Origin of the sequence: Kitasatospora sp. NPDC127121 (genome assembly GCF_042677305.1) — a bacterium.
Taxonomy (GTDB): domain Bacteria; phylum Actinomycetota; class Actinomycetes; order Streptomycetales; family Streptomycetaceae; genus Kitasatospora.
Genome location: NZ_JBHXTQ010000058.1, coordinates 1 through 55,805, shown reverse-complemented (window position 1 = coordinate 55,805; position 55,805 = coordinate 1). Strand labels below are relative to the sequence as shown.

Sequence of the window (55,805 nt, the reverse complement as noted above, 5' to 3'; positions counted from 1 at the left end):
GGGCGGCCCGGTTGGACATCCGGGGGGCTATCACGAGCGATTTGGCGCCCCCCCGCACCCGCGCCGGTGCCCCGGCCGGTCCTCGACCGTCCGGGGCTCCGGCGTATCCCGGTCCCACCGGGGCACGGCTGTCGGTGGTGCGTGCAAGGATGCTCGCGCGCACAGGGGCGAGGCGAAGGGGGCCAAGGCATGGAGACCAGCCGGTTCACGGGCGAGGACCCGCACGGGCACCAGCACGCGGTGAAGGTCGTCTCGGGGCGGAACAACACCCGGCGCGTGGTCTGCGAGAGCTGCGGCTACCGCAGGTCGGCGGCGTTCGGCGCGCAGGCGAAGGCCTCCCAGCACCTGTCGCAGACGCACGAAGCCGGGTACGTCCGGCAGGAGTTCGCGCCGGGCCCGTGGATCGCCGCGGCCGTCGGGCTGGTCGCCCTCATCGTCTTCCTCTGCCTGTACGGGATATAGCGCCGCACACGACACCGCCCCGCCCGGCGGGGTGCCGGACGGGGCGGGGCGGTTCGCCGAACGGAGGGGTCAGGCGGCCGGCTTGGCGGCGACGGGCTTCGCCTTGCCGCTGAACAGGCCGAAGAACACGGCGAGGGTCGGCACCAGGTAGAGCAGCCAGACCACGAGCTGCAGCACCGTCGGGTCCGGCTGGAAGTTGAACACGCCCTTGAGCAGGGTGCCGTACCAGCTGTCCTTGGGGATGGTGCTGCTGATGTCGAAGGCCACGCTGTGCAGGCCGGGCAGCCAGCCGGCCTCCTGGAGGTCGTGCACGCCGTAGGCGAGCACGCCGGCCGCGACGACCACCAGCATCGCGCCGGTCCAGGTGAAGAACTTGGCCAGGTTGATCTTCAGCGCGCCGCGGTAGAACAGCCAGCCGAGCACCACCGAGGTGAGCAGGCCGAGCGCGGCGCCGATCAGCGGGTTGTAGCCGTCGTTGGTGGCCTGCACCGCCGACCAGATGAACAGCGCGGTCTCCAGGCCCTCGCGGCCGACCGCCAGGAAGCAGGTGACCACCAGGGCCGTGGTGCCCATGGCGATGGCCGCGTCCAGCTTGCCGTGCAGTTCGGTCTTCAGGTGCCGGGCGGTGCGGCGCATCCAGAACACCATCCAGGTGACCAGCCCGACCGAGATGATCGACAGCGAGCCGCCCAGCGCCTCCTGGGCCTCGAAGGTGAGCTGCGACGAGCCGAACTGCAGCACGGCGCCGAAGACCATGCTGAGCACCACGGCGGAGGCGACGCCGATCCACACCGGCGGCAGCTTGTCCCTGCGGCCGGTCTTGACCAGGTAGGCGATCAGGATGCAGACGACCAGGCTGGCTTCGAGGCCTTCGCGCAGGCCGATCAGGTAGTTGCCGAACACGGCACTCTCCTCGGGGGGTTGAACGGGGCGGGGGATCAGCCGAAGAGCGCTTGGCCCCACCACTCCCCGGGCTTGCGGACGCCCGCCGGGCAGGCGAAGTGGGCGGAACCGACGTGCTGGATGTACTCGTTGAGCTTGTCGCCGGCCGCGAGCCGCTGCTGGAGCGGCACGAAGGCCTTGCGGGTGTCGCGCTGGTAGGCGAGGAAGAACAGGCCGGCGTCCAGGCGGCCGAGGCCGTCGGTGCCGTCGGTGAAGGAGAAGCCGCGGCGCAGGATCATCAGGCCGTTGTTGGCGTCCGGGTGGGCCAGCGCGACGTGCGAGCCGGCGGGCATCGCCTTGAGGTCCGGCGCGTCGTGCTCCTTGACCTTGCCGTAGGGGGCGCCCTCGCCCTTGGTGCGGCCGAAGGTGTCCTCCTGGTCCTTGAGCGAGGCGCGGTCCCAGGTCTCGATGTGCATCCGGATCCGCCGGGCGACCAGGTAGGAGCCGCCGGTCATCCACTCGGGGCCGTCGCCGGGGGCGGCCCAGACGTGCTCGGCCAGCCCGGCGCCGTCGGTGCCCGCGATGTTGTGGGTGCCGTCCTTGAAGCCGAGCAGGTTGCGCGGGGTCTGGGCGTCCGGGGTGGTGGAGGAGGTCTTGCCGAAGCCGAGCTGGGACCAGCGGATGTTGACGGTGCCCATGCCGATCCGGGCCAGGTTGCGGATCGCGTGCACGGCGACCTGCGGGTCGTCGGCGCAGGCCTGGACGCAGAGGTCGCCGCCGCTGCGCAGCGGGTCGAGCTTGTCGCCCTTGAAGTTCGGCAGGTCGATCAGGGCCTCGGGGCGCTTGGCGCGGAGGCCGAAGCGGTCGACGCCGTCCTGGTCGAACAGGGTGGGGCCGAAGCCGATGGTGAGGGTGAGCCGGGAGGCGGGCAGGCCGAGGGCCTCGCCGGTGTCGTCCGGCGGAGCCTCGGGCAGGCCGCCGGCGGCGCCGGTGCCGACCTCGCGGCCGCCGGTCATCGCGGCGGCGGCCTTGGTCCACTCCTTGAGCATCTTGACCAGCGACTCGCGGGTCGCCTTCTCGGAGACGTCGAAGGCGGCGAAGTGCAGGCGGTCCTGGACCGGGGTGGCGATGCCGGACTGGTTCTCGCCGTAGAAGGGCACCTCGGCGCCGGTCTGGGCGGCCGCCGCCGGGGCCTGGTCGTCCTGCCGGGTGGCGGCGGCGACCGAGCCGACGGCGGCGGCGCCGAGCGCGACGCCCGCGCCGGCCCAGCCGATCACGGCCCGTCGGCTGACGGCGCCACCGGCGGCAGCGGCCGGGGCGTTCGCGGTGCCCTCGGGGTTCTCGGGGTTCTTGGTGCCCTTGGCGTTCTCGGCGTCCATCGGCGGGCGGATCCTTCTCTGTGCTGACTCGCCGATGCCGTGGCGGCCGCTTCGGGCCGCCACGGCGTCGGTGGGGTGGGGACGGTGCTCGGGTGGGACCGCGGTCGTTACTTGACGACCACGGCGGCGGCCAGCTTCGACAGCGGCTCGCCCAGCGAGTTGACCGCGTCGGAGAAGGTCTTGCGCTCGGCCTCGGTGACCTTGTCGTAGGAGGTGAAGGTGCCGTCGGCCTGCTTGTACTTGGCGAGCAGGGCCTGGATCGCGGTGAACTCGGAGTCCAGGGTCTTGGACAGCTCCGGGTCCTTCTCGGCGGCGACCGGCTTCAGCAGCTCGTAGGCCTTCTGCGCGCCCTCGACGTTGGCCTGGAAGTCGGCCAGGTCGGTGTGGCTGTAGCGGTCCTCCTCGCCGGTGATCTTGTTGGTGGCGACCTCGTCCAGCAGCTCCTTGGCGCCGTTGGCCATGCTGGTCGCGGTGATCTCGGCCTCGGGGATCTTCTTCTGCCAGTCCTTGAGGTCGTTGACCAGCTGGTCGGCGAGCTTCTTCTCGTCGTCGCCGATCTTGGCGTCGGCCCAGAGCGACTTCTCCAGCTTGTGCCAGCCGGTCCACTCCTGGCCGGCCTCCAGCTTGTCCTCGCGGGTGTCGGTCTTGGGGTCGACGTCGCCGAAGCTCTCGGCGACCGGCTCGGTGCGCTCCCAACCGGTGCGCGACGGCGCGTACAGCGACTTGGCCTTCTCCACGTCGCCGGCCTTGATCGCGGCGGCGAAGGCCTCGACGGCCGGGATGGTGGCGTCGGCCTGCTGCTGGGCGTACGTGCGGTACGCGTCGACGGCGGCGGTCAGGCGCGGGTCGACGGCGGCGGCGGTGGCGCCCTCGCCGGTCACGGTGATCTTCTGGCGGATGCCGTCGCCGACCATGCCGGGCTTGCAGGCGATCTCGTAGGAGCCGGCCTTGATCTCGGCGTTGATGGTGGCCTTGGTGCCGGGGCCGATGTTCTCGCGCTCGGTGACGATCTTGTCGCCGGCGCCGTAGACGTAGACCTCGGTGGTCTTGGCGCCCTTGTTGCTGATGTCCAGGACGACGTGGCCGGCCGGGAAGCTGGTCTTGGAGACCTCGCAGGCGGTGTCGGTCGCGTTGATCTTGACCGCGTCCGCGCCGCCCGCCTTGTCGTCCTTCTTCGTCGCACAGCCCGCCAGGGTGGCGGTCGCCACGGCGAGGGTGAGCAGCGCGGCTGCGGTGGAACGGCGACGGGCGGACATGCGGGCTCCAACGGAAAAGGGCATGGGTGTGCCAGGGCGGGGCAGGGTTGAGCACCGGTGGGGCGCCGGACCAGCGACAACCCCGCCTTAGCTAAGGCATACCTTACGTAAAAACTTTTTTACGTCCATACCCGCCCCCCGTCGGAAGCGGGCCGACCGCCCAGCCCGCCCCGACCGGACCCCGCCCGCCCCGGACCCGTCAGCGCCCCGGCGTACGGCGCGCGGCCGCCCGGGCCGTCCACCGGCCCTCGTGCCGGCTGATCCGGATCGGGTGGCCGAAGGTCACGCTGATCAGCTCGGTGGTCATCACCTCGTCCACCGGCCCGGCCGCCACGCACTCCCCGTCCCGCAGCAGCAGGGCGTGGGTGGTGCTCTCCGGCAGCTCCTCCAGGTGGTGGGTGACCAGCACGCTGGCCAGCTCCGGGTGCTGGTGGCGCAGCAGGTCCAGGCTGTCCAGCAGCAGCTCGCGGGCGGTCAGGTCCAGCCCGGTGGCGGGCTCGTCGAGCAGCAGCAGGCGGGGGCTCGGCATCAGCGCGCGGGCGATCAGGGCCCGGCCGCGCTCGCCCTGGGACAGGGTGGTCCACGCCGACTCGGCGATCGCGCCCATGCCGAGCGTCTCGATCAGCTGCTCGGCCCGCTCCAGCACCTCGGGGCCGGGCTTGCGGTGCCACTCCGGCTCGATGGTGTTGGTGTGCCCGGTGAGCACCACCTCGCGCACGCTCAGCGGCGAGCGCAGCGGGTGCCGGGGGTTGACGTGCCCGAGGTGGGCGCGCAGCTCGCGGATGTCCACCCGGCCGAGCCGGCGGCCGAGCACGTCCACCTCGCCCCGGGTGGGGTGGGAGACCGCGCCGAGCAGGGCGAGCAGGGTCGACTTCCCGGCGCCGTTGGGGCCGAGCAGCGCCCAGTGCTCGCCCGGCTCGATGGCGAGGGTGATCCCGCGCAGCAGGTGGCGGCCGTCGCGTACGACGTCCACGTCCTGGGTGCGCAGCAGCGGGCCGTCGAAGGACGGGACGGACGAGCTCATGGGGGCGGACCTCCGAGGTACGGCGCCGGACAGGGTGCGGGCGGGGCGCCGTACCGGACGGGCCGGCGCCGACCGTCTGCGTGCAGAGTACAACCGTCGCCGCGTGCGGAGCCGGGCCGTCCGAGGAGTGGACGCTCCAGAACCCTGTCGCGCAGCGGGAGTTGGGAGGATGATCGGGGGATTCGGAGGGGATGAGGGGAGCGCCGATGCCGACCGACGGGGAAGCGGCCGAGGACCGGGCGGCCGACACGCTGCACGGACTGGTCGAACTGCGGGCCGGGCAGGCACCGCAGGCGGTGGCCGTCCGCTGCGGCGATGCCGAGCTGACGTACGGGGAACTGGACAAGCGGGCCGACGCCCTCGCCCGCCACCTGGCGGCGCGCGGCCTGGCCCCGGGCGGCCGGGCGGCGGTGGCGCTGGGCCGCGGCACGCAGGTGTACGTCGCGCTGCTCGCGGTACTGAAGGCGGGCGCCGCGTACGTGCCGCTGGAGCCGAGCGCGCCGGACGCGCTGCTGCGGCACGTCCTGGCCGACGCCGCCCCGGACCTGGTGGTGACCGAGGAGAGCCACCGGGTGCGGCTCGCCGACGCGGGCCCGGCGCAGATCGTCTGCCTGGACACGGCCGACCTCACCGAAGCGCCGTCCGACCCGCCGGGGGCGCCCACCGGCCCGACGGACCTCGCCTGCGTCCTCTACACCTCGGGCTCCACCGGCCTGCCCACCGGGGCCCTGGTCGAGCACCGCAACCTGCTGTCCGCGTACCGGGGTTGGCGCGAGGTGTACGGGCTGTCCCCGGCGGACCGGATCCTGCAGACGTCGAGCCTGGAGTTCGACGTCTTCACCGCCGACTGGGTCCGGGCGCTGGGCTCCGGAGCCACCCTGGTGGTCGCCCCGCGCAACCTCACCCTGGACCGCACCGCCGACCTCGCCGGCCTGCCCGCTCTGGTGGCCGCCGAAGGGATCACCGTCCTGGAGCTGAACGCCCGCCTCGCGCGCCGGCTGGCCGCCCATCTCGCCCGGAGTGGCGAGCCACGAACAGGCGAACCCCTGACCGGTACGCCGCTGCCCGGTGTGCGGCTGCTCACCGTCGGCGCCGAGAAGTGGTACCTGGACGAGCAGTTGGGCCTCCAGCGGCTGCTCGGCGACGGGACCAGAGTGCTCAACGTGTACGGCCTCGCCGAGGCCGGCGTGGACAGCACCTACTTCGACGCGCAGGGCACGGCGGCCACCGGGGACGGCGAGCGGGTCTCCCTGATCGGTCGGCCGTTCCCCGGCACCCGGGTGTACGTGGTCGGCCTGAACGGCACCCCGGTGCCGCCGGGGCAGGCCGGCGAGATCGCGATCGCCGGCGGCGGCCTCGGCCGGGGCTACCTCAACCGGGCCGACGACACCCGCCACCGGTTCGTCCGGGCGGACTTCGACCCCGACGGCCGGGTACTGCTGACCGGGGACATCGGCCGGCTCCGGGACGACGGCGTCCTGGAGTTCCTCGGCCGGGCCGCGCACGTGGTCGGGCCGGTCCCCTTCGCCCGCAAGGCCGCGGTGGTCTCCCGGGTCGCGGCGGCGGCCCGGGCCGAGGGCCGGCTGCGCGCCCACCCGGCGGTCCGGGAGGCGGTCGTGGTGGAGCTGGAGCTGCGGCCGGGCCGGCGCAGCCTGGTCGGGTACGCGGTGACCGCGCCGGACGCGGACGGGGCGGACGGCTGGTCGCTCTCCCAGTACCTGGCGGCCCAACTGCCCGGCGGCGACGTGCCCGAGGCCGTCGTCCCGGTGCCGGAGCTGCCGCGCACCCGGGCCGGAAAGCTGGACCGCGCCGCGCTACCGCTGCCGGCCCCGCCGAAACACACCGCCGCCACCGGATCGGCGAAGGCGGGGTCGCGCGCGGGGAAGGGCGGCGGCGGCAAGGCCGGGGGCGGGCGCAGCGGCACGTCGGACCTGCCGGGCTGCGTGGTGCTCGGCTGCGTGGTGTTCTTCTCGCTCATGGCCTGGGTCAGCACCAACGTCTTCTTCCCCGGCGCGACGCAGCTCGGGGCGGTGCCCGACGCGTACCACTTCTGGTTCGAGCTGCTCTACCTGTGCGAGAACCTCGCCTTCGGCGCAGGGGTGGCCTTCCTCTTCTTCGGCTTCCCGGCGGTGCTGCGGCAGGGGCGGTCGTACAGGCTGTCCCTGCTCACCTACCTCTCGGTGGTGTGGCTGCTGGCCTCCTGGTGGCCACAGGACAACCTGTACCGGCTCACCGACGCCACCGACTGGCCGCGCGAGACGGCGATGGTGTTCACCTTCAACGTGCCGCTGATGGCGGCCGCGCTGGTGGTGCTGATCTTCCTGATCCGGCGGCCGGCCGCCCGGCGGTGACGGCTGCCCAGTCATGACGGCCTGCGCTGACGGCCTGCGCTGATGATCGGTCAGCGCAGCGCCTCGAACATCCCGGCCAGCCCGTGGTGCGCGGCCGCGAGCAGCGCCTGCGCGGCGTCCAGCGCCTCGGCGCTCGGCCCGGCGAGGGCGAGGCCGACGGCGGGCTCCGGGTCGTGGCCCGCCGTCGGGATCAACGGCAGGAGGGTGACGTCGAGCCGGGCGCAGCGCGGCCGCAGCCGGTCGAGGTGGTCGTACAGCGCGCCCGGGGCGAGCCGGGCGCCGAGCGGCATCGCGTCCAGGGTGCGGACGAGGTGGCCCGGGCCCCGCACCTGGTCGAGGCGGGCCCGCAGCATGAAGGCCACGGCCGGGCCGGTGAGCCGCAGGTTGATCTCGGTGGGGGCGAGCCGGCGCTGCCGGTCGGTGACGAAGTCCACGTCGTACCAGCCGCGGTAGCCCTCGGCGGCCAGCCGCTCCCCCACCGCGAGGGCGAACCGGCGGGCCGTCCCGGCGGCGCCCCGGGGCACCGCGTCGGGGCCGACGGTGACGCCCTGGTAGCGGGTGCCGGCGACGTGCATGTCACCGGCGCCCACCGGGTGGACGGCTCCGTCGGGGCCGACCAGCGCGTCGTAGGTGAGGTCGCGCAGCCGGGCGGCCGGGCCCGGGTCGACGTGCTCCTCCAGCAGCAGGCCGCCCTGGGCGGGCAGGAGTTCGGAGCGGACCAGGCGCCGCAGCAGGGGCCGGCCGCCGCCGGCGGCGAAGAGGTCGGCCGGATCCACCACGATGGTGCCGTAGCCGCCGACGCCGTGCGGGCTCTTCAGCACGGTGGTCAGCCCCCGGGCGGCGCGGGCGGTCAGCCGGCGGGCCGCGCGGCCCCGGCCGGCCGGGCGTTCCTGCCGGGGGACGACGATGCCCGGGTGGTCGGGGGCGAGTTCGGCGAACAGGTCGTGGGCCGCCGCCTTGGACTCGTAGCGGTGCACCGCGGCCAGTTCGGGGCCCTCGCCTTGGGCGGCGGTGCGGCCCCAGGCGACCGCGGGCGGGCGGTGGGGGGCTTTCCGTGGGCCGGGGGCGGGTGTGGGGGGGCGGCCGGGGCCCCCCGCCCGCCGGCGCCCGACGCCGCCGTGCACCTCGACCGGGCCCCACTCCAGCTCCCGGGCCAGCCAGTCGGTCCACTCCGGGCCGACCTCGGCGGGCAGCACCAGCAGCGCGGGTTCGGGGCTGTAGCAGGTGGTCAGGCAGGCGTAGTGGTGCGCCTGCCGCAGCCGTCGGGCCCGCTGGGCGGCATCCATGTCCGGGGCGAAGAACTGCTCGTTGAAGTCCGCGACGTTGCCCACGTGAACCGCCGCCCGCCCGCCGGTCCAGGCCCCCACCCATCCGTCCATGGGGGCGAGCCTAGGGCCTCGTCAGGTCATGCGTCATGCGTCGGAACACGATCGGCCATATGCGGCACGGGTGTTGATTTCTGCTCACTTTTGATTTGAACAGGACACAACTTGGCAAAGATATGACCATTCCTCTAGCTCTACCTGACTGATCGCCGTCAATGTCGGTCGCAGCTCTTTTCCCTGCAGCTACCCCGACTGGAGTCAGAGTGAGCCCCACCTCCTCCTCCCGCCGCCCCCTCGCGGCCGGAGCCATCGCGGTCGTCGCCGCCCTCGTCGCCGTCGCCGTCCCCACCGGCACGGCCTCCGCCGCCACCGGCACGAGGGACGCCGCGATATCCCAGGCCCGCGCCAACGTCACCCACAACGCGGGGGTGTTCGGCTTCGGCGCCGGCCAGGACCTCGTCGTCAAGGACGTCGTCCTCGACGCCGACGGCACCCAGCACGTCCGCTTCGACCGCACCTACCAGGGCCTGCCGGTGGTCGGCGGTGACCTGGTCGTCCACCAGGACGCCCGCGGCCGGCTCAAGGACTCCTCCCGCGCGGCCGCCCACGACGCCGCCGTCAGGTCCACCGTCCCGAAGGTGCCCGCGCAGGCCGGCGCCGCCAACGCGCTCGCGGCCGCACCCGGCGTCCAGGACGCCACCAGCACGCCCGAACTGGTCGTCTGGGCCGCCGACGGCACGCCCCGGCTCGCCTGGCGCACCACCGTCGAGGGCACCGGCGAGCACGGCCAGCCGGCCGGCAAGGTGGTCGTCACCGACGCCACCACCGGCGAGCAGATCGAGACCTACGACGCCGAGCACCAGGCCTCCGGCACCGGCCACTCCGAGTACACCGGCGACATCACGATCGACACCACCGCCCAGAGCGGCGGCGGCTACACCCTCAAGGACGCGGTCCGCGGCCACGTCACCAAGGACGCCAACAACGTCGCGGCGAGCGCGCTCAAGGCCAGCTCCGGCACCGCGTTCACCAGCACCACCAACGTCTGGGGCGACGGGAAGAAGTTCTCCACCGACCGCTCCACCGCCGCCGTCGACGCCCACGCCAACACCGCCTGGACGTACGACTACTACAAGAACACCTTCGGCCGGAACGGCATCAAGAACGACGGCAAGGGCGCCACCGTCTTCGTCCACGTCGGCACCAACTGGGACAACGCCCAGTGGTCCGACAGCTGCTTCTGCATGATGACCGGCGACGGCGACGGCAGCACCGACCCCGAGCAGGTCGACCTCGACACCATGGGCCACGAGATGACCCACGGCGTCACCAGCGCCACCGCCAACCTGCGCTACAGCGGCGAGTCCGGCGGCCTCAACGAGTCCACCAGCGACATCTTCGGCACCATGGTGGAGTGGTACGCCAACAACAAGGTCGACACCCCCGACTACCTGTTCAGCGACCAGTCCACCCCGCCGTGGCTGCGCCGCTTCGACAAGCCCTCGCTCGACGGCCGGTCGGCGGACTGCTGGAGCAGCTCGGTCGGCAAGCTCGACGTGCACAACTCCTCGGGCGTCGGCAACCACTGGTTCTACCTGGCCAGCGAGGGCAGCGGCAGCAAGACCATCAACGGCTACACCTACAACAGCCCCACCTGCAACAACTCCACGGTGGCCGGCATCGGCAACCAGAAGATCGCCAAGATCTGGTACCGCGCGCTGACCGTCTACATGACCTCCACCACCACCTACAAGGGTGCCCGCACCGCCTCCCTGAGCGCGGCCAAGGACCTGTACGGCCTCAACAGCACCGAGTACAAGGCCGTCGCGGCGGCCTGGAGCGGCGTCAACGTCAACTGACGTACCGTCCCCGGGCGGTGGAGGTCAGGCCGTCAGGCGGTCAGGCGGTCAGGCGGTCAGGCGGTCAGGCGGAGAACCCCACGTGGACGTGGTCGTGGTGGGTGTCGTCGGTGAAGAACTGGTTGCCCACGCCCGGGATCGCCACCGGACCGCCCACGTTGTACGAGCCGGCGGCGGCCGCGTCCCGCATGAAGGACTCGATCAGCTGCCGGGGCGTCGACGGGTCCACCACCGCCTGACCGTCGATCCGCCAGACGTCGAAGGCCCGGCCCAGCGGATGGTCGCTGGGCCGGGTCGTACCGAAGACGTCCAACGGGTGGCCGGTCCGCACCACGCTCACCGACAGCGTGTACGGTCCGGCCAGCCGGAGCATCGCCGCCAGCACGCTGTCGTGCACGGTGCCGCTGCGCAGGTCGGCGGCCGCCTCGGGCGGCAGCTCGATCCTCGGCTGGGCCAGCACCTGCGCCACCGCCGGGGCGGGTGAGGCGGCGGCCGGGCCCGGCTCCCCCGGGTTCAGGGCGGTGACGGTCCAGCGCGGCGCGGCCCGGCTCAGCCGGACGTCCACCGTGGTGCCGCCCTCGGCGACCGAGCCGTCGGCCCGGCGGGTCCACTGCCGGCAGACCACCAGCACGCTCGCCGAGTCCGCGAGGATCCCGCCGTACTGGGCGTCGATCACCTCCAGGCTCGCCTCGGCGGCCGTCGGGGCCAGCGGCCCGGCCCGGTCCGCCAGTTCGGGCGGCAGGCCGAGCGCCGCCACCCGGGCCCGGGCCGCCTCCACGCCCTGCCCGCCCGGCGGCCAGGCGCCGAGCGCGGCGACCAGCTCGACGGCGCGGCGCTTGACGTCGGGCTGCACCTCGGACGGGCCGGGCTGCCAGAGCGCGGGGTTCGGCAGGGCGGAGACCGTCGGTGTCCCCGTCGGCGTCGGGGCCACCGTCCACGTCGACGTCTCCGTCGGTGTGCCGGCCGGACCCGTCGTCACCGCGGGCCGCCCGGCCCCGCTCCCGCACCCCGCCGCGCCCAGCAGCAGCGCGGCCGCACCCGCCCTCAGCACACCGCGCCGGCCCGCACCCCGGGCACCGTCTCCGCTCGTCACGCGGCCAGTATGCGGCCGGGCGGCGCCCGGCGGGCGGACGCCGCCACGAGGGCCGGCCCGGGCCCGGCCCGTGGGTCAGCCCAGGCGGCGGATCGGCTCGCCGGCCAGGTAGGCCGCGATGTCCTCGACCGCCTCGCCGTAGTAGCGGCGGTAGTTGTCGCGCGACACGTACCCCAGATGCGGGGTGGCCAGCAGCCGGGGCGCGGTGCGCAGCGGGTGGTCGGCGGGCAGCGGCTCGACGTCGAAGACGTCCACGGCGGCGCCCGCGATCCGGCCCCCGGTGAGCGCGGCCAGCAGCGCGTCCTGGTCGACGATCACCGCCCGGGAGGTGTTCACCAGGTACGCCTCGGGCTTCATCAGGGCGAGTTCGGCCTCGCCCAGCAGTCCCCGGGTGCGCTCGCCCAGGGCGAGGTGGATCGAGACGAAGTCGGCGCCGCTCAACAGCTCCTCCTTGCCGGCGGCCCGGCGCACGCCGACCTCGGCGGCACGCTCGTCCGTGAGGTTCTGGCTCCAGGCCAGCACGTCCATGCCGAAGGCCAGTCCGACCCGGGCGACCAGGCCGCCGATCTTCCCCAGGCCCAGCAGCCCGAGCACCCGCCCGTGCAGGTCGGCGCCGACGGTGCTCTGCCAGGGACCGCCCTCGCGCAGCGCCGTGCTCTCCGGCACGATGCCGCGGGCCAGGCCGAGCAGCAGCGCCCAGGTCAGCTCGACCGGCGGGGTGGAGGAGCTGGCCGTCCCGCAGACCGTCACGCCGTGCGCCTCGGCGGCCGCGTAGTCGATCACCGAGTTCCGCATGCCCGAGGCGACCAGCAGCCTGAGCCTCGGCAGCCGGGCGAACAGCGAGGCCGGGAACGGCACCCGCTCGCGCAGGGTCACGACGAAGTCGAAGTCGGCCAGGGCGGCGGCGAGTTCGTCCTCCGACCCGAAGTGCTCGGAGAAGGCGGTCACCGCCACCCGGTCGGAGACCGGGGACCAGTCGACGATGCTGGTGGCGACGCCCTGGAAGTCGTCGAGGACGGCGCACCGAAGGGTCCGAAGTGTCATGCCCGCACTCTCCCAGACGCCGGTCGGCGCCCGGCGTGCCAGGCCCCGGTCCGAGCTGCGGGTCTGCGGGTCTGCGGGTCTGCGGGTCTGCGGGGCTGCGGGGCTGCGGGATCGGCCCCCGGGGGTGGACCGGCCCCCCGTCACACCGCGGCGGGCTGCCCGGACGGCCTGGTCCTCGTCCCGGCGGCGAGCACCAGACCGAGCAGGCAGCCCGCCACCAGGCCGGCGCCGTGGTTGTTCCGCAGCGCGCACAGGAACAGGCCGGCCGCGGGGATGAGCAGCAGGTACCAGGTGCGCTTGAACGTGAGGCCCAGGGCGCTCCCGCGCAGCAGGCAGGTGACGGCCAGGGCGCCGAGCAGGCCGCAGACGGCCACGGAGTCGCCGCCGCCGCGCGGCGACCAGCCGGCCAGGCTCACCACGTGGGCGAGGACGCCGCTGGCGAGGAAGACGGCCAGGGTCCGCCACCATCCGAGGACCGACTCGGCGACGGCGCCGACCACGAGCAGGGCCGGCAGGTTCATCGCGATCTGCGCGATCCCGGAGGACTGCACCAGCAGGGCCGTCCCGGCCCGCCACCACTGCCCGTCGGACAGCGCACCCGGCTGCCGCATCAGATCGTCGACCAGGGTGGGCACGGCGTACTGGAGCACGGCCATCACCGCCATCAGCGCGAACAGTGCGAGGGTGGCCCGGGGCCGCCGTGCGAGGGCGGCCCGGACCACGGCGAGCACCTCGCCCGGCCCGGCGCCCGCCGGAGCGCCGGCTCCCGGGCCGACGTTGGAGCCGGCCAGCGCCAGCGCCTGAAGTCCCACGCTGACCACCACGGCAGCGCTCGCGTACAACCCGATCTCGTGCGGCGACATCGCCGACCCCCCGTTCACCCGACCCCGGGCGCTCCCGCCCGTCGACGAGCCCCATCATCCCGGCCGGGCGGGGCCCCGGACCAGGGCGGGTGATCATGGAAACGGCATGACGGTTGTCACAGTCCCGACAGGTCCGCCGTCACGGCGCCCTCCCCCGTGGACAGCAGCCCGCCGTCACCTCCGCCCCCGTGGATTCCGCGGGGATTCGTACATTCCCGAATCGCTGGCGGTCAGGGCAGGGCAGTGGCGATCATGACGGCATGACTTCTGGCACCACCCCCGCCCCCGCCGCCGCCCCCGCCGCCGTCACCGCCGCCGTCACCGCTGCCGCCTCCGGCAGTTGGACGCTCGGCGACCGCACCGTCCACCGGATCGGCTTCGGCACCATGCGCCTGCCGCAGACCGGCCGGGCGCTCGTCCCCGACGCCGTACCGCGCGACCGCGAGCAGGCCGTCCGGGTGCTGCGGCGCGCCGTCGAACTGGGCGTCAACCACCTCGACACCGCCGCCTTCTACTTCTCCCCGCTGCGCTCCGCCAACGAGCTGATCAACCGGGCGCTCGCGCCGTACGCCGACGACCTGGTGATCGCCACCAAGGTCGGCCCGGGCCGCGGACTCGACGGCGAGTGGGTGGAGCACGCCCGCACCCCGGAGCGGCTGCGCGGCCAGGTCGAGCAGAACCTGCGCCAACTCGGCCGCGACCACCTCGACCTGGTGAACCTGCGGATCGTCGGCACCGACTCGATCGCCGAACGCTTCGGCGCCCTCGCCGAGTTGCGCCAGGCCGGGCTGATCCGCCACCTCGGCCTCTCCAACATCCACCCGCACCAGCTCGCCGAGGCGCAGGCCATCGCGCCCGTCGTGTGCGTGCAGAACCCGTACGGCATCGGCGCCTCGCCCGAACAGGACGCCGTGCTGCGGCTCTGCGGCGAGCAGGGCATCGCCTTCGTCCCGTTCTACGCGATCGCCGGAGCCGGGCGGGAGTCCGGCACGGGCGGCGCCGAACCGGCCCAGGTCCGGGCGGTGGCGCAGGCGCGCGGGGTCAGCCCGGCCCAGGTCCGCCTCGCCTGGACGCTCCACCAGGGCCCGCACGTCCTGGCCATCCCCGGCACCGGCGACCTGGCGCACCTGGAGGACAACATCGCCGCCGGGGCCCTGCGCCTCTCCCCGGAGGAGTTGGCGCTGCTTCAGGGGGCGCACACGGGCTGACCCGGAACCGGGCAGGGCCGCGGCGGCACCGCTCCGGGACGAGCTCAGGATCACCGGCGAGCACGAGAGCACGCACGCCGACACGAACGAGGGAGTCCCGGAGCGCTGCTCCACAACGACCTGCTTCCCGCCCGCGGCCCAGCACTGAGGCCAGTCGACAGGAATATGCAGACCGGTCTATTGTTTTCCGCATGGGAGTCAAGGGTGAGGAGACCCGGGCCCGGCTGATCGCCGGTACCCGGACGCTGATCGAGGCACAGGGCTACTTCGGAACCGGCCTCAACCAGATCGTGGCCGCGACGGGCGCACCGCGCGGCTCGCTCTACTTCCACTTCCCCGAGGGCAAGGACCAACTGGTCGCCGCCTCCCTCGCCCAGGCCGGGCAGGAGGTCGAGGACCTGCTCGCCGCGCTGGCCGCCGAGGGCGCCGACAGCGGAGCGCTCACCGAGCGGCTCACCGAGGTCTTCGCCGAGCGACTGGCGCGCTCCGACTACACCAAGGGCTGCCCGATCGCGATCGTCGCCCTGGAGGTCGCCGGCACCAACGAGCCGCTGCGCGCCGTCTGCGCGGAGGTGTACGAGAGCTGGCAGCGCGTGCTGGCCGACCGGCTGGAGGCCGAGGGCTTCCAGCCGGCCGAGGCCGCGACGGCGGCCGGGCAGGTACTGGCGCTGATGGAGGGCGCGGTCCTGCTCGCGTCGGTCCGGCGCAGCCGCGAGCCGCTGGACCACGCGCTGCACGCCGTCCGCCACCTGCTCGGCGCCAAGCCGGCCGCTCGCACCCCGTAGGGCTTCGCGGAAGCGGAGCCGCCGCCGACCGGTGCGCGGCTCCGCCCCTCCTTCCGATTCCTTGTGCCCGAATTCTCCTGTGCCCGAAGTTTTCTCGTGTCCGAGTTTTCTCGTGTCCAAAAAATATGCAGACCGGTCTACAGATTCCAACTCCAGGAGTTGCCACATGCCGCCCCTCCCACCACCGCCCCGCACCCTCGTCCTCGGCGCCACCGGCTTCCTCGGCCGCTGGCTCGTCCTCGAACTCCTCACCCGCGGCGAGCCCGTGGCCGCCGCCGTGCGCGGCGCCGGCCGTGACACCGAGCTGCGCCACTGGCTGCGCACCCACGGCGCCGACGACACCGTGCTGACCACCGTCGCCGCCGACCTCACCCGCCCCGGCCTCGGCCTCTCCCCCGAGGACGACGCCCGGCTCACCGAGGTCCGCGATGTCCACAACCTCGCCGCCCGCTACCAGTTCGGCCTCACCCGCGCCCAGGCCGAACCCGCCAACGTCCACGGCGCCCTGCACGCCCTCCACTGGTCCGCCACCCGGCCCCGGCTGCGCCGCCTGGTCCACCTCTCCGGCTACCGCGTCGGCCGCGATCCGCAGCCGCAGTACCCGCCCAGCCCCCGCGCGACCACCGCCGCCTACGCACGCCTCGGCGCGTACGAGGCCTCCAAGCTGCTCGGCGACGCCGCCGTCCGGGTCACCGCGCCCCGACTCGGCGTCCCGCTCACCACCGTCAACCCCAGCAGCGTCATCGGCCACTCGCGGACCGGCGAGGCCGGCCAGTACCTCGGCCTGGCCCAGCTCGTCCGCCAGCTCCACCGCGGCCGCCTGCCGCTGCTGCCCGGCACCCGCCGCACCTTCCTGCCCGTGGTCACCGTCGACCACCTGGCCCGCTTCCTCGCCGCCGTCCCCGCCCACGACAGCGCCGCCACCCCCACGCCCGACGGCTCCGCCGCCCCCGACGCCACCCCCACACCCGACGGCTCCGCCGTGGTGGCCCACACCGTCCTCGACCCCGCCACCCCCGTCCTCCCGGACCTGATCGCCCTGCTCGCCGCCCACCTCGGCGTCCGCCCGCCCCGCGGCCTGGCGCCCGTCGCCATCGTCCGCCGCCTCCCCCGCGCCCTCACCGGCGCCGACCCGGAGACCCTCGGCTTCCTCTCCGAGGACCGCTACGACACCACCTCCGCCGACCGCCTCGCCACCGCCGCCGGCCTGGCCCACCCGCCCCTCGCCCCGGCCCTCCGGCACTGGGTCGACCGGCTGGTCGCCGAGGACTTCGGCGCCCCGCCCCGGTGAACCCCCGGTGAGCGCGGCACAGAACGCCGGGGCGGTTCAGCCGGCGGCCGCGAACGGTTCCCTCCACGCGGTTCCTCCACGGCAGGGATTGGCAACCCAGGTGTCATGATGGCGGGGTGACCGGTACCGATGCCCCGCTCCCGCCCGACGTCCTCGCCCACCGGCTCATGGACGTGTTCGACCTGGTCGGCCCGCTGTACCGACGGGTGCTCCGCACGGTGGAACTCGCGGCTCCCATCGAGGGGCTGTCCGTCGGCGTGCGCGCCGTGCTGCTCCTGCTCGCGGAACACGGGCCCATGACCGTCCCTCAGATGGCCCGCGCACAGGCACTGAGCAGGCAGTTCGTGCAACGCATGGTCAACGACGCGGCAGCCCTGGACCTGGTCGAGATCACCCCGAACCCCGCCCACCAGCGGTCCTCGCTGATCCGGCTGACCGGCCACGGCAGGGCCGCCGTCTCCGCGGCGAGCGCCCGCGAGCACGCCCTGCTCCGCCAGGTCGGCGGCGAGCTGACCGACGCCGACCTGACCGCCTGCGTGCACGTCCTCACGCAGATGCTCGAACTCTTCGACAATGTCGACGTGAACTGACCCCCGCACCGCGCGAGCGCGGCCCGGACGCCAGGAGGGCGACCTACCCGAAGACCAGGCTCGTCCAGCGGACGCCGGACCGGCCGTGCAGGTCGCCGCGTTCGGCGCGATGGAGCAGCCGCAGACCCTGGGCGGCGGCGAGCGCGACGGTCTCCTCGGGCGGGACGTCGAACATCCGGCGGCCCGGCGGGACGGGGCCGTGGCGCAGGGTCAGGGCGAGGCGCCCGCCCGGGGCGAGCAGTCGGCCGAGGGCGGCCATCGCCAACGCCCGCTCGGCAGGGGCGAGATGCATCCACACGGCGGTCAGCAGGACGAGGTCGAAGCGTTCGGCGCCGGCGCTCAGGTGCGGCAGCTCGGGCAGCGCGTCGGCGACCCAGCGCACGCCGGAGCCCGCGTGCAACCGCTCGGCGACGGAACGGAGTTCGGCGGTCGGCTCGACGGCCACCACCGGATGGCCGAGGGCGGCGAGGGCGGCCGCGTCCCGCCCGGTGCCGGCGCCCACGTCGAGGACGGCGGCGGGCGGGGGCGGGTAGCTGTGCAGCAGGTCCGCGTGGACCTCGGCGAAGGTCACGCTCTCGTACTGGACGGCGAGCTCCTCCGCCGCCTCGGCGTAACCGGCAGTGCTCGAAAGCCCGTTCAGGCCTTCCGCCTCGTCCACCCCGTCCATCCCGTCCATCCCGTCCATCCCGTTCACGTGCTCCACCCCGTTCAACTCGTCCAACTCGTCCACCCCGTTCGTGTCCGCCGCCCCGGTCACCCCGATCATGCCTTCCGGTCCCGGACGACCACCGCGTCACCGGCCGCCGCCGCGTCGGCGAAGAAGTCCCGCAGCTCCCGCAGGTCGGCGACCACCCGGGTCGCCCACGTCTCGGACCACGGCGTCGGGTACCCGAGGCGCGCGACCGTCCGGGCCAGCACGGTGTCCTGCTGGCGCACGAGTTCGCCGAGCGCCGAGTCGCGCAGGAAGGTGAAGGCGGCCGCGACCTGCGCGGGGCTCAGCACCAGCGGATCGGTCTGCACGGCGTCGGGTTCGCGGCGCTCGCCGCCGTACACGGGCAGGCGGGCGGCCGGGTCGGGGTGCAGGCCGTTCTCGGTGAGGGCCAGTTCCATCAGCCGGGCGGTGCTCCGCACGCCGAGGAGGAGTCCGGCGGAGGCCAGCTGGCCGTAGCGGACGTCCTGCCAGTCGGGGACGAGCTCGCCGAGTTCCGTCGGCGAGCAGGTGTCGACCTCCTGGCCGGGCAGGCGGCGCCAGAAATGATCCACGCTCACCCGGACAGCGTAACGAAAGCGCGGCTCACGCCTCGCCGGGGTGCCAGAGGGGCCACTCCCAGGGGCGATCCGCCCAGTGGACGCGGACCGGATCTCGCGGGTCGAGGTCCGGAAAGAGCTGGTGGATCCGGGGTTCGAACTCCTCGGGGGCGAGCGGCTCCCAGCCGTGGCCCTCGAAGTGGACCAGGCGGTAGCGGCTGTCGGTCCGGAAGTCGGCCACCTCGACCAGGTGCTTGGACGTGCTGTTGGTCTCCATGCCCCCCAGCATGTGGCGCGGCGGCAATCGGCGCCCCTCCAGACCCCTCTTCCGGGTCATGTCCCGGCGTCGGCGCGCTCGTTGAGCACGGGGAAGGCATGGCGGGGGATTCGACGGGGGGTTCGGCGCTGGAAGGACGACAACATGACTGGGCAGTCCACCGGAGGACAGTGGCAGTGGCCGCAGGACGCTTGGCAGCCACCCCCGGTACCCACCGCGTTCGCGCCGGCCCCCGTTCGGCCGCCCGCACCGGCGTCGCGGCGGTCGCGGAAGGTGTGGGCCGCCGCGACCGTCGGGACGGTCGCCGTCCTCGCCGCCGTCCTGGCGATGTGCGGGCCGGGGACGGGAGACGAACTGGACGTGGTGGCCCTGCCACACACCTCCCCCTCCGCGTCCGACCCGACGGCGCCGGACCCGCCCGCGTTCTCGCCGCTCCCCACCACACCCGCGCCGTCCCCGCTCCCGCCGCCCACGCCGGAGCGCGCCCGACCGGCCCTGGCCACGGCCACGGCGGCGGCCGCGCCGAACGAGGACGAGCCGGCCGACGCCCAGCACGCGGCGACCGCGCACCCGAAGCCCGGCCGCACCGCGCGCCCCTCGCCGTCGCCCCACGGCGCCCCCGCCCCGGCCGGCGCCACCCCGGCGGCTCCGGCTACCGGCGCGGCGCTGCCCACCCTCGGCCCGGGCGGCATCTGCGACCAGGCCGAACGCGTCGGCCGCTGGCCCGCGGGCTCGGAGCAGGCCCGCCTCTGCCACAGCATCTACGGCTGAGAAAACGCCTGCGCGGCCACACCCGCACCCGCACGACGAGGGCGCCCCGCCGGATCGATCCGGCGGGGCGCCCCAGGTGGCGGAGCCGCGCTACCCGGCCGCCTCCAGGATTCCCTTGTCCAGGCGCGGCGCCAGGACGCGGGCCAGGGTGTCGGTGATGTGGCCGGTGTCGCGGTACAGCACCACGCCCTCCAGCACCGCCGGGCAGTCCGGTCCGCTGCCGGGGCACAGCAGCGGGCCCAGGTCGAGGGTGCGGACGCCGTAGCGGGCGGCGAGCCCGCCGTCGAGCATCGGATCCGGTTCGAAGGCGGTGTCGCGCGGGAAGAAGCAGGCGTCCGAGCGGCCGTCGGAGGCGGCGAGGCAGGTCGGGATGTCCTTGCCGGGCATCGGGGTGTCGCCGAGGTAGGCGAGCGGGGCGCCGACGGCGGCGAGGCGGTCCAGGGTGCGGGTCCAGCCCTGGGTGCGTTCCTCCTGGCTGCCGTACCTGTTGAGGCCGGCCATCAGGACGAGGCGCGGCCTGGGCCCGGAGGTGAGCCGGGTGAGGGTGTTCTCGCGCCAGCGGTCGCACTCCTCGAAGGTGCGGCCGAGGACGTTGTTGCGCACGGTGAGGGTGGCGAGCGGGCAGCCGGGCTTGACCAGGACCTCCAGGGCCCAGTGCCGCTGCTCGGCCATCGCGAGTGCGGACGATATCCACTGGCCGGCGTGCGAGTCGCCGAGCAGCACGATCCGGTCGGGGCTGTCCTCGGCGCCGAACAGGCAGCGCGGGCTGCTGTCGGCGTTCAGCGGGATCTCGCAGCCCTTGCCGGGCGGGAAGTCCTCCCGGGCGCGGGCCAGCGAGGGGGTCAGGCCGAGCACCCGCGCACCGGGGGCGAGCAGGGTGGGGCCGGTCGGGGCCCCGGCCGGGGCGGCGGCGGGGGTGTCGGCGGTGCCGCCGAGGGCGCGGACCGTGCCGCCGCCGAGGGTGAGTGCGGCGATCAGCGGGATGACGAGCGCGCTGGCGCCGACCGCGAGGCCCCGGCGCGGCGCCGGGCTGCTGCCGTACCGCAGCGGCTGCTCGACGAGCCGCATGGTGAGCCAGGCGGGCAGCGCGCTGGCTGCGGCGAGGGCGGCCAGGGTGGTCCAGGGCAGGGCGCCGTAGCGGGCCTGGGCGATGGTCAGCACCGGCCAGTGCCAGAGGTACCAGGCGTACGACAGGCGACCGGCGGCGCGCAGCGGCCGGTTGTCGAGGAGGCGTCCGGCGTCGGTGGCGCCGAGCGCGCGGTGGGCGGGGCCGGCGAGCAGGACGGCGGCGGCGCCGAGGACGGGCACCAGCGCGGCGGTGCCGGGGAAGGGGGTGTTCCGGTCGTAGAGCAGGATCGATGCGAGGACGGCGGCGGCGCCGGCCCAGCCGAGCAGTCGCAGCGACCAGGCCGTCCCGCGCCGCTGCACACGGCCGGCCAGGGCGCCGCCGAGCAGCGCAGCGCACGCGCCGGCCGCGAACTCCCAGAGCCGGCTGCCGGTGGAGAAGTAGGCGAGCGGCGCCGAGGTCGCCGTCCACCGGACGCACAGCAGCAGCGAGACCGCGCCGATGGCCGTGGTGGCCAGGGTGATCGCGACGGTGCGGCGGCGGCCGTGCAGGAAGCGGGCGAGGCCGAGCAGCAGAACGCCCCACAGCAGGTAGAACTGGTTCTCCACGCCGAGCGACCAGAAGTGCTGGAGCGGGCTCGGGGCGTGTTCGGCGGCCAGGTAGTCGGTCTGCTGGCCGACGAAGCGCCAGTTGACGACCTGTCCGGCGGAAGCGATCAGGTCGCGGGCGAGGTCGGTGCCGCGCAGCGGGTCGAGCAGCGCGCCGCCGGCGACGGCGGTGGCGACCAGGACGGTGGCGGCGGCGGGCAGGATGCGGCGGGCGCGGCGGGCGGCGAAGTCCCACAGGCCGATCGGGCGGCCGAGCAGCAGTCCGGTGATGAGGAAGCCGGAGATGACGAAGAAGACGTCGACGCCGACGTAGCCGCCGGCGAAGCCGGGAACGGCGGCGTGGTAGGCGAGGACGGAGAGGACGGCGACGCCGCGCAGGCCCTCGATGTCGGGGCGGAAGCCGGTGCGCCGCTGGGCCTGCGGCGGTGCGACGGCTTCTGCGGAGGGGCGCCGCTCGGGCGCGGCCTGCCGGTCCATTCGGACGACGCCGGGCAGCAGTTCGGCCGAGGCGGTGGCGGCAGGGGAGGACGGGGACGACGACGGTGGTGGTACGGCCGTTGACACGGCGGTGCTCCTCGCAGGGGCAGGCAGCGGGTGGTCGGGACCGCCGGGCCGATGGGGCGGCCGGGCGGCGCATCCGCGCCGGTGGGGCGACGCGCTGGGAAACGCGGTGGATCCGAACGAAGTTGATGGGTCGTCAGACATCGACTTTGACGTCAGGAGTTGGTGGAGTTCGTGAAATTGACGGAGCGTCAGAAGATCAGCGGATCGGCCCAGCCGGAGGCCAGCAGTCCGCAGAGCAGCAGCACGGCGGTGACGGCGACGGCCTCCGCGTGGCCGAAGCCCAGGTCGGACCGGCGCCGCACGGGCGGGGCGACCTCTCCGACGGCGGCCCCGTTGCCACCGCGCAGGAGCGGCCACAGGGACCGGATCAGCGGGATCATGGTGTACGCGGTGAGCGCGAGCAGCGCGGTGAGCGCCCAGAAGGGCTGCCAGCCGTACAGCATGGCCGCGCGCACGAGTCCGGCGATGCCCGCGAGGACGACGAACCCCAGCCAGCCGACGCCGATCCGGGCGACCGCCTTGGCCAGTGAACTGCCGCCCGACACGGCGCCGGTGGGCACCCAGTCGGCACTGCGGCGGCGCAGCGCGTGCGCGATGGCGACCACGTGGCAGAGCCCGCCGAGGAGTTGGACCCGGGTGACCTCGAAGCGCCAGCGGGTGCGGGACATCGCGGGCAGCAGGACGAGCGAGACCCAGATCGGCGGCAGGAACGGCAGCACCTGCCACGGCTGAATCTCACCGGGGGCGAAGAACAGCATGATCAGGGCGGGCAGCGGGACGGCGAAGACGTTCACCGCGCTGGTGACGTAGCCGAGGATGCCGTTCCAGAAGCAGAGCCGGGCGGAGCGAGGGAGCGGTCCGCGGCGGAAGTCCGGGTCGCGGACGAGCGCCAGGGAGCCGAGGCACCAGCGGTACTGCTGGCTGATGAAGGCGGGCAGGCCGGTGGGCGACATGCCCTTGGCGACCAGGGCGGGCACGTACCGGGTGGTCCACCCGGCGCGGGCGAGCGAGAGGCCGGTGTAGAGGTCCTCGCTGTGGTCGATCTCGGCGAAGCCTCCGACACGCATGAGTGCGGCGCGGCGGTAGAGGGCGTTGGTGCCGCAGCAGACGGTGCCGTCCTGCGCGTCCCGGGAGGGCTGGATCCAGCGGTAGAAGATCTCCTGGGTGGCTCCCGCGGCGCGTTCGAGCCAGGACATGTCGGCGTCCGTGTCGAAGCACTGCGGGCTCTGCACGATGCCGACCTCGGGGTTGTCGAGGTAGGGCACCAGGTGGTGCAGGAAGTCGGGGCGGGGGCAGAAGTCGGCGTCCAGGACGGCGACGATCTCGCCGTTGCCCTCGGCCAGGCCGTGGTTGAGGTTGCCGGCCTTCTTGAACCGGCCGCGGTCGGGGCGGGCCCGGTACTGGAAGCCGTAGGACTCGGCGAGTTCGCGCACCTCGGGGCGGGCGGCGTCGTCGAGGACGATGACGGTCAGCGCGCCGGCCCACTGGACGGCGACGGTGTGGCGGTAGGCGTTCTCCAGGACGGCCAACGGCTCGCCGGCGGTCGGCAGCAGCAGGTCGACGCTCGGGTGGCGGGCGGGCTGCCACGCGCGCATCAGCAGGTCGTGCGAGTCGCGGGTGTAGCGGCGGGCGCGCTGGCCGTCGGTGAGCGAGAGCAGCCAGGTGGCCGCGTTGAGCACGGTGAGCACCAGGAAGGGCCAGAGCAACGGCCGACTGAGGGCGAACAGGCCGAGGGTGGCGGTGGCTCCCGCGTAGGAGAGGGTGGCGCAGAGCAGCACCCAGCGGCGCTGCGGGCCGAAGTACCAGTAGAGCTCCTCGTCGTCGGGCGGGCTGGGCAGGCGGAGGTCGGGGTCCGCGGGGATCCGGCGCGGGCCGGGGACGGGCGCGGGCATGGCGGTGCCATGGAGTACGGGCATGCGGAAGTGGCCCCCCTGGGCATGGGACGGAACGTGGCCGTTCGCCCTCAGCCTCTCACATTGGCCTAGACCAATCATGAACGAGGTATGACATCTCCGCATCGCCCCTGGTCAGTGACTTGACATGTCATCACGTGCCGACGAACCGTCAAGCGATCATGGATTCGACCCCGAGCACCGTCGGCCCGCGCCCCTGCGGTCAGGCCTCCTTCGACACCTTCGTCAGGCCTCCTTCAGCGCCTTCGTCAGCTTCTCGAACCGCAGATCGGGGCGCAGCGGGACGCCGAAACGCTCGTCGCCGTACGGGAACGGGGTGAAGACCCCGGTCCGGCGGAAGCCGCGCCGCTCGTACCACGCGATCAGGTCGGCGCGCTGCTCGATCACGGTCATCTCCAGCTCGCCCACGCCCCACTCCTCGCCGGCCAGCCGCTCGGCCTCGGCGAGCACGGCCCGGCCGAGGCCGCCGCCCTGGAGCCCGGGGCGCACCGAGAACATGCCGAAGTACGCACGGTCCCCGCGGTGCTCCAGCTGGCAGCAGGCGACCAGTTGGCCGTCCCGCTCGGCGACCAGCAGCACCCCGTCGGAGCGGCCGATGACCGCGGCGACGCCCTCGGCGTCGGTGCGCTGGCCCTCCAGCAGGTCCGCCTCGGTGGTCCAGCCGGCCCGGCTGGCGTCGCCGCGGTATGCGGACTCGACCAGCTCGACCAGCGCCGGTACGTCGGCGAGCGTGGCGGGGCGGAAGGCGGGCTGCCCGGTGGGCCGGGCGTGGCTGGGGATGGTCTCGGACATGGCGGGTCCTCATTCTGCGTGCGGTGGAACCGCCCGCCGCTCGTGCCTGCGGCGTGGCGCGGGCCGTCCCTGGTGACCGGCCTGCGGGCATCGTGCCACAGCCCGCGAACCGGCCCCGAGCCGCAGGACCTGCGGCGACGGCCCCCGCGGGCCCGCCCGGCGGGAGCGCGGGCCCGGCCGCCGTCCACCCCGAGCCCGGCTCCGCCGTCGCGGCCTACGCGCCGCGCCCCGGTGTCAGCGGATGACGGGCAGGACCGGCGTGGTGTCGCGACCGGCTGCCGCCTCGATGAAGGCCACCGGGTCGGCGACCTCGGCGAGCAGGGTGCGGGTGAAGTGCAGGGCGCCGTCGGACGGCGGCGGGCCGCCGATCGCCGCGATCAGGTCGAGCAGGTGGACGGTCGCCTCCATCAGCGCCACCTCGCCGAGCGCGCCGACCGTCACCGAGCCGAGCAGCGGGTGGGCCACCGCGGCGGTGGGCGGCAGGTCGGCGATGCCGGCCAGGGCCGCCGGGCCCTCGGCCCCGAAGCGGGCGACCAGCTCGGCCGGTTCGGCTGCCGCGGCGGTCTGCTTCGCCGCCTCGGCGACCTGCTCGGCGGCGGTGTGCGCGATTCCGCCCGGCCGGTTGTAGGCCCGCAGGATGCCGACCCCGCTGGTCACCTCGGCCGGGCCGTCCACCAGGGCCCCGCGCAGCCCGGCGAACATCTCCGGCACCGGCGCCACGTGGGCGTACAGATCCCGGACGGTCCAGCCGGGCAGCCGGGTGGCGAGCCCCCACGACGCGTCGTCCAGGGCCGCGCCGCGTTCCGCCCAGGAGACCCAGGCTTCGGCCAACAGGGCGGGCACCTCACCGATCTGACGTGTCATCGGTCCTCCTCGGAGCACATGGCAACTGAGTTGTCACCTTACCGGTCGCCGGGCGGACGGCGGATCAGACCCGGGCGCCGAGCATCCGCAGCACCAACTCGCCGTAGCGGCGGCCGAGTTCATCCGGCGTCTCGGTGGAGCGGTCGGTGAACCAGCGGGAGACGTCGATGCCCAGCGAGGTGACCGCACGGGCCGCCGTCCGGACTTCGGACACCTGGAAGGCGCCGGCCGTCACGCCCGCCTCGATCAGCGCGCTGACCTCGCGCTCGATGTCCAGCCGCAGCGCCGCGACCACCGCGTAGGCGTCCTCGGGCAGCGCGTGCAGCTCGTAGTTGACCACCCGGCCGACCGTGCGGGCCCGGGCGTGCCAGGTGGTGAACTCCTCGACCAGCCGGCGCATCCGATCCACCGGGCCGCCCTCACCGGCCGCCGCCGCCCGGACCAGTTCCAGCGTGGCCGCGTGCCCGGCCTGGCTGATCTCGGCCAGCAGCGCGGCCTTGGACTGGTAGTGGATGTACAGCGCCGCCGGGCTCATCCCGGCGGCGGTGGCGATGTCCCGGGTGGTGGTGGCGTGGAAACCGCGCTCCGCGAAGGATTCGACGGCCGCCTGGAGCAGCCGGTACGCCGCCTCGGGGCGGGAGTCGGCGCCGCCGGGCAGGGTGCGCCAGAGGTCGGCGATGGGCGTGCTGGTCATGGCGCCATCCTCCCAGAGAACTCGTACACACATTCCCGCCGCCCGGTCGACGGGCTGTTGACAGGCTCCCGCACCGACACCATGCTGAGCAAGCGCTTAGTCAGCCGGTGGACCGGCACACCCGCCGACCGGGCACCCCCGCCGAACCGGCGCCTCCGTCCACCCGGCACCCCTCGTCGAACGTTCCGCGCGAAAGGCAGGACCCTCCGTGGCGTACTCCTTCAAGGGCCGGGTGGCCGTCGTCACCGGATCGAGCCGGGGCATCGGCCTCGGCATCGCACGCGAGCTGGTCGCCCGCGGCGCCAAGGTCTGCCTGACCGCCCGCAACCCCGAGCCGCTCGCCGAGGCCGTCCACGACCTGGGCGGGCCGGAGAACGCCATCGCCGTCGCCGGCAGGACCGACGACCCGGTCCACCAGGAGGAGGCCGTCGCCCGCACCCTGGAGGCCTTCGGCCGGCTCGACCACCTGGTCAACAACACCGGCATCAACCCCCTCTACGGCCCGGTCCTCGACGCCGACGAGGCCGCCGCCGCCAAGATCCTCGCCGTCAACGTGCTGGCCCCGCTGGCCTGGACCCGCCGCGCGCACGCCGCCTGGATGGGCGAGCACGGCGGCTCGGTGGTCAACGTCGCCTCCGTCGCGGGCATCCGCTCCTCGCTCGGGATCGGCATGTACGGGGTCAGCAAGGCCGCGCTGATCCGGCTCACCACCGAACTCGCCGCCGAACTGGGCGGCCAGGGCATCCGGGTCAACGCCGTCGCCCCCGCCGTGGTCAAGACCAGGTTCGCCGAGGCCCTGTACGAGGGCCGGGAGGAGCAGGTCGCCGCCGCCTACCCGCTCGGCCGGCTCGGCGTGCCCGAGGACGTCGCGGGCGCGGTCGCCTTCCTGCTCTCCGCGGACGCCGCCTGGATCACCGGCCAGACCCTGGTCGTGGACGGCGGCGTCACCCTCGGCGGCGGCCTGTGAGCGGCACGGCGGACGCAGCGGACGCGGACGCACGGGCGACGGACGCACCGACGACGGACGCACGGACGACGGACTCGGCGGACCAGGAAGCCCCTGCGACGGACGCAGCGGACCCGGACGCGCCGGCGACGGACTTCGCCGGCCAGGGCGTGGTGGTGACCGGCGGCGGGCGCGGTATCGGCGCCGCCCTGGCCCGGGCCTTCGCCGCGGCCGGCGCCCGGGTGGTGGTCAACGACCTGGACGCCGAGGCCGCCCACGCCGTCGCCGGGGACTGCGGCGGCACCGCCGCCCCCGGGGACGCCGCCTCCCCCGAGGGGCTGGCCGCCCTGGTCGGGCAGGCCCGGGCCGCGCTCGGCGAGATCGACGTGTGGTGCGCCAACGCGGGCGTCGCCCCGGTCGGCGGGGCCGACGCGCCCGCCGCGGCCTGGGCGAGCGCCTGGGAGGTCAACGTCCTCGCCCACGTCCGGGCCGCCGAACTGCTGCTCCCCCGCTGGCTGGAGCGCGGCGGGGGCCGCTTCCTCGCCACGGTCTCCGCCGCCGGGCTGCTCACCATGTTGGGATCGGCCCCGTACGCGGTCACCAAGCACGGCGCGCTCGCCTTCGCCGAGTGGCTCTCCGCGACGTACCGCCACCGCGGCGTCCGGGTGCACGCGCTCTGCCCGCAGGGCGTGCGCACCGACATGCTCGCCTCAACCGGCGCGGTCGGCGAGGCACTGCTCGCACCCACCGCGCTGGACCCGGAGGACGTCGCCGAGGCGGCGCTGGCCGGGCTGCGCGAGGGCCGCTTCCTGATCCTGCCGCACCCCGAGACCGCCGAGTACTACCGGGTCCGGGCCACCGAACCGGACCGCTGGATCAACGGGATGAACCGGCTCCAGCAGGGGCTGGAGAGGAGCGAGGCGCTGTGAGGGCCTGGCAGGTGGAACAGCTCGGCGAGCCGGGCGAGGTGATGCGGCTGGCCGACGACGTGGCGCGGCCGGTGGCCGGGCCGGGGCAGCTGCTCGTCCGGGTGCGGGCCGCGGCGGTCAACTTCCCGGACGCGCTGATGGTGCGCGGCCAGTACCAGGTCCGCCCGCCGCTGCCGTTCACGCCCGGCGTGGAGCTGTGCGGCGAGGTGGCGGACGGCGCGCGGCGGGGCGAGCGGCTGATCGGCAACCCGGTGCTGCCGCACGGCGCCTTCGCCGAGTACGCCCTGCTGGACGCGGCGGCTGCCTTCCCCGCGCCCGGGGCGCTGGACGACGCCGAGGCGGCCGCGCTGCACATCGGCTACCAGACCGCGTGGTTCGCCCTGCACCGCCGGGCCCGGCTGGCGGCCGGCGAGACGCTGCTGGTGCACGCGGCGGCGGGCGGCGTGGGCAGCGCGGCGGTCCAGCTGGGCCGGGCCGCCGGGGCCCGGGTGGTCGCCGTGGTCGGCGGCCCCGCCAAGGCGCAGGCGGCCCGGGCGCTCGGCGCCGACCTGGTGGTGGACCGGACGGCCGGGGACTTCGTCGCCGCCGTCAAGGAGTTCACCGGCGGGCGCGGCGCGGACGTGGTCTTCGACCCGGTCGGCGGGGACGCCTACACCGGCTCCACCAAGTGCGTCGCCTTCGAGGGCCGGATCGTGGTGGTCGGCTTCGCCGCCGGCCGGATCCCTGCGCCGGCGCTCAACCACGCGCTGGTGAAGAACTACGCCATCCTCGGCCTGCACTGGGGCCTCTACAATACCCACGATCCGCAGGCCGTCCGCGCCGCCCATGACGAGCTGACCCGGCTCGCCGACCGGGGCGCGGTCTGCCCGCTGGTGAGCGCCCGGGTGCCGCTCGCCGGGGCCGCCGACGCCGTCGAGCTCGTCGCCGCCGGGCGCAGCACCGGCCGGATCGCCGTCCTGGGGGACTGACGACCGGCGGCGGTTCAGGTGCTGCGGCGGGCGGACTCGTGTTCCTGGGCCGGGCGGAGCCGAGGCCGGCAGGGCCCCCGGCACTGCGCGGAACGCGCAGGGCGCGCAGAACGCGCAAGGCGCCGTAGGTCCCTCGCCGTGCCGCCCTCCGTCCGTACTCGTCAGGAGGGCGGCGCTCCCCCGCCGGTCAGCGGGGGACTCCGGTCAGCGGGTGACGATCTGGAGGGCGGTGTCGCGGGTGGCGTTGCGCCAGCCGAACGCGTAGACGGTGCTGCTGTCGGCGCTCACCGCCGTGTCGCTGACGCTGTCCAGGGTGAAGGGGACCGTCTCGGTCGGCACCGGAGCGTAGGTGGCGGTGTCGAAGGCCACCAGCGCGACCGCCCGCGGATCGCGGTCATACCGAACGGTGCGCAGACGGGTCCCGTTCGGGCTGACGGAGACACCGGTGAGTCCGGCGGAGGCGACCGGCGCGAGCGTGACGGGTGCCTGCGCGGCGTCGGTGGCGGGGTCGACGGGGAAGACCTGGTTGGCGGCGCTGTCGGCGACGGCGAACAGGTGGGTGCCGTCGGGGGTGAACGCCGCCTGACGGATCGCCTGACGGAGGTTCGACACCGAGCCGACCACGGTCGGCGCGGCCCCGGGGGCGCCCGAGATGTCGAGGTGCACCAGCCCGGACCCGGCGGCGACGTAGGCGTCGCGACCGCCGGGCCGCAGGGCGATCGACTGCGCGTAACTGCCGGGCAGCGCGACCTCGCCGGTGAACGCGTTCTGCGCGGTCGAGAAGGTCAGCACCCGTCCGGGAGTCTCGGCGGGCACCCCGGGCGGGGGGATCGGCGGCACGTTGTAGCCCGTCGCGCCGGCCTGGGTGACGTAGACCGTCGCGCCGTCGGCGCTGAGCGCGATGTCGTGCGTACGGCCGGTGAGCCAGGCGGCGGGCTTGTTCTGCGGCGGCAGCGGTGCGGCGGCGAGGAGGGTGCCGGTCGTGGTGTCGACCACGTTCATGACGAGACCGCTCACGACGTACACGCGCCTGCCGTCAGGGCTGATCACGGTCTGGTGGTAGTCGCTCTCGGCGTTGGCCAGCGGGATCTGCGCGGTGACGGTGTCCGTCCCGGTGTCGACGGTCTTGAGCGCGCCGTCGGCCGTGACGTAGACCTTGTCCCCGGCCGGGCTGACCGCCATCCCGGAGACCAGGGTCCCGACCGGGACGGTGACCACCCCCGCCACTGCCACTGCCCCCGCCACTGCCGGCGCCCTGTCGGCGGCGACGGCGGTCCCGCCGCCAGAGGCCAGGAGCAGCACGCAGGCGGCCAGCGATGCTCCACAACGTCCGTATACAGCAAGTGAGTTCATGGCGTTCCTCTCCAACTCGGACTGATGCCGGACAGGTTATTGCGGGAGCTTGAGGGAGGGTGCAAGTTTCCCGACTGTTCGTCTTCGCTCCCCGGCGGTCAGTACGCCTAACGCTCGTACACCATCTCCGGGAAGCGCGCCGAGGGCCCGTCCAGCAGGTGGTCGTCGTGTCCGCGCAGCCAGCGGTCGAGGAAGGACGCGACGTAGGAGCGGGTGGCGAGCACCGCCCGGTCGGGGCGGATGTCGCCGACGTCGGCGCTGAGCCGCTCCGGGGTGATCGCGCCCTGCCGGGCGAGCTGGGGCAGCAGGGACTGCGCGTCGGTGTAGGAGCCGTGCCGGGAGCCGTTCAGCGTGACGTCGGCGTGCCAGCCGGTGCTGTGCTGCCAGAGGGCGTCCCAGCCGGGCTGCCGGTGGTAGTCCCCGGAGTCCTCGTTGCGGGTGCCCATCAGCAGGAACGGGCGGTCCAGGCCGCCCTGGGCGACGCTGGGCAGGTCCACCCCGGTGTGGCCGTCCGGCCCGGGGAAGTGCAGTTGGCCGTCCAGGTTGACTCCGGCCGCGATGCGCGGGTCGTCGTGCATGGTCTGGAGGGCGGTGAAGCCGCCCGCCGAGTGGCCGACCATGCCGATCCGGTCGAGGTCCAGCGAGGCGGCGAGGCCGACCGGCAGCCGTGGGTCCAGACGCAGGCCGCCGAGTTCGTCCAGTACGAAGCGGGTGTCGTCCACCCTGGTCTGCATCGACTTGCGCAGCACCGCGCCGATGTCCAGGCCGGGCTGTCCGACCAGCGCGGGGAACACGGAGGTGGCCAGGTTCCCGTCGGGGAAGGCGACTTCGGAGGCCTCGTAGGTGTGGTCCAGCGTCACCACGACGTAGCCGCGCGAGGCCAGGTCCTCGACCAGGCCGGTGCCCCAGGTGCGCGGGTCACCGAGGCCGGCCGAGTACAGCACCACCGGTCGCGGGCCGCCGGGCAGGGCGGGGGCGTCCGATCGGGCGTGGGTGCGGATGCCCGCCCAGTCGGTGCGGCCGGGCGTGGCGCCGTGGTTCGCCTGGCCGATGCTGCCCTCGGTGCCGAAGTGTTCGCCGGCCGCGGGGTCCATGTAGCGGGCGCGGTCGGCGCCGGTGGCCGGGCGGGCGGTCGGGTACCAGAGGCTGATCATCAGCTCGCGGCGCTGCCCGGGCTTCCAGGGGTCCTCCCGCCCGGTGTCGGTCAGGTGCAGCGTGGTGGTGCCGATCGGGTACGGCCCGGTGGGCTCCGGCAGCCAGGCCCGGGCCTGGCGCTCGCCACCGCCGTCCGCCCCCGGCGCCGGTGCTGCCGCCACCGCCCCGGGGGCGCCGGCCACTCCGAGCACCGCCGTCGCCGCCAGAAGTACCGCCGCCACGGCCCGTCCCCGCCCGCCCATGATGTCTCTCCTCGTCCCCGTTGATCTGCCAGCCCACAAGGCTGCTGACCTGCTGGCCTGCTGGCCTGCTGGCCTGCTGATCAGGACAGTACGGGCGGGGGCGGACCACGGCCGTCATACCCAGGAGCCAACCTGCCCCTGAGTACTCCGGTATGACACCCCTACGGGTGCCGCCGCAGCTCGCGCCGGGCCAGCGAGCGCTTGTGCACCTCGTCCGGTCCGTCGGCCAGCCGCAGGGTGCGGTTGCCGGCCCAGAGCTGCGCGAGCGGGGTGTCCTGGCTGACACCCGCGGCGCCGTGCGCCTGGACGGCCTTGTCGAGGATCCATTCGACGGTGCGCGGGGTGGCGATCTTGATCGCCTGGATCTCGGTGTGCGCGCCCCGGTTGCCGACGGTGTCCATCAGCCAGGCGGTCTTGAGCACCAGCAGCCGCAACTGCTCGATCCTGACCCGGGATTCGGCGATCCAGTCCTGCACCACGCCCTGCTCGGCGAGCGGCCGGCCGAAGGCGACCCGCCCGTTCACCCGGCGGCACATCAGCTCCAGGGCGCGCTCGGCGATGCCGATCGCGCGCATGCAGTGGTGGATCCGGCCGGGGCCGAGCCGGGCCTGCGCGATGGCGAAGCCCGCGCCCTCCTCCCCGATCAGGTTCCCGACCGGGACGCGGACGTCCTCGAACAGCACCTCGGCGTGGCCGCCGTGGTCCGCGTCGTCGTAGCCGAAGACCGTCATGCCGCGCCTGACGGTGACGCCGGGGGTGTCGCGCGGGACGAGCACCATGCTCTGCTGGCGGTGCGGTTCGGCGGCCGGGTCGGTCTTGCCCATCACGATGAGGATCCGGCACTGCGGGTTCATCGCCCCGGTGATGTACCACTTGCGGCCGTTGACGACGTACTCGTCGCCGTCGCGCTCGATCCGGGTGGCGATGTTGGTGGCGTCCGAGGAGGCGACCTCGGGCTCGGTCATCGCGAAGGCGGAGCGGATCTCGGCGTCCAGCAGCGGGCGCAGCCAGCGCTCGCGCTGCTCGGCGGTACCGAACTGGGCGAGCAGTTCCATATTGCCGGTGTCGGGGGCTGCGCAGTTGAACGCGGGCGGGGCCAAGTGCGGGCTGCGGCCGGTGATTTCGGCGAGCGGGGCGTACTGGAGGTTGGTCAGGCCGGCGCCGCGCTCCCCGGGGAGGAAGAGATTCCACAGGCCCTGTTTGCGCGCCTCGGCCTGGAGTTCGGCGACCACGGGCGGGATGCTCCAGGCCTCGCGGGCCGGGTCGGCCAGCTGCTGCGCGAGGGCCGCCTCCGCCGGGTGCACGTGCTGGTCCATGAAGGCCAGCAGCTGCTCGCGGAGTTCGTTGGTGCGGGCGTCGTAGGCGAAGTCCATCGGTCAGTGCTCCTTGAGGGTGCTCAGGCCGTACCGGGCGAGGATCGGGGCCATCTCGCCGGCCCGCTCGAAGCCCGCGCCGAGCGTGCCGCCCTGCTGGTAGCGGTAGTGGATGCCCTCGGCGACGACGGCGAGTTTGAAGGAGGCGAAGGCGACGTACCAGTCCAGGTCGGCGGCCTGCCGGCCGGTCAACTCGGCGTAGTACGCGACGAGTTCGTCCGGCTTCGGGAAGCCGGGGGCGGTCGCGGCGGAGGGGATGATGCCGCCGCCGACGCCGGCGACCTCGGTGTACATCACCAGCAGGCCGACATCGGTGAGCGGGTCGCCGAGGGTGGACATCTCCCAGTCCAGCACGGCGGTGATCGCGTCGCCGTCGCCGACCAGGACATTGTCCAGCCGGTAGTCGCCGTGCACCAGGGCGGGCGCCGGGGAGATCGGCCGCCGCTCGGCGAGCAGGGCGTGCAGCCGCTCCACCTCGGGCAGTTCGCGGCTGCGGGAGTTCGCCAACTGGGTGGACCAGCGGCGCAGTTGGCGCTCCAGGTAGCCGTCGGGGCGGCCGAAGTCCGCGAGACCGACGTCGGCCGGGTCGATCCGGTGCAGGGCGGCGAGGGTGTCGACCAGCCGCCGCCCGAGCGCGTGGACGCGCTGCTCGCCGAGGGCGGCGATCGGGGCGAGGGCCCGGTGCGCGACGCCGGGGACGAACTCCATCAGGTACCAGGGGGCGCCGAGCACGTCCGTGCCGGGATCGAGCAGCAGGGTGCGCGGGACGGGCACGTCGGTGTCGCGCAGGGCGGTCATGACGCGGTACTCGCGGCCCATGTCGTGCGCGGTGGCCAGGACGTGCCCGAGCGGCGGGCGGCGCAGCACCCAGCGGCCGGTGCCGCCAGTGCCGCCGGTGAGGACGTACGTGAGGTTGGAGCGGCCCCCCTCGACGAGGTCGGCCCGCAGCGGGCCCTGGACGAGGCCGGGCAGCTCCCGGTCCAGGTGGGCGCGGAGGCGGGCCAGGTCCAGCCCGGGCGGCTCGGCGGGGGTCTCGGGCATCGGGCGGCTCCTCGGGGTCCTCGGGGTGTGGCCTCGTTGACTAAGCGCTTGCTTAGCATTCAGCCGGACGCCGCCCGCTGTCAATGCCGCCCCGCACACAACGAGCCCCCGGACCAAGCGGTCCGGGGGCTCGCGGGTGAGGCCCCGTTGCGGGGAGGCCGACGCCCCGGAACGTCCGGTACCGGCCGACTGCTGGCAGCCGGCCGGTACCGAATGGGGGTGAATGGGAGGTGAGGGGATCAGGGGGTGGTGAGGGCGAACCAGAAGTCGAAGCTCTCCAGCAGCCCCGCGAGGGTGTTCAGCGGGTCGATGGTGCCGGAGTCGACCGTCAGGTCCTTGCTGTCCACGAGCGCGGCCACTTCCTTCTGCACGTCCTTGGCGAGGGCGAGTTGGTTGAGACCGGTACGGGTGAGGGTGTACGAGGCATCGGCGCCGGTGCTGGTGTCGGCGGTGTAGACGAGGACGCCGTTTCGCAGCCGGACGGTGCACTGCGTGGGGTCTCCGGCGTTCCCGCCGGCGATGGTGAGGGCGATGGTGAGCGGGTTGTTCGCGGCGTCGGGGCCGTTGAGGCGGATGCCGAGGTAGTCGAAGACCATGTCCTGGGGCATGGCGGCGATCACGTCGTCCGTGATGATCTCGGGTGCGGGCAGCGCGCCGGTGTTCCCGGCGCCGGCGTCGGGGTTGCGCAGTTCCGCGGCTCCGGCGAGGTAGAAGTTGCGCCAGGGGCCGCTTTCGGCGAGGTAGCCGAGCTGCTCCAGCGCATCGGCCTCCAGCTTCCGGGCATCGATGTTGGCCGGGTCCGCGAAGACCACGTGGCTGAGCAGTTCGGCGACCCACCGGTAGTCGTCGGCGGTCGTCGCGTTCCCGTAGGCGGTCTGCGCCGCCTTCACAATGGTGTCGGCGCCGAACGTGTCCGTGTAGCGCTTGCCGACCTCCTCGGGGGGCAGGCCGTGCAGGTGGGCCGCGTTGCCGTCGAACCAGCCGAGGTAGCGCTGGTAGACGGCCTTGATGTCGTGGTTGGTGGTGCCGTAGTAGCCGCGGTTGAACCACTGGCCGGCCAGGCTCTGGGGCAGCTGCTGGTCGAGGTCCTCGGCGATCTCGTGCATGGTCCGGCCGTGGTTGGCCAGGCGCAGGGTCTGGTCGTGCAGGAAGCGGTAGAGGTCGGCCTGGCTGGTGAGGAAGTCGACGATCTCGTTGCCGTCCTCGCTCTTCCAGCGGGGCCAGAAGTGGCTGGCGAACAGGGAGGTGGCGTCGCCCCCGTAGAGAGTGGCGGATTCGGTGAGGTAGTTCGACCACTCCTTGGCGTCGCGGACCTGGGCGCCGCGCAGGCTGTAGAGGTTGTGCAGGGTGGGCGTGGCGTTCTCCGCCATGCACAGCGAGTTGACGTCGGGGAGGTAGAAGTTCATCTCCGCCGGTGCCTCGGTGCCGGGCGTGAGCTGGAACTCGAACTGGATCCCGGCCAGGGTGCAGGGGACGCCCGCGAGGATCTGGGTGTCCTCGTCGGTGACACTGGCGACGACGATGTGGGTCGGGGCGAGCAGGCCGGTGGTCCCCGACGACATCGTCTTGCCGAGTCCCGCGTCGATCTGCTGGTCCGCGCCCTTGTGGAGCAGTGATCCGTACATGAAGGTGGCGCGGCGGCTCATCGCGTTGCCCGCGTACACGTTCTCGCTGACGGCGTGCTCCAGGAAGCCGTCCGGCGCGACGATCTTGACGTCGGCATCGGGGGTGCCGCCCGCGAACAGGCCCCGGACGCCGCCGTAGTGGTCGGTGTGGGAGTGGCTGAAGATGACGGCCTTGATGGTGCGCGCACCGCGCTCGCCGAGGTAGAGGTCGAGGGCGGCCTTCGCACACTCCTCGCTGATCAGGGGGTCCAGGACGACTATGTCGCTGCTCTGCTGGGTCGGGTCCTCCATGAAGGTGATGTTGGACAAGTCCATGCCGCGGACCTGGTAGACGGCGTCCTTCACCACCTCGTACAGGCCGGCGTTCATGTTCAGCACGGCATTGCGCCACAGGCTCGGGTTGGCCGTGTCCGGCGCGGGGGTCTGCTCGGACAGGAACGCCGCGTAGGGGGCCAGGTTCCAGGCATAGGGCTGGCCGCCGGGGCCGGGGCCCGGAACGGGGTCGTTCGGGTCCAGGGCCACCAGCAGGCCCTGCTTCGCGAAGTCCGCCTCGGCATCCTGGCCGGGCGACGGGAGCGCGACGTCGGCGTTCAGCTGTGCGGTCAGCGGGGTCGCCGGCTGCGGTTCGTCGTACGGGGTGGGAAGAGCGGAGTCGGGCATGGACGCTTCCTCTCGGTGGTGGGGCGGAGCAGCGGCCGGCGGGCGAGCGCGCACGGCGCATCGCCCGCCGGGGGCTGCGGAATCCCGGGACGGTGGAAGGCCAGGGGTCGCGACGACTCCCCCAGCGCGTCCCGGCAGGGTTCAGAAAGTACGCAGCCCTCCCCCGCACCGGCAGGGAATCGCCAAGAGCCGGCACCTGCGCCTCCCAGAACCGGACAACCCGTCAGACCGGGGTTTCGGAGAGCTCCGGGCAAGCGCCGCACGGGGCATCCGTCACCGCCGCCCCGCGGCCGGACACCACACGGGAGGTCGGGACGAGCGGACGCACCGGCGAACGGAATCGAACACGAGCGTGTGGGATCACAGGGCCGCGAGCGGAGCACGGTCCACGCAGCCCATCCGGCCGGATCCCGCCGGTGGCCTGATCAGGTACGGCGCCCGGTAGCGACAGCACACGACCGAGTGACAGCCCGTAGCAGTCCGATCACGACTTTCACGATCACGGACCGGCGCAGCCTCGTCGCCGGACGTGACCGCGACATGGCCGAAGACGTCCCCCGCACTCACCCCCGAGTCCGAGGACATCTCCAACAACGCGAGCCGCGCGCCGGCCTCGACAACCGCGCAGAGAACAGTCCCGCGCCCGTCTGCGCCGACCCGGCCACAGCGCCCCTCGGATATGGCCCGATCAAAGACCCGGCCGGCACCGGACCCGGCCACCGGACCACCGGGCGCCCGCCCCGTGCCGCAGCCGCTCCGCCGGACCGCCACAATGGCGCCATGAGGATGATCCACACCCTGGCCGGCGCCCTGCTGCTCCTGCTCATCGTCGGCAGCATCCTGCGCACGCTGGTCGTCCCGCGCGGGCTGTACTCGGCGCTGGTCAGCCGGCTCTGGCGGGTGCTGCGGACCGTGCTCCGGCTCTACGCGACGCCGTTCCGCAGCTACTACGCGCAGGACCGGGCGCTGACCTGGCTGGCGCCGCTGATCCTGCTCGGCATGCTCGGGGTGTGGCTCAGCGGCATGCTGCTCGCCTACACCCTGCTGCTGCACGGCACGTCCGACCTCAGCTGGTCGGTGGCCATCCGGGAGTCCGGATCCAGCCTCTTCACCCTCGGCTACGCCAGCGGCGAGCGCCTGCAACTCTCGGCGATCGACTTCATGGCCGCCGCCAGCGGGCCGCTGGTGATCGCCCTTCAGATCGCCTACCTGCCCACCCTCTACGCCGCCTACCAGCGGCGGGAGACCGAGGTGACCCTGCTCCAGTCCCGGGCCGGCGAGCCCGCCTGGGGCCCGGAACTGCTCGCCCGGCAGTCCCTCGTCGACACCGAGACCGCCCTCCCCCAGCTCTACCGGGACTGGGAGCGGCTCGCCGCCGACATCGGCGAGAGCCACTCCAACTACCCGGTGCTGCTGTCCTTCCGCTCCCCGCAGCCGAACCGCAGCTGGGTGGTCGGCCTGATCGCGGTGCTCGACGCGGCCGCCCTCCACCTGGCGCTCTGCCCGCGCTCGGCCCCGCCCGAGGCCCGCCTGGTGCTGCGCGCGGGCTTCACCGCGCTGCGCGACATCGGCCGGTCGGTGCGGATCGACTTCGACGCGGACCCGGACCCGGACGTCCCGATCCGCCTGACCTACACCGAGTACATCGGCGCCGTCGCCATGATCACGTCCGCCGGTTTCCCCCGCGAGCGCCCGGTCGACGAGGCCTGGCAGCACTTCCACGGCTGGCGCGTCAACTACGAGGCGCTGGCCTACGAACTCGCCCGCCGCGGCGACGCCGTCCCCGCCCTGTGGACCGGCCCGCGCGACTTCCACGCCCCCGTCATCCCCCCGGCCCGCCCCACCGACCGCCGCCCGGGCCCGACCAACCCCACCCTCCCCGCAGCCTGACCCCACGACCGCGTTGGCAGAAGCGCCACCAGGACGGAGTTCCCCGAGTGACACCATCGCGACTACCCGCGTGGTCGGCCGCCGTGCTGATGGCGGCCGGGTTGCTGTGTGGCTGCGGTAGCAGCACGTCGGCCGGTGGCGGCCCCGCCGGTCCCGGGGCCGTGGTCTCCTCGCCGTCGCAGCAGGTGGACGCACTCTCGCTCGCCGCACTGCAGGACTTGGCGTCGGCGCTCGGAGAGCAGGGGCACGACGAGTTCAAGGACACCTTCGGCGCGCTGAAGCTGGACCCGGCGGCAGGCCGGGTCGTGCTGTTCGCGACGGACGAGCCGCGGGCGCGGGCGCTCGTCGCGGCCGCCGCCCAGGCGCATCCCGGCGTCGAGACGGGACGCGCCGAGATCCGGCACACCTCCTACGCGCGGGCGACCGTCGATCCCGCCCTCAAGAGGATCGGCGACGCGGCACAGGCCGATTCGCTGCCGTTCCCGGTCTATACGGCGGCCCTGCGGCCGGACGCGTCGGGGATCACGGTCACCACGTCGCATGAAGGCGCAGCGTCGTCAGCGCTCAAGAAGGCCGTGGCCGAACTCGCGGGCGCCGTCCCGGTCTCGTACGAGGAGGGCAAACCGGTCCGCAACCTGGACGCCACCGCTCAGCTGGCGCCTCCGCCGTGAGCGGGCCCTGACGCGTCGCGTCATGATACGGGCGGGCTCGCTGCGATGGTCCGCAGCGAGCCCGCCCAGGTGTCACGTCTACACCGCGACCGGTGCGCCCGTGGCCAGGGAGCGTTCGGCGCCGGCCAGGATTTCGACCACGCGCAGGCCGAACTCCGCGTCGCAGGGGTGCGGTTGGCCGGTGGCGGCCGAGGCCTGGAGGGCGTCCAGGGCGCGGTGCAGGGCGGCGGCCGGGCCCTCGCCCCGCTCGGGCAGGTGGGCGATGCCGTGCTCGCCGCGCAGTTCCAGGCCGACGCCGCCGGCGCCGACCGGCGCGGTCAGGCTCAGTGCCAGGGTGCTGGAGGCGCCGTCGGCGTGCCGCAGCACCAGGTGGACGGTGTCCAGCGGGCCGGCCACCGCCGTGACCTGCGTCGCGTCGCCGAGCACCGGCAGCAGCACCGACAGCGAGTGCGGGCCGACGTCCCACAGCGCGCCCTTCTCCTCGCGCCACGGCGAGGCCGCGTACGGGCTGGTGCTGCCAGGGGCGAACACCGAGCCGAGCCAGTCCGAGCGGCCGGTGAACCAGCCGCCCAGGCCCGCCTGTTGCTCGATCCACGGGATCTGCTCCCCGCCGAAGCGGACGGTGAAGAAGACCACGGAGGCGACCTCGTGGGCCCGGACGGCCTCGGCCACGGCCTGCGCGTCCGGCACGGTCAGCGCGACCGGCTTGTCCAGCAGCAGGTGGCAGCCCGCCTCGGCGGCCCGTACCGCGAGGCCCGCCTGCACGGTCGGCGGCAGCGCGATCGAGACGGCGTCCACCTCGGCGAGCAGCTGGTCGAGGTCCGCGTAGCCGGGGACGCCGTACGCCCCGCCGAGGGCCGTGGCCGCCTCCGGCCGGCGGGCCCAGACGCCGGTGAACTCCAGCCCGGGGTGCTCGGCGAGGACGGGTGCGTGCACCCGCTCCGCCCAGGGGCCGGCGCCCAGCAGTCCGATCCGCACGATGTCTCCGTTTCTCCGTGGTGCGTAAAAGTGGTGCGTAAAAGTGGTGCGTAAAAGTGGTGCGTGAAAAAAGGTTCAGCTCTGCACGCGGGCCAGCGTGAAGCCGTCGTAGCCCTTGCTGCCGACCGTCTGCACCGAGGTCGCGGTGACCCTCGGCTCGGCGGCGATCAGGTCGTGCAGGGCCCGGGTGCCGACCACCGCCGGGTTGGTGCTGTCCGCGTCGGCGACGGCGCCGCCGCGCACCACGTTGTCGACGATGATCAGCGAGCCGGGCCTGGTCAGCTGGAGCGCCCGCCGGAAGTACTCGGGGTTGCTGGGCTTGTCCGCGTCGATGAAGACCAGGTCGAAGGGCTCAACGCCCTGCTCCACCAGTGCGGCCAGCGAGTCGGCGGCCCGGCCGAGCCGTACCTCGGCGACCTTCTCCAGCCCTGCGCGCGCGATGTTCCCCTGGGCGACCTCGGCGTGCTTCGGGTCGATCTCCAGGGTGATCAGGGTGCCGTCCGCGGGCAGCGCCCGGGCCAGCCAGATCGCGCTGTACCCGCCGAGCGTGCCGACCTCCAGGATCCGCCGCGCGCCCTGGGTCAGCGCCAGCAGGTGCAGCAGCTTGCCCTGGTTGGGGGCGACGGCGATCTCCGGCAGCCCGGCCGCGTCGGCGGCGGCGGCCGCGGCCTCCAGCGCCGGGTCGTGCCCCACCAACTGCTCGGAGAAGTACGCGTCCACGGCATCCCACGTCGACTGGGTCATCGGGCCCTCCAGTTGTGCATGATCGGCAGGTACCCGCCGATGCTACTCCGAAGGCCCGACAGCCCCTCCGTGCTCAGTGCAGACGCCTCGTCACTGCGCTTACTGCGCTTATTCCGCTACGGGCGCCTTGGGGGCGGTCGCGGCGGCGGCCGCCTCCTCCGCCTCGATCTTGGCGTGGGTCTTGGCGGCCCGGCGCTTCATGAACCAGGCCGAGGCGCCGCCGACCAGCACCGCCGCGGCCAGGCCGGCCCAGGAGAAGCGGGACAGCCAGGGCTCGATGCTCTTGCCGACCTTGTAGACCAGCAGGGTCGTGCCGCCGGCCCAGACGATGCCGCCGAGCACGTTGGCGATCAGGAACTTCCAGTACGGCATCTTCAGCGCGCCGGCGAGCGGCCCGGCGAAGATGCGCAGCAGGGCGATGAAGCGGCCGAAGAAGACCGCCCACATTCCCCACTTCTGGAAGGAGCGCTCGGCGGTGGCCAGGTGGGACGGTCCGAAGTGCTTGGGGAACTTCCGTCCGAGCTTCTCGAACAGCGGCTTGCCGCCCTTGCGGCCGATCGAGTAGCCGATCGAGTCGCCGATGATCGCCCCGAGGATGGCGACCACCGCGATCCATTCCGGGCTCACCACACCCTTGACCGCCATCAGGGTGGCCGTGACCAGGGCGATCTCGCCGGGCAGCGGGATGCCCAGCGACTCCAGGCCGATGATCAGGCCGACCAGGGCGTACACCGCGGTCGGTGGGACGCTCTCGATCCAGGCGTCGATGTGCAAGGCCAGTACCTCCGTGGCAGGTCGGAACCGGCGCGGCCCTCAGCGGTGCCGCACGCCGATTCCGGCAGTTGTCCGATGGCGGCAACGCGGCCGCTTCCCCATAAGGGCAGCCTAACGTGCCGGGCGGCCTGTCCCCCCGGCCGATCACCCGTGGTTACGACGTGCGGTGGTTCCTCATGGTTCCCGCTTGACCAGCCGTTCTTCAAGATCCGGCAAAGCGAAGTGCGACCACGGACGGCCGCGCGTTCACCCGGCGCACGAACGGCAGCAGGGCGCGGAGCAGGCCCCGCCCGCCCTCCGGGTAGACCTCGCGCACGTCGGTCACCGCCGGGTGCGCGCCGGCCAGCTTGCCGTGCTCGTCCGCGTCCATGCCGAACGGCATCGGCGGCGCCTGGTAGTGCCGGTTCCGCAGCTTGCCCTGGACGGAGCGGGCGCTGAACCAGCGCGGCACCGCGTCCAGCACCATCGACCCACCGGGGAACCGTTCGGCGCAGGCCGCGATCAGTGCCCGTACCTCCTCCGGCCGCAGGTACATCAGCAGGCCCTCGGCGCAGATCATCACTCCGCGTGCCGGATCCACCTCGTCCATCCAACCCGGGTCGGTGACCGGGCAGGCGAGGATCCGGCGCCGGTCGTCCGGCGGCAGCAGCCGCTCCCGCAGCGCGGCCGTCTCCGGCAGGTCCACCGCCAGCCAGTCCGCCCGGCCGTTGTCGACCCGCCACGATTGGGTCTCCAGGCCGTCCCCGAGGCCGACGACGGTGCCACGCGGGCATCGGGTCAGGAAGTCCGCCACCTCACGGTCGAAGCAGGCCGCCCGCAGCGCCTGCAACTGGCTGACCAGCGCGCCCTCCCCGAAGCGCTCCGCGAACGGGAAGTCGATCCGGTCGACCAGCTCGACCGCCTTCGGGTCCTCCAGCACCGTGTCCGGCCGACGCGCCTCCACCGCGCGGTGCCACAGCGTCCACAACGCCGTCTCCGGCACCTCCGCCAACTCCGGCCGCTCCCCGCCGCTCATCGCTCACTCCTTCGGACGTGCTCCGCGCTGGACCTGCTCCGCGCCGGACGTGTTGCGCGCTCGGCGTGCTCCACGATCGACGTGCTCGACGCTCGACGTGCTCCACGCTCCGGCCTGAACCCGCCGATTCTGACACCCCGGACGCGGGGACGCTCGGGCCGCCGCGCCGCTCAGCCGATGCTGAACGCTCCGTCCGGCGGGGGCGGGGAGTCGGTGGCGTCGGCGTCCGTGACCGGGGCGGTGCGGCCGACCAGGGCGGCCAGGTCGGCGCCGTCGGTGAGGCGGGCCGGGAAGATGTCGCCGGCCAGCAGCCGGGTGAGCTCGGCGGCCGGGAGCGGGGCCGTCGAACCGGCGAGCAGGATGTTGCCGTACCGGCGGCCGCGCAGCACCGGGGCCTCGGCGACCAGGCAGGTGTACGGGAACACCGCCCCGACCGTCGCGGCCTGGGCCCGGGCGAAGGCCAGCGGCGGGCCGTCGGCCAGGTTGGCGGCGTAGCAGCCGCCGGGGCGCAGGGCGGCGGCGGCCAGCCGCAGGAACTCCACCGAGGTGAGGTGGGCGGGGGTGCGCGAGCCGTGGAAGACGTCCGCGATCACCAGGTCCCGGGTGCCGGGCGGGGTCTCGGCGAGGGCGGCGCGGGCGTCGCCGACGGTCGCGGTGATGTCCGCGCCGGGCCCCTGCCAGGGCAGGTGCTCGGCGACCAGGTCGAGCAGCGGCCCGTCCACCTCGACCACCCGCTGGCGCGAGCCGGGGCGGGTGGCGGCGAGGTAGCGGGGCAGGGTGAGCGCGCCGCCGCCCAGGTGCAGCACGTCCAGCGGCCGCCCGGCGGGGGCGAGGGCGTCGGCGAGGTGGCCGAGCCGCCGGGTGTACTCGAACTCCAGGTGGGTCGGGTCGGCGAGGTCGACGTAGGACTGCGGGGTGCCGTCCAGGGTGAGCAGCCAGCCGCCGTCCCGGTCGAGGTCCGGCATGAGCTTGGCGAAGCCGAGGTCGGTGTGGCGCCCGACCGGCACCGGCTCGTCCGCCGCCGCCTCGTGCGTCACCGACTCGTCCGTCACGCGCTCTCCCCCACGGCCTGAGCGTCCACGGCCTGGGCGTCCACCGACCGGACGTCCGCCGGCCGGACGTCGAGGTAGGCGGCGAGCCAGCGGTCCAGTTCGGCGAAGGCCCGGGTGCGGGCGGCCTCGCCCGAGAGCACCAGGTCGTGCATGCCGCCCTCGATCCGGACGATGGTGACGTGCCGGCCCAGTCGCGGGCCCTGGCCGGCGATGTCGTCGGCGCGCAGCACGGCGTCCGCGTGGTGCAGGGCGTTGTGCCACTTGGTGGTCGTGATCGACCTGGTCGACGCCATCAGCAGCACCGGCACGTCGATCCCGAGCCCGTGCCGCAGCTGCCGGTGGCCCTGGTGGATGGCGGACAGCCAACCCGCGTACAGCGGGAAGCCCTCGGGGCGCTTGAGGGTGAGGTCGAAGTCCCACTCGCCCTCGTGGTCCTTGTGCAGGCTGTGCGTGTAGTGCGGGTTGAGCGTCGACGGCAGCACGCGGGTGGGCGCCAGCCGTCCGATCGCGGTGACGGCCGGGCCGCCGACGGTCCGCACGGCGGGCGCGGCCGGCATCGACAGGAAGGGGCTGTTCAGGAACAGCCCCTCCACCAGGCCGCGCCCCGAGCGCCGCCCAGCCCACAGTGCGCCGATCAGCCCGCCGGTGGAGTGCCCGTTCAGCAGCAGCCGCCGGTGCCCGTCCACCTCGCGGATGATCCGCACCGCCTCGTCGATCTCCTCGTCGTACTCGGCGAGGTCGCGCACGAAGTTCGGCGACTGGTGCGGGCGCAGGGAGCGGCCGTACTTGCGCAGGTCCAGGGCGTAGAAGGAGAACCCGAGCGCGGCGAAGTGGTCGGCGAGGTTGGTCTGGAAGAAGTAGTCGTTGTACCCGTGGATGTACAGCACGGCCCGCTCCGCCCCCGGCACCAGCCGGCGCACCAGCGTCGCGCAGACCTCCCCCTCGGCGTCCGGCCGCAGCGTCAGCTCGGCCGTCTCGTAGGGGGCACCCAGGATGTCTTCCCGAAACTCCATCTGCGCCGCACCCGTCCTCATGCTCGACCTGCCGTCCGTCGCAGGTGTTCTTGATCCAGGACCCCGACAATACCGGCCGGTAGCCCGGGGCTGCCTGCCGGGCGCCGCTCTGCCGGGCATCGGTGTGCCCCGGTCGCCCGCGCCTCCTGATCGCTCCCCGTGCGCCTGCTGTGCGCCGGTGGTCATGTGGAACGCTACCCGGACAGATCCAACTCCGGTTGTCACGCAGGCGAGTTGAGGAGAACACATGCCGCAGGCCGGCCACACCGATCCGTCGCTGTACCGTTCGGCCGCCGAGGCGATCGCCGCGCCACCGGAGACGCTGGCGTACGTCGCCGGGTTCGACCGGGCCGGGGAGCGGCCGGACGCGCTGCTCACCGTGGACACCGATCCGGCGTCGGCGAGCTACGGGAAGGTCCTGAACTTCGCCGAACTGCCGACGCTGGGCGACGAGTTGCACCACTTCGGGTGGAACGCCTGCTCCAGCGCGCTGGCGCACGCCTGCCACGAGAACCCCGAGCGGCGCTACCTCCTCCTCCCGGGCCTGCGCTCCTCGCGGCTGCACGTGATGGACACCCGGCCCGACCCCGTCCGGCCGCGCCTCGTCAAGACCGTCGAGGCGGCGGAACTCGCCGCCAAGGCCGGCTACTCGCGCCCGCACACCCTGCACTGCGGGCCGGACGGGGTATTCCTGTCCTGCCTGGGCAGCGGGGACGGGAACGACGGGCCCGGCGGGGTGGCGCTGCTGGACCACACCACCTTCGAGGTGCTGCGCGCCTGGGAGACGGAGCGCGGGCCGCAGCACTTCGCGTACGACGTCTGGTGGCACCTGGGGACGAACGTGGGGGTGACCAGCGAGTGGGGCACGCCCTGGATGGTGGAGGGCGGGGTCGTCCCGGAGCTGCTGCTGGGCCGCAAGTACGGGCACGCACTGCACTTCTGGGAGCTGGACTCGGGGCGGCACCTGCAACGGATCGACCTCGGCGACCAGTACCAGATGGTGCTGGAGCTGCGCCCGGCGCACGATCCGCAGGCCGAGTGGGGCTTCGCCGGGGTGGTGACCAACGTCGAGGACCTGTCCGCCTCGGTCTGGCTCTGGTACCGGGAGGGCCCGGCGTTCACCGCGCGCAAGGTGATCGAGATCCCCGCCGAGCCCGCCAAGACGGAGGACCTGCCGCCCGCGCTGCAACCGTTCGGCGCGGTGCCGCCGCTGATCACGGACATCAACCTGTCGGTGGACGACCGCTGGCTGTACGTGTCCGCGTGGGGCACCGGCGAGCTGTTCCAGTACGACGTGTCGGACCCGTTCCACCCGCGGCTCGCCGACTCGGTGCGGCTGGGCGGGGTCGTCGCCCGCACCCCGCACCCGGCCGCGCCGGGGCGCCCGCTGAGCGGCGCCCCGCAGATGGTCGAGATCAGCCGGGACGGGCGCCGGCTCTACCTCACCAACTCCCTCTACGGCGCCTGGGACGACCAGTTCTACCCGGACGGCATCGAGCCGTGGATCGTCAAGCTGGACGCCGACACCGAGGCGGGCGGGCTGAGCGTCGACGAGCGCTTCTTCCCGCACGGCGCCGACTTCCGGGGCCTGCGGGTGCACCAGACCCACCTCGCGGGCGGCGACGCCTCCTCGGACTCCTACTGCTACCGGTAGGACGTCCACCGGCAGGACGTCCACCGGCAGGACGTGCGACTACCGGCAGGCCGCACGGCTAACGGGCGAGCGCCTGGTCGTAGCGGACCTGGGCCAGGGGCAGCCCGGCGGCGAGCAGTTCGGAGCGGACGGAGGCGACCATGCCGGCCGGGCCGCTGACGCAGGCGAGGTGCTCGCGCCAGTCCCCGGCGCCCGCGACGGCGTCGGCGAGCCGGCCGGCGGTGACCGGAGTGAGCGCCAACCAGGGTTTGTGCAGGCCGAGTTCGGCGAGGGCGGACCAGTCGTAGAGGTCGCCGCGGTCCCGGGCGCCGACGAACAGGTGGACGCGGCGGCCGCGCGGGCGCTGGGCGGCCTGCTGCTCGACGATGGCCTTCATCGGGGCCAGGCCGGTGCCGCCGGCGACCAGCAGCAGGTCGCGGGTGTCGTCCTCGGGCAGCAGGCCGCCACGCGGCGGGCCGAGGCGCAGCCGGTCGCCGACGGCGGTGCGTTCGACGAGGGCCGCGCTGACCCCGTCCGGCCCGGTGCGCCGGACGTGGAACTCCAACTCGTTGTCGGTGCGCGGCGCGCAGCCCATCGAGTACTGCCGCCAGGTGTGCGGGAGCGTCGGGTGCTCGACCGTGCCGTACTGTCCGGCCCGGTACGGGTAGGGCTCGCCGGTGCGCACGCGCAGGACGGCGAGGTCGGGGCGGCGGCGCTCGTGGCCGGTCACCACAGCGTGCCAGTACGGGGGTTCGGTGAGCGCGGAGTCGGCGCCGGCGGTCATCGCCGCGACGGCGAAGCGCAGCATCCGGACCCAGGCCGCTTCCATCTCCTCGGTCCACCGGTCGCCCGCCCGGTGCCGGATCGCCGCGCACAGGGCCTCCTCGAAGGCCTCGTAGTGGACCGGCCGGACGCCCAGTTTGCGGTGGTCGCGCCCGAGTTGGCGCAGGGTCGCGGCCAGTTCGGCCGGGTGGTGGAGGTGGTCCACCAGGTGGCGGAGGATCCGTTCCAGGTGGGCCTGCTGGAACTCCATCGAGGCGGGGAAGAGCGGGCGCAGGTAGGGGCGGCGGCGGAACATCACCGCGTAGAGGTGGTCGATCAGTTCGGAGAGCGGGTCGAGCAGGCCGAGGTCGCGCCGGATCAGCCGTTGGTCGGCGGCGCCGTCGTAGCCGTCGTAGCCGTCCGGTCCGCCGGTGCCGCCGTACTGGTCGGCACCGGAGCCGACCGGGTCGGGCCCGAAGGGCGAGGCGGGGGTGAGGAGTTGGCGCCGGAGCCGCATCGCGTGGTGGCGGGCGATCAGCCGGTCGTACTCGGCGGTGGTGCCGCTGGTGGTGTTTCCGCTGGTGGTGGTGTCCATGACCCGCTCAGTCAATCGCCGCCCGGTTACCGGCGAGAAGGGCCGATGGCCCCGATCGGACCCGGGACCATCGACCCCTTGACGGGAAAAGCCTGACGGGAGGGCCCGGCCGGAGGGCCTGCCAGGAAGGCCCCCGCGGCGCTACCGGGCAGGATCGGCCTGGGTCGCCTCGACGGGCTCGGGGTGGAACTCGGTGGCCGCCCAACTTGCCAGCAGGCGCAGGGATTCGGCGGAGCTGGAGCCGGGCTCGGCATGGTAGGTGACGAGCACCTGGTCGACGTCCCCGGCCGGGCGCAGCGTCTCGTACTGGAGGTTGAGCCGGCCGACCACCGGGTGGTGCAGCCGCTTGGTGCCGTGGCCCTTGTCCTGGATGCTGTGGGCGGCCCAGAGGCGGCGGAAGTCGGCGCTCTTGAGGGAGAGTTCGCCGATCAGCGAGGCGAGCCTGGGGTCGTCCGGATCCCGCCCGGCGTCCAGCCGCAGCATGCCGACGACGTCGGTGGCCTTGCCGTCCCAGTCCTCGTAGAGCTCGCGGGCCGACGGGTCGAGGAAGAGCTGCCAGGCCATGTTGCGCTGCTCGGGCGGCATCGCGGCGAAGTCGCCGAGCAGGGCGGTGCCGAGCCGGTTCCAGCCGATGATGTCCAGGCGCCGGCCGAGGACGTACGCGGGCACGCACTCCATCGCGTCCAGGAGCTGCTGGAGCGCGGGCCGGACCCGCTGCGGGCGGGCGGCGGCCCGGCCGGGGCGGCGGCGGGCGGGCCTGGTGAGCCGGCCGAGGTGCTCGCGCTCGGCGGGGCTGAGCCGCAGCACGCGGGCGATGGCGTCCAGGACGGCGGCGGAGACGCTCTCGCCGTGGCCCTGTTCGAGCCGGGTGTAGTAGGCGGTGCTGACTCCGGCGAGCAGGGCCAGCTCCTCGCGGCGCAGGCCGGGCACCCGCCGCCGGGTGGTGCTGTCCGGCAGGCCCACGTCCTCGGGCCGCAGCCGGGCGCGGCGGGATCGGAGGAACTCGCTGAGTTCGGTGCGCTGGTCCATGCCTGCAGTATGCGGGGGATCCGGGCGGCGGGGGCGGGGGCAAGGGTGATACTGCCGTGCGTACGTTCCGCGGTCGTACGTCCGGGGTCCCTACGTGTGGCGTACGTACGAAGAGCTCTGGTCTGGCTGGTCGCGCCGCACCGGCGCAGGCTGGAAGCATGACGAACTCGACGAACGCAACGACGACGAGCACCACCGAGGGCACCACCCGCACGGTCGCCGCCTACGCCGCGGCGCGGCCCGACTCCCCCCTGGAGAAGACCACCGTCACCCGCCGGGCGGTGGGCGAGCACGACATCGTGATCGACATCAAGTTCTGCGGCATCTGCCACTCCGACATCCACCAGGTCGGCGAGGACTGGGGCACCGGCATCTTCCCGATGGTCCCGGGCCACGAGATCGCCGGCGTGGTCACCGAGGTCGGCGCGGGTGTCACCCGCTGGCAGGCCGGCGACCGGGTCGGAGTCGGCTGCATCGTCGACTCCTGCCGGGAGTGCGACAACTGCCGGGCCGGCCTCCAGCAGTACTGCACCGGCCAGGGCGGCACCGTCTTCACCTACAACAGCGTCGGCCACGACGGCCTGCCGACCCACGGCGGCTACTCCTCGAAGCTGGTCGTCGACGAGGCGTACGCGCTGCGCATCCCCGACAACCTGCCGCTGGACGCCGCCGCGCCGCTGCTGTGCGCCGGCATCACGCTGTACTCGCCGCTCGCGCACTGGGGTGCCGGGCCGGGCAAGAAGGTCGCGATCGTGGGCCTCGGCGGGCTCGGCCACATGGGCGTGAAGCTCGCCCACGCCATGGGCGCGGAGGTCACCGTGCTCAGCCAGTCGCTGCGCAAGCGCGAGGACGGGCTGAAGCTCGGCGCCGACCACTACCGGGCCACCTCCGACCCGGCCACCTTCACCGAGCTCGCGGGCACCTTCGACCTGATCGTCAACACGGTCTCCGCCGACCTCGACCTGAGCGCCTACCTCGGCCTGCTGCGCACCGACGGCACCATGGTGCAGGTCGGCGCGCCGGAGAAGCCGGTCACGGTGAACGCGCACGCGCTGCTCTCCGGCCGCCGTTCGCTGGCCGGCTCGATGATCGGCGGGCTGCCGGCCACCCAGGAGATGCTGGACTTCTGCGGCGAGCACGGCATCACCGCGGAGATCGAGCTGATCCGCGCCGAGCAGATCAACGAGGCCTACCAGCGGGTGCTGGCCGGCGACGTCCGGTTCCGCTTCGTGATCGACGCCGCGACGATCTGACCGTCCCGGCCTGACCTCGCACTCCCCCGTGCCCCGACGCCCCGCCCCCTGGTGCTCTCCCATCACCAGGGGGCGGCCGCCGTCGGGGCGCCTCGGGCTAGACCCCGGCCGGGTCGGCCCCGGCCCCGGCCGTGCCCGCTCGGGACGACCGGCGTTCCTGGCGCCGGTCCTCCCGCCGTTGCCGCCCCCGGCGCAGCGGCTGATCGGGCAGCCAGCCGAAGGTGAGGCAGGCGCCCACCAGTCCGAGCAGCATCCCGATCACGAAGCCGCCCAGGTTGGAGGTGAGCCAGCTCGCCAGCGCGGCGAGCACGGCGAGGACGGAGTAGAACAGCCGCTGAGCCGGGTTGAACAGGATCAGCAGGCCGCACAGCACCATCACCGCCGGCACCAGGTAGCCCGCCAGCCCCTGCATCCCGATGTGCAGGACGACGGGCAGCGGGGCACGCAGGGTGAACAGGATCTCGGCGCCGCCGAACAGCACCAGCAGCCCGCCCCAGAACGGCCGTTGGCCCCGCCAGTCGCGTTTGACCGGTCGGGTGGTGGCGGGAGCGGGGGCGGGAGCCGTCCCCACGGCCCCCTCCGCGACGCCCTCGCCGGAACCGGCCGGCTCCGGTACGGACTCCGTCATGGTCAGCAGCCCTGGGAGCTGAAGCTCAGCCGCAGGTTGGGCAGTTTGAACCCGACGGCGGTGCTCGCGTAGTTGTGCTGCTTGAGGTGCGTCAGCACGACGGTGTCGGCCTGCTGCCCGAAGACGCCCGGGTTGCCCTTGCCCGCGTTGCCGGCCTTGGTGTACGTGCTGGCGTCGCCGCCGATCTCGATGTTGGTGAACTCCGCGTCACCGGACAGCATGTCGGAGTCGGTGGTGAGGTCGGTGGCGGCGACGGGGGTGCCGGCGTCGCCGGCGTGGATCACCAGGTTGACGCCACCGAGGTCCACGCTCTGGCACAGGTTGGTGATCTCGGCCTTCTTGATCGCCGAGACCGCGACCAGCACCTGACCGCCGGTGGAGCCCTGGTTGGGGCTGTCGGGGATCATCGAGTCCAGGCTGCCGAACTGGGCGAAGCCCTTGCCGTCGAGCTTGTCCGCGGTGATCGTGAACGGCATGCCGCTGATGGAGAACTGGGCGGCGAGTACGCCCTGGGCGGTGAGGGCCATCAGGACGGCGCCCGCGGCGACGGCCGGAACGGCCATCCAGGCGCTGCGCTTGAGCCGTACCCGCCCTCTCCTGCTGCCGGTCGGCGTCTCCGGGGTCTCGGCCGCGGCGGCGGCGTCCTCGGACATGGCCATGTGTGCTCCCTGTTGGGTGGGTGGGATGTGCAGGCACTGGCACGGTGCCCTGGCGCGGACAGCGTTCCACGGCCCGACCGGGCCACCCGCCCCTCGGCAGCGGGGCGGGCACGGTCAAGCCGCGCTTTGAGTAACTGGGAAGCTACTGCCCGGTAGTGGCCGGGTCAATACGGGTGCACGAAGGATCTTCACCGATCGGAAACCCGAGCCGGACGGCCGCCTGCGCCGGGCCGAGGAAGGGCGCGAGACAGAACATGCTCAACACCGGAAGGAGTTCCGGCAGTTGAACCGTCCGGCCGGAGTCGATCCGCCGGTAGAGCGCGCTGTAGACCCCGCCCACCACGGCGTCCACCAGCTCCACCACCCGCACACCGACCGGCGGTTGGGGCACCTCGGCGAAGAACGCCCGGAACCGGGTGAGGAGTTGGTCCCGCTCGCGGCGTCCGGCCGGTCCGACCGCCTCGATCTCGATCACCGCCATGGTCGCGAAAGCCGGTGTCCCCGCCAGCAGATGGAGCATCGCGCCGAGCGCCTGCCGGATCCCGGCGCACCAGTCGGACTCCGCCGCGAAGGCCGCCGCCATCCGCCGGAGCACCACTCCGGTGCCGTGCCGGTGCGCGGCCAGGAAGGCGTCCTCCTTGCCGCTGAACAGCTCGTAGAAAACCGGCCTGGTCACCCCGGCCGCGCGGCAGATGTCGCTGACCGTGGCGTGCTGGTAGCCGCGCGCGGCCACCGTCTGGACCAGCCCGTCGAGCAGCCGCTCGCGCTGGGTCGCGGCCACCACGCCCGGGGGCAGCCGGCTCGGGCCGCGCTTGATGGACCGGGCCGGGTCACGACCGGCCCGCGCGCCCGGCAGCAGGATCACGTCGGCACTTCGGAGGTGTTTCCGTTCCATCACCAACTCCTGTTACCTGTATTGACATTGACGCAACATCAGGTTTACAACACTGACAGGTTTCCAACCGGTGGGCGACCCTGTCACCACCGGACGACCTCCAGGGGCTCCGGCGGCCCCGGGCGAACAGCCCGGGCCACGGGACCACGAGCGGACGCAGGCCCGCGGCGGTGGCAGCCGCCGACGTGCACTCCTGCACTCGCAGCGCACGTCCGCACCTTCACACCGCTGTGCCGTACGAGCGGGCCCGTGGCGCCGGGCCCGCCGCACCACGGCCCCGCGAAGCCCCCGGTACGCCATGCCCACGCACCTCCCCCGCCGTGCACGCCACCACACCCGCACCGCGGGCCACCCCCACCCGTCTCCGCACGGAGAGAGGTCACCCTCATGCGCTTTCGCCGTACGCTCGGTACCGCCGCCCTCGCCGCCCTCGCCTTCACCTGCGCCGCTGTCGCACCCGCCCAGGCCGACGGCTCCGCGGTGCTGACCACCGGCAGCAGCAGCGGCCCGGACGTCGCCGTCGGCGACGTCCTCACCGCCAGCCTGGTCTCGGGCACCGCCGCCACCTTCTACAGCAGCGCCAGCGGCACGAGCGGCATCAGCTGCGCCAACTCGGCCTTCTCCGCGACCGTGACGGCCAACCCGGCCGCCCCCGGCAGCGCGGTCGAGCAGCTCAACACCCAGACCTTCGGTTCCTGCTCCTCCAACGTCCTCGGCGTCACCGGCGTCAAGAGCATCACCGTCAACAACCTGCCGTTCACCAACACCGTCGGCGACGGCCCCGGCAACCCGGTCGCCCTCACCCCCGGCGCGGCCGGCGCGATGAAGACCACGGTGGTGCTCAACACCATCCTCGGCAGCATCAACTGCGTCTACCAGACCACCACCGGGATCAACGGCACCACCTCGAACACCGGCAACACCATCGGCTTCTCCTCCCAGCCGTTCAACCTGGTCTCCGGCTCGGGCCTGTGCTTCTCGACCGGCTGGTTCAGCGCCACCTACGGCCCGGTCACCGACACCTCGGTGGCGGGCAGCCCGCTCATCTTCGTCAACTGACGACCCGAAAGGCACGCACAACCTGACGTCGAGTCAGACGTCGTCAACCGACGGCCGAGACCGGCGGGAACAGACGGGCGGTGTACGGCGGCCGTGGTCGCCGTACACCACTCCGGCGCGCCCGCGCGCCCGCCAGGTGATCCGGCAGCACGCCACGACCCCGGCCCCGCGCCGCGCCACCCCGCCGAAGCCCCGAGACAGCGAAGTGACCGGCCGGTAGGGTGCTGCCGCACGGACAGGGCGGACAGGAACGGGGCGGGCAGATGAGCGGCGACGGCACGGGGTTCTTCGCATCGGTGGCGGACACCGCCGACCAGCTGGCCGCCACCGGCTACCTGGCCTCCACCGCCGTGGCCACCACCGTCTTCCTCGCCGACCGGCTCGGCAAGCCGCTGCTGGTCGAGGGCCCCGCCGGGGTCGGCAAGACCGAACTCGCCAAGGCGGTGGCCGCGGTCGGCCGGGCCCGGCTGGTCCGGCTCCAGTGCTACGAGGGCATCGACGAGGCCCGCGCCCTCTACGAGTGGAACCACGCCAAGCAGCTGCTGCGGATCACCGCCGGCCGCGACGAGAGCTGGGACGAGGCCCGCACCGACATCTTCGGCGAGGAGTTCCTGCTCACCCGCCCGCTGCTCACCGCCATCCGCGGCGACGAGCCCACCGTGCTGCTGATCGACGAGATGGACAAGGCCGACGTCGAGGTGGAGGCGCTGCTGCTGGAGGTGCTCAGCGACTTCCAGGTCACGGTGCCCGAACTCGGCACCATCGCCGCGAGCCGCCGCCCCTTCGTACTGCTCACCTCCAACGCCACCCGCGAACTGTCCGAGGCGCTGCGCCGACGCTGTCTCTTCCTCCACCTCGACTACCCGGACGCCGAGTTGGAGCGGCAGATCGTCCGGCTCAAGGTGCCCGGCCTGGACGACACGCTGGCCGCCTCGCTGGTCCGGGTGGTCGGCGCGCTGCGCGCGATGGACCTGCGCAAGGCGCCGTCCGTCGCGGAGACCATCGACTGGGCCCGCACCCTGCTGGCGCTCGGCGCGGACACCCTCGACGAGGCGGTCGTCCAAGAGACCCTCGGGGTGATCCTCAAGCACCAGGACGACATCCGGAAGGCCGCGCGGAAGCTCACCGTCGCATGACCACCGCCCCACCGCCGGCCGACACCGCCGCCCGGCTCACCGGCCTGGTCCGCGCGCTGCGCGGGCACGGCCTGCGGATCGGCCCCGCCGAGACGGTCGACGCGGCCGCCGTCCTCGACGTCCTCGGGCTCGCCGACCGCGAGCAGATGCGGGCCGGCCTGGCCGCCGCGCTGCTGCGCTCGGACACCCAACGGGCCGCCTTCGACGCCACGTTCGACCTGTTCTTCCCGCTCGGCGTCGGCACCCCCGAGGCCGTCCGCGCCGACCCGCCCGCACTCCCGGACGACCCCCGGCCGCCGCGCCCCGGCCGGCCCGACCCGCTGCGCGACGACCTGCGCGAGCGCCTCGCCGCAGCCCTGGCCGCCGACGACCGGGCCGCCCAGGCCCGGCTGGCCGGCGAGGTGGTGGAGGCCCTGGGCCGGTACGGCGCCGGAGCCACGCCGGCCTCGGACGGCTGGTCGGCCCACCAGGCGCTCGGCCGGCTCGCCCCCGAGACGCTGCTCGCCCGGATCCTCGCCGCCCTGCGCGAGCAGGCCACCACCCCGGACCTGTCCGACCGCGTCCTCGCCGACGAGATCCGCCGCCGCATCCAGGACTTCCGCGCCCTGGTCGCCACCGAGGCCCGCCGCCGGGTCGCCGAACTGCGCGGCGCCGAGCGGATCGCCGAACGCGCCGTCGCACCCACCGCCGACCGGATCGACTTCCTCGCCGCCGGCCGCGACCAGCTCGCCGAACTGCGCCGCACCGTCCACCCGTTGGCCCGCAAGCTGGCCACCCGGCTGGCCGCCCGGCGCCGCCGCGCCGCACGCGGGCAGATCGACCTGCGCCGCACCCTGCGCCGCTCGCTGTCCACCGGCGGGGTGCCGCTGCGCCCGGCCTACCGGCTGCGCCACCCGGCCCGGCCGGAACTGGTGCTGCTGTGCGACGTCTCCGGCTCGGTGGCCGGATTCGCCGACTTCACCATGCTGCTGGTGCAGGCGATGAGCGAACAGTTCAGCAAGGTAAGGGTGTTCGCCTTCGTGAACCGCACCGCCGAGGTCACCGCCCTGCTGGCGCGCGGCGACGCCGACCCGGCCCGGCTCGCCGCCCGGATCCTCACCGAGGCCAAGGTGATGGGCCACCACGGCAACAGCGACTACGGCTCCGCCCTGGGCGAGTTCGCCGAACGGCACCTGGACGCGGTCGGCCCGCGCACCAGCGTGCTGATCCTCGGCGACGCCCGCACCAACCACCGCGACCCGAACCTGGACGCGCTGCGCCGGATCGCCGGCCGGGCCCGGCGGGTCCACTGGCTCAACCCCGAGCAGCCCGCCCTCTGGCCGACCGGCGACTCCGCCGCAGCCGCCTACGCGGGCGTCGTGGAGATGCACTCCTGCCGCAACGCCCGCCGCCTCGGCGAACTGATCGCCCGCCTGCTGCCGGTCTAGTGCTGCTCTGCGGAAGTTCGTGGAGGGGTGTTGATCAGGCTGCTTTGAGTGGGGTGCCCTCGTAGGTCCAGCGGTAGGGCTTGGCGGTCTC

At 73.8% G+C, this 55,805-nt stretch carries 50 protein-coding genes; 18 read left to right on the top strand and 32 right to left on the bottom strand.

Annotation, left to right across the window (positions count from 1 at the left end; translation table 11 throughout):
* The first annotated feature begins 189 nt into the window (after nt 1-189).
* Complete coding sequence (locus ACFVHI_RS25830) at nt 190-462, top strand: hypothetical protein (protein ID WP_063346112.1); 273 nt, start codon at nt 190-192, stop codon at nt 460-462.
* Between the two features lie 69 nt (nt 463-531).
* Here ACFVHI_RS25830 and efeU read toward each other — a convergent pair whose 3' ends face one another.
* The 4 genes from efeU to ACFVHI_RS25810 all read right to left on the bottom strand — a co-directional run bounded on the left by efeU (nt 532) and on the right by ACFVHI_RS25810 (nt 5,003).
* Entirely contained in the window at nt 532-1,365 is an 834-nt protein-coding gene (gene efeU, locus ACFVHI_RS25825) for an iron uptake transporter permease EfeU (protein WP_063346113.1), read from the bottom strand.
* 35 nt (nt 1,366-1,400) lie between these two features.
* Nucleotides 1,401-2,723: an iron uptake transporter deferrochelatase/peroxidase subunit gene (gene efeB, locus ACFVHI_RS25820; RefSeq protein WP_079135350.1), complete on the bottom strand. Its 1,323-nt coding sequence runs from the start codon at nt 2,721-2,723 to the stop codon at nt 1,401-1,403.
* 107 nt (nt 2,724-2,830) lie between these two features.
* A complete protein-coding gene (gene efeO / locus ACFVHI_RS25815; protein WP_063346114.1) occupies nt 2,831-3,979 on the bottom strand; it encodes an iron uptake system protein EfeO in 1,149 nt (382 codons plus the stop codon).
* 199 nt (nt 3,980-4,178) lie between these two features.
* On the bottom strand, nt 4,179-5,003 hold the full coding sequence (locus tag ACFVHI_RS25810; RefSeq protein WP_063346115.1) for an ABC transporter ATP-binding protein: 825 nt from the start codon (nt 5,001-5,003) through the stop codon (nt 4,179-4,181).
* 206 nt (nt 5,004-5,209) lie between these two features.
* Between ACFVHI_RS25810 and ACFVHI_RS25805 the strand changes: the two genes are divergently transcribed.
* A complete protein-coding gene (locus tag ACFVHI_RS25805) occupies nt 5,210-7,354 on the top strand; it encodes an amino acid adenylation domain-containing protein (protein ID WP_063346116.1) in 2,145 nt (714 codons plus the stop codon).
* Nucleotides 7,355-7,404: 50 nt separating this feature from the next.
* Here ACFVHI_RS25805 and ACFVHI_RS25800 read toward each other — a convergent pair whose 3' ends face one another.
* A complete protein-coding gene (locus tag ACFVHI_RS25800) occupies nt 7,405-8,733 on the bottom strand; it encodes a hypothetical protein (protein ID WP_380343155.1) in 1,329 nt (442 codons plus the stop codon).
* Between the two features lie 209 nt (nt 8,734-8,942).
* Here ACFVHI_RS25800 and ACFVHI_RS25795 point away from each other — a divergent pair, with 209 nt between their 5' ends.
* Complete coding sequence (locus ACFVHI_RS25795) at nt 8,943-10,538, top strand: M4 family metallopeptidase (protein WP_363373220.1); 1,596 nt, start codon at nt 8,943-8,945, stop codon at nt 10,536-10,538.
* A 64-nt stretch (nt 10,539-10,602) separates the two neighbouring features.
* On the opposite strand, the gene ACFVHI_RS25790 is transcribed toward ACFVHI_RS25795, so the two are convergent.
* The 3 genes from ACFVHI_RS25790 to ACFVHI_RS25780 form a co-directional block, all read right to left on the bottom strand.
* A complete protein-coding gene (locus ACFVHI_RS25790) occupies nt 10,603-11,631 on the bottom strand; it encodes a hypothetical protein (RefSeq protein WP_380343152.1) in 1,029 nt (342 codons plus the stop codon).
* Nucleotides 11,632-11,706: 75 nt separating this feature from the next.
* Nucleotides 11,707-12,675, bottom strand: coding sequence for a D-2-hydroxyacid dehydrogenase family protein (locus ACFVHI_RS25785; RefSeq protein WP_380343149.1), 969 nt, complete (start codon nt 12,673-12,675; stop codon nt 11,707-11,709).
* 140 nt (nt 12,676-12,815) lie between these two features.
* Entirely contained in the window at nt 12,816-13,538 is a 723-nt protein-coding gene (locus tag ACFVHI_RS25780) for a rhomboid family intramembrane serine protease (protein WP_063346120.1), read from the bottom strand.
* 260 nt (nt 13,539-13,798) lie between these two features.
* On the opposite strand from ACFVHI_RS25780, the gene ACFVHI_RS25775 reads away from it, so the two are divergent.
* From ACFVHI_RS25775 to ACFVHI_RS25760, 4 genes are all read left to right on the top strand, one after another.
* Nucleotides 13,799-14,746 (top strand): aldo/keto reductase, encoded by a 948-nt coding sequence (locus tag ACFVHI_RS25775; RefSeq protein WP_380343146.1) that lies wholly within the window; start codon nt 13,799-13,801, stop codon nt 14,744-14,746.
* Between the two features lie 191 nt (nt 14,747-14,937).
* On the top strand, nt 14,938-15,531 hold the full coding sequence (locus tag ACFVHI_RS25770; RefSeq protein WP_063346122.1) for a TetR/AcrR family transcriptional regulator: 594 nt from the start codon (nt 14,938-14,940) through the stop codon (nt 15,529-15,531).
* 166 nt (nt 15,532-15,697) lie between these two features.
* Entirely contained in the window at nt 15,698-16,822 is a 1,125-nt protein-coding gene (locus ACFVHI_RS25765; RefSeq protein WP_380343143.1) for an SDR family oxidoreductase, read from the top strand.
* A gap of 116 nt (nt 16,823-16,938) precedes the next feature.
* Complete coding sequence (locus ACFVHI_RS25760) at nt 16,939-17,412, top strand: MarR family winged helix-turn-helix transcriptional regulator (protein ID WP_380343140.1); 474 nt, start codon at nt 16,939-16,941, stop codon at nt 17,410-17,412.
* A 43-nt stretch (nt 17,413-17,455) separates the two neighbouring features.
* On the opposite strand, the gene ACFVHI_RS25755 is transcribed toward ACFVHI_RS25760, so the two are convergent.
* The 3 genes from ACFVHI_RS25755 to ACFVHI_RS25745 are packed head-to-tail and all read right to left on the bottom strand — an operon-like array spanning nt 17,456 to nt 18,937.
* A complete protein-coding gene (locus tag ACFVHI_RS25755) occupies nt 17,456-18,178 on the bottom strand; it encodes a class I SAM-dependent methyltransferase (RefSeq protein WP_380343137.1) in 723 nt (240 codons plus the stop codon).
* A complete protein-coding gene (locus ACFVHI_RS25750; protein WP_380343134.1) occupies nt 18,175-18,681 on the bottom strand; it encodes a hypothetical protein in 507 nt (168 codons plus the stop codon). The genes ACFVHI_RS25755 and ACFVHI_RS25750 overlap by 4 nt, the downstream gene beginning before the upstream one ends.
* 25 nt (nt 18,682-18,706) lie before the next feature.
* Nucleotides 18,707-18,937, bottom strand: coding sequence for a hypothetical protein (locus ACFVHI_RS25745; protein WP_063350865.1), 231 nt, complete (start codon nt 18,935-18,937; stop codon nt 18,707-18,709).
* 273 nt (nt 18,938-19,210) lie between these two features.
* Between ACFVHI_RS25745 and ACFVHI_RS25740 the strand changes: the two genes are divergently transcribed.
* A complete protein-coding gene (locus ACFVHI_RS25740) occupies nt 19,211-19,708 on the top strand; it encodes a hypothetical protein (protein ID WP_380343131.1) in 498 nt (165 codons plus the stop codon).
* A gap of 90 nt (nt 19,709-19,798) precedes the next feature.
* On the opposite strand, the gene ACFVHI_RS25735 is transcribed toward ACFVHI_RS25740, so the two are convergent.
* From ACFVHI_RS25735 to ACFVHI_RS25715, 5 genes are all read right to left on the bottom strand, one after another.
* A complete protein-coding gene (locus tag ACFVHI_RS25735) occupies nt 19,799-21,946 on the bottom strand; it encodes an acyltransferase family protein (RefSeq protein WP_159398315.1) in 2,148 nt (715 codons plus the stop codon).
* Between the two features lie 188 nt (nt 21,947-22,134).
* The gene (locus ACFVHI_RS25730; protein WP_363373247.1) at nt 22,135-23,862 is read right to left on the bottom strand and encodes a cellulose synthase catalytic subunit; all 1,728 of its coding nucleotides are present in this window, start codon (nt 23,860-23,862) and stop codon (nt 22,135-22,137) included.
* Nucleotides 23,863-24,084: 222 nt separating this feature from the next.
* Nucleotides 24,085-24,651: a GNAT family N-acetyltransferase gene (locus ACFVHI_RS25725; protein WP_380343127.1), complete on the bottom strand. Its 567-nt coding sequence runs from the start codon at nt 24,649-24,651 to the stop codon at nt 24,085-24,087.
* A 234-nt stretch (nt 24,652-24,885) separates the two neighbouring features.
* The gene (locus ACFVHI_RS25720; RefSeq protein ID WP_380343124.1) at nt 24,886-25,515 is read right to left on the bottom strand and encodes a maleylpyruvate isomerase N-terminal domain-containing protein; all 630 of its coding nucleotides are present in this window, start codon (nt 25,513-25,515) and stop codon (nt 24,886-24,888) included.
* Nucleotides 25,516-25,579: 64 nt separating this feature from the next.
* Nucleotides 25,580-26,209: a TetR/AcrR family transcriptional regulator gene (locus ACFVHI_RS25715; RefSeq protein ID WP_063346130.1), complete on the bottom strand. Its 630-nt coding sequence runs from the start codon at nt 26,207-26,209 to the stop codon at nt 25,580-25,582.
* A 208-nt stretch (nt 26,210-26,417) separates the two neighbouring features.
* Between ACFVHI_RS25715 and ACFVHI_RS25710 the strand changes: the two genes are divergently transcribed.
* From ACFVHI_RS25710 to ACFVHI_RS25700, 3 genes are all read left to right on the top strand, one after another.
* On the top strand, nt 26,418-27,176 hold the full coding sequence (locus ACFVHI_RS25710) for an SDR family oxidoreductase (RefSeq protein ID WP_063346131.1): 759 nt from the start codon (nt 26,418-26,420) through the stop codon (nt 27,174-27,176).
* A 149-nt stretch (nt 27,177-27,325) separates the two neighbouring features.
* A complete protein-coding gene (locus ACFVHI_RS25705; RefSeq protein ID WP_380343162.1) occupies nt 27,326-28,084 on the top strand; it encodes an SDR family oxidoreductase in 759 nt (252 codons plus the stop codon).
* Nucleotides 28,081-29,052 carry an NADPH:quinone oxidoreductase family protein gene (locus tag ACFVHI_RS25700; RefSeq protein WP_380343120.1) on the top strand — a complete coding sequence of 324 codons (972 nt, stop codon included), beginning with the start codon at nt 28,081-28,083 and terminating at the stop codon, nt 29,050-29,052. The genes ACFVHI_RS25705 and ACFVHI_RS25700 overlap by 4 nt, the downstream gene beginning before the upstream one ends.
* Nucleotides 29,053-29,256: 204 nt before the next feature.
* Here ACFVHI_RS25700 and ACFVHI_RS25695 read toward each other — a convergent pair whose 3' ends face one another.
* The 5 genes from ACFVHI_RS25695 to ACFVHI_RS25675 all read right to left on the bottom strand — a co-directional run bounded on the left by ACFVHI_RS25695 (nt 29,257) and on the right by ACFVHI_RS25675 (nt 36,501).
* The gene (locus tag ACFVHI_RS25695) at nt 29,257-30,285 is read right to left on the bottom strand and encodes a YncE family protein (RefSeq protein WP_380343117.1); all 1,029 of its coding nucleotides are present in this window, start codon (nt 30,283-30,285) and stop codon (nt 29,257-29,259) included.
* Between the two features lie 227 nt (nt 30,286-30,512).
* Complete coding sequence (locus ACFVHI_RS25690) at nt 30,513-31,802, bottom strand: alpha/beta hydrolase family protein (protein ID WP_380343114.1); 1,290 nt, start codon at nt 31,800-31,802, stop codon at nt 30,513-30,515.
* Between the two features lie 161 nt (nt 31,803-31,963).
* Nucleotides 31,964-33,175 (bottom strand): acyl-CoA dehydrogenase family protein, encoded by a 1,212-nt coding sequence (locus ACFVHI_RS25685; RefSeq protein ID WP_380343113.1) that lies wholly within the window; start codon nt 33,173-33,175, stop codon nt 31,964-31,966.
* A gap of 3 nt (nt 33,176-33,178) precedes the next feature.
* Complete coding sequence (locus tag ACFVHI_RS25680) at nt 33,179-34,216, bottom strand: phosphotransferase family protein (protein ID WP_380343111.1); 1,038 nt, start codon at nt 34,214-34,216, stop codon at nt 33,179-33,181.
* 239 nt (nt 34,217-34,455) lie between these two features.
* Nucleotides 34,456-36,501 carry an alkyl/aryl-sulfatase gene (locus ACFVHI_RS25675; protein ID WP_380343109.1) on the bottom strand — a complete coding sequence of 682 codons (2,046 nt, stop codon included), beginning with the start codon at nt 36,499-36,501 and terminating at the stop codon, nt 34,456-34,458.
* A 780-nt stretch (nt 36,502-37,281) separates the two neighbouring features.
* Here ACFVHI_RS25675 and ACFVHI_RS25670 point away from each other — a divergent pair.
* Both ACFVHI_RS25670 and ACFVHI_RS25665 read left to right on the top strand, forming a co-directional pair.
* Nucleotides 37,282-38,391: a hypothetical protein gene (locus ACFVHI_RS25670; protein ID WP_380343106.1), complete on the top strand. Its 1,110-nt coding sequence runs from the start codon at nt 37,282-37,284 to the stop codon at nt 38,389-38,391.
* A gap of 83 nt (nt 38,392-38,474) precedes the next feature.
* Entirely contained in the window at nt 38,475-39,062 is a 588-nt protein-coding gene (locus ACFVHI_RS25665) for a hypothetical protein (protein WP_380343104.1), read from the top strand.
* Nucleotides 39,063-39,140: 78 nt separating this feature from the next.
* Here ACFVHI_RS25665 and ACFVHI_RS25660 read toward each other — a convergent pair whose 3' ends face one another.
* The 6 genes from ACFVHI_RS25660 to ACFVHI_RS25635 form a co-directional block, all read right to left on the bottom strand.
* Nucleotides 39,141-40,040: a Gfo/Idh/MocA family protein gene (locus tag ACFVHI_RS25660; protein ID WP_380343101.1), complete on the bottom strand. Its 900-nt coding sequence runs from the start codon at nt 40,038-40,040 to the stop codon at nt 39,141-39,143.
* Nucleotides 40,041-40,115: 75 nt separating this feature from the next.
* Nucleotides 40,116-40,784, bottom strand: coding sequence for an O-methyltransferase (locus tag ACFVHI_RS25655; protein WP_063346140.1), 669 nt, complete (start codon nt 40,782-40,784; stop codon nt 40,116-40,118).
* A gap of 108 nt (nt 40,785-40,892) precedes the next feature.
* Nucleotides 40,893-41,558, bottom strand: coding sequence for a DedA family protein (locus tag ACFVHI_RS25650; protein WP_063346141.1), 666 nt, complete (start codon nt 41,556-41,558; stop codon nt 40,893-40,895).
* 202 nt (nt 41,559-41,760) lie between these two features.
* Nucleotides 41,761-42,573 carry a class I SAM-dependent methyltransferase gene (locus ACFVHI_RS25645; RefSeq protein WP_380343097.1) on the bottom strand — a complete coding sequence of 271 codons (813 nt, stop codon included), beginning with the start codon at nt 42,571-42,573 and terminating at the stop codon, nt 41,761-41,763.
* A 170-nt stretch (nt 42,574-42,743) separates the two neighbouring features.
* Nucleotides 42,744-43,538 (bottom strand): fused MFS/spermidine synthase, encoded by a 795-nt coding sequence (locus ACFVHI_RS25640; RefSeq protein ID WP_363373491.1) that lies wholly within the window; start codon nt 43,536-43,538, stop codon nt 42,744-42,746.
* An 83-nt stretch (nt 43,539-43,621) separates the two neighbouring features.
* Nucleotides 43,622-44,638 (bottom strand): alpha/beta hydrolase, encoded by a 1,017-nt coding sequence (locus ACFVHI_RS25635; protein ID WP_380343095.1) that lies wholly within the window; start codon nt 44,636-44,638, stop codon nt 43,622-43,624.
* Between the two features lie 247 nt (nt 44,639-44,885).
* Here ACFVHI_RS25635 and ACFVHI_RS25630 point away from each other — a divergent pair, with 247 nt between their 5' ends.
* Nucleotides 44,886-46,292: a selenium-binding protein SBP56-related protein gene (locus ACFVHI_RS25630; RefSeq protein ID WP_063346144.1), complete on the top strand. Its 1,407-nt coding sequence runs from the start codon at nt 44,886-44,888 to the stop codon at nt 46,290-46,292.
* A gap of 58 nt (nt 46,293-46,350) precedes the next feature.
* Here ACFVHI_RS25630 and ACFVHI_RS25625 read toward each other — a convergent pair whose 3' ends face one another.
* Together ACFVHI_RS25625 and ACFVHI_RS25620 are read right to left on the bottom strand one after the other, a co-directional pair.
* Nucleotides 46,351-47,628, bottom strand: coding sequence for a globin domain-containing protein (locus ACFVHI_RS25625; protein ID WP_380343092.1), 1,278 nt, complete (start codon nt 47,626-47,628; stop codon nt 46,351-46,353).
* A gap of 141 nt (nt 47,629-47,769) precedes the next feature.
* Entirely contained in the window at nt 47,770-48,657 is an 888-nt protein-coding gene (locus tag ACFVHI_RS25620; RefSeq protein WP_380343089.1) for a helix-turn-helix domain-containing protein, read from the bottom strand.
* A 158-nt stretch (nt 48,658-48,815) separates the two neighbouring features.
* On the opposite strand from ACFVHI_RS25620, the gene ACFVHI_RS25615 reads away from it, so the two are divergent.
* The gene (locus ACFVHI_RS25615) at nt 48,816-49,910 is read left to right on the top strand and encodes an NAD(P)-dependent alcohol dehydrogenase (protein WP_063346147.1); all 1,095 of its coding nucleotides are present in this window, start codon (nt 48,816-48,818) and stop codon (nt 49,908-49,910) included.
* 97 nt (nt 49,911-50,007) lie between these two features.
* Here ACFVHI_RS25615 and ACFVHI_RS25610 read toward each other — a convergent pair whose 3' ends face one another.
* The 3 genes from ACFVHI_RS25610 to ACFVHI_RS25600 all read right to left on the bottom strand — a co-directional run bounded on the left by ACFVHI_RS25610 (nt 50,008) and on the right by ACFVHI_RS25600 (nt 52,092).
* Nucleotides 50,008-50,538, bottom strand: a complete 531-nt coding sequence (locus ACFVHI_RS25610; RefSeq protein ID WP_244293257.1) for a DUF6114 domain-containing protein — start codon at nt 50,536-50,538, stop codon at nt 50,008-50,010.
* Between the two features lie 2 nt (nt 50,539-50,540).
* Complete coding sequence (locus ACFVHI_RS25605) at nt 50,541-51,197, bottom strand: DUF6230 family protein (RefSeq protein WP_063346148.1); 657 nt, start codon at nt 51,195-51,197, stop codon at nt 50,541-50,543.
* A gap of 142 nt (nt 51,198-51,339) precedes the next feature.
* Nucleotides 51,340-52,092, bottom strand: a complete 753-nt coding sequence (locus tag ACFVHI_RS25600; protein WP_063346149.1) for a TetR/AcrR family transcriptional regulator — start codon at nt 52,090-52,092, stop codon at nt 51,340-51,342.
* Between the two features lie 387 nt (nt 52,093-52,479).
* On the opposite strand from ACFVHI_RS25600, the gene ACFVHI_RS25595 reads away from it, so the two are divergent.
* From ACFVHI_RS25595 to ACFVHI_RS25585, 3 genes are all read left to right on the top strand, one after another.
* A complete protein-coding gene (locus ACFVHI_RS25595; RefSeq protein WP_063346150.1) occupies nt 52,480-53,151 on the top strand; it encodes a hypothetical protein in 672 nt (223 codons plus the stop codon).
* Between the two features lie 263 nt (nt 53,152-53,414).
* On the top strand, nt 53,415-54,287 hold the full coding sequence (locus ACFVHI_RS25590) for an AAA family ATPase (RefSeq protein ID WP_380343084.1): 873 nt from the start codon (nt 53,415-53,417) through the stop codon (nt 54,285-54,287).
* Nucleotides 54,284-55,714, top strand: a complete 1,431-nt coding sequence (locus ACFVHI_RS25585; protein ID WP_380343081.1) for a VWA domain-containing protein — start codon at nt 54,284-54,286, stop codon at nt 55,712-55,714. The genes ACFVHI_RS25590 and ACFVHI_RS25585 overlap by 4 nt, the downstream gene beginning before the upstream one ends.
* The last annotated feature ends 91 nt before the right edge of the window (nt 55,715-55,805 follow it).

Bases quoted from the DNA above. Each gene is read 5' to 3' on its own strand.
- ACFVHI_RS25630 (WP_063346144.1), top strand. From the start codon at position 44,886: ATGCCGCAGGCCGGCCACACCGATCCGTCGCTGTACCGTTCGGCCGCC.
- ACFVHI_RS25640 (WP_363373491.1), bottom strand. From the start codon at position 43,538: ATGCCGGACCTCGACCGGGACGGCGGCTGGCTGCTCACCCTGGACGGC.
- ACFVHI_RS25810 (WP_063346115.1), bottom strand. From the start codon at position 5,003: ATGAGCTCGTCCGTCCCGTCCTTCGACGGCCCGCTGCTGCGCACCCAG.
- efeB (WP_079135350.1), bottom strand. From the start codon at position 2,723: ATGGACGCCGAGAACGCCAAGGGCACCAAGAACCCCGAGAACCCCGAG.
- ACFVHI_RS25610 (WP_244293257.1), bottom strand. From the start codon at position 50,538: ATGACGGAGTCCGTACCGGAGCCGGCCGGTTCCGGCGAGGGCGTCGCG.
- ACFVHI_RS25655 (WP_063346140.1), bottom strand. From the start codon at position 40,784: ATGACCCAGTCGACGTGGGATGCCGTGGACGCGTACTTCTCCGAGCAG.
- efeO (WP_063346114.1), bottom strand. From the start codon at position 3,979: ATGTCCGCCCGTCGCCGTTCCACCGCAGCCGCGCTGCTCACCCTCGCC.
- ACFVHI_RS25590 (WP_380343084.1), top strand. From the start codon at position 53,415: ATGAGCGGCGACGGCACGGGGTTCTTCGCATCGGTGGCGGACACCGCC.
- ACFVHI_RS25625 (WP_380343092.1), bottom strand. From the start codon at position 47,628: ATGGACACCACCACCAGCGGAAACACCACCAGCGGCACCACCGCCGAG.
- ACFVHI_RS25635 (WP_380343095.1), bottom strand. From the start codon at position 44,638: ATGGAGTTTCGGGAAGACATCCTGGGTGCCCCCTACGAGACGGCCGAG.
- ACFVHI_RS25605 (WP_063346148.1), bottom strand. From the start codon at position 51,197: ATGGCCATGTCCGAGGACGCCGCCGCCGCGGCCGAGACCCCGGAGACG.
- ACFVHI_RS25725 (WP_380343127.1), bottom strand. From the start codon at position 24,651: ATGTCCGAGACCATCCCCAGCCACGCCCGGCCCACCGGGCAGCCCGCC.
- ACFVHI_RS25830 (WP_063346112.1), top strand. From the start codon at position 190: ATGGAGACCAGCCGGTTCACGGGCGAGGACCCGCACGGGCACCAGCAC.
- ACFVHI_RS25720 (WP_380343124.1), bottom strand. From the start codon at position 25,515: ATGACACGTCAGATCGGTGAGGTGCCCGCCCTGTTGGCCGAAGCCTGG.
- ACFVHI_RS25780 (WP_063346120.1), bottom strand. From the start codon at position 13,538: ATGTCGCCGCACGAGATCGGGTTGTACGCGAGCGCTGCCGTGGTGGTC.
- ACFVHI_RS25670 (WP_380343106.1), top strand. From the start codon at position 37,282: ATGAGGATGATCCACACCCTGGCCGGCGCCCTGCTGCTCCTGCTCATC.
- ACFVHI_RS25600 (WP_063346149.1), bottom strand. From the start codon at position 52,092: ATGGAACGGAAACACCTCCGAAGTGCCGACGTGATCCTGCTGCCGGGC.
- ACFVHI_RS25675 (WP_380343109.1), bottom strand. From the start codon at position 36,501: ATGCCCGACTCCGCTCTTCCCACCCCGTACGACGAACCGCAGCCGGCG.
- ACFVHI_RS25645 (WP_380343097.1), bottom strand. From the start codon at position 42,573: ATGAGCGGCGGGGAGCGGCCGGAGTTGGCGGAGGTGCCGGAGACGGCG.
- ACFVHI_RS25775 (WP_380343146.1), top strand. From the start codon at position 13,799: ATGACTTCTGGCACCACCCCCGCCCCCGCCGCCGCCCCCGCCGCCGTC.
- ACFVHI_RS25755 (WP_380343137.1), bottom strand. From the start codon at position 18,178: ATGATCGGGGTGACCGGGGCGGCGGACACGAACGGGGTGGACGAGTTG.
- ACFVHI_RS25765 (WP_380343143.1), top strand. From the start codon at position 15,698: ATGCCGCCCCTCCCACCACCGCCCCGCACCCTCGTCCTCGGCGCCACC.
- ACFVHI_RS25715 (WP_063346130.1), bottom strand. From the start codon at position 26,209: ATGACCAGCACGCCCATCGCCGACCTCTGGCGCACCCTGCCCGGCGGC.
- ACFVHI_RS25785 (WP_380343149.1), bottom strand. From the start codon at position 12,675: ATGACACTTCGGACCCTTCGGTGCGCCGTCCTCGACGACTTCCAGGGC.
- ACFVHI_RS25770 (WP_063346122.1), top strand. From the start codon at position 14,938: ATGGGAGTCAAGGGTGAGGAGACCCGGGCCCGGCTGATCGCCGGTACC.
- ACFVHI_RS25595 (WP_063346150.1), top strand. From the start codon at position 52,480: ATGCGCTTTCGCCGTACGCTCGGTACCGCCGCCCTCGCCGCCCTCGCC.
- ACFVHI_RS25690 (WP_380343114.1), bottom strand. From the start codon at position 31,802: ATGGGCGGGCGGGGACGGGCCGTGGCGGCGGTACTTCTGGCGGCGACG.
- ACFVHI_RS25680 (WP_380343111.1), bottom strand. From the start codon at position 34,216: ATGCCCGAGACCCCCGCCGAGCCGCCCGGGCTGGACCTGGCCCGCCTC.
- ACFVHI_RS25620 (WP_380343089.1), bottom strand. From the start codon at position 48,657: ATGGACCAGCGCACCGAACTCAGCGAGTTCCTCCGATCCCGCCGCGCC.
- ACFVHI_RS25585 (WP_380343081.1), top strand. From the start codon at position 54,284: ATGACCACCGCCCCACCGCCGGCCGACACCGCCGCCCGGCTCACCGGC.
- ACFVHI_RS25730 (WP_363373247.1), bottom strand. From the start codon at position 23,862: ATGCCCGTACTCCATGGCACCGCCATGCCCGCGCCCGTCCCCGGCCCG.
- ACFVHI_RS25805 (WP_063346116.1), top strand. From the start codon at position 5,210: ATGCCGACCGACGGGGAAGCGGCCGAGGACCGGGCGGCCGACACGCTG.
- ACFVHI_RS25685 (WP_380343113.1), bottom strand. From the start codon at position 33,175: ATGGACTTCGCCTACGACGCCCGCACCAACGAACTCCGCGAGCAGCTG.
- ACFVHI_RS25745 (WP_063350865.1), bottom strand. From the start codon at position 18,937: ATGGAGACCAACAGCACGTCCAAGCACCTGGTCGAGGTGGCCGACTTC.
- ACFVHI_RS25615 (WP_063346147.1), top strand. From the start codon at position 48,816: ATGACGAACTCGACGAACGCAACGACGACGAGCACCACCGAGGGCACC.
- ACFVHI_RS25800 (WP_380343155.1), bottom strand. From the start codon at position 8,733: ATGGACGGATGGGTGGGGGCCTGGACCGGCGGGCGGGCGGCGGTTCAC.